At 70.9% G+C, this 56,272-nt stretch carries 52 protein-coding genes (2 of these 52 running past the window's edge); 27 read left to right on the top strand and 25 right to left on the bottom strand.

The window, feature by feature from the left end; genetic code table 11:
- A protein-coding gene (gene uvrB, locus E4V01_RS04905; RefSeq protein ID WP_135297578.1) for an excinuclease ABC subunit UvrB crosses the window boundary here: on the bottom strand, window positions 1-599 show its 5' end (the start). It extends 2,128 nt beyond the left edge of the window; the window shows 599 of its 2,727 coding nt (coding positions 1-599); the start codon lies at window positions 597-599; its stop codon lies beyond the left edge, outside the window.
- A 122-nt stretch (window positions 600-721) separates the two neighbouring features.
- On the opposite strand from uvrB, the gene E4V01_RS04900 reads away from it, so the two are divergent.
- Window positions 722-970: a type II toxin-antitoxin system Phd/YefM family antitoxin gene (locus tag E4V01_RS04900; protein ID WP_135297626.1), complete on the top strand. Its 249-nt coding sequence runs from the start codon at window positions 722-724 to the stop codon at window positions 968-970.
- A gap of 245 nt (window positions 971-1,215) precedes the next feature.
- Here E4V01_RS04900 and E4V01_RS04890 read toward each other — a convergent pair whose 3' ends face one another.
- Window positions 1,216-2,127, bottom strand: a complete 912-nt coding sequence (locus E4V01_RS04890; RefSeq protein WP_135297577.1) for a LysR family transcriptional regulator — start codon at window positions 2,125-2,127, stop codon at window positions 1,216-1,218.
- A 122-nt stretch (window positions 2,128-2,249) separates the two neighbouring features.
- Between E4V01_RS04890 and E4V01_RS04885 the strand changes: the two genes are divergently transcribed.
- The 10 genes from E4V01_RS04885 to E4V01_RS04840 all read left to right on the top strand — a co-directional run bounded on the left by E4V01_RS04885 (window position 2,250) and on the right by E4V01_RS04840 (window position 11,997).
- Entirely contained in the window at window positions 2,250-2,645 is a 396-nt protein-coding gene (locus E4V01_RS04885; RefSeq protein WP_135297576.1) for a DoxX family protein, read from the top strand.
- Window positions 2,646-2,670: 25 nt separating this feature from the next.
- Complete coding sequence (locus E4V01_RS04880) at window positions 2,671-3,153, top strand: VOC family protein (RefSeq protein ID WP_060771309.1); 483 nt, start codon at window positions 2,671-2,673, stop codon at window positions 3,151-3,153.
- A 78-nt stretch (window positions 3,154-3,231) separates the two neighbouring features.
- Complete coding sequence (locus tag E4V01_RS04875; protein ID WP_060771310.1) at window positions 3,232-3,885, top strand: hypothetical protein; 654 nt, start codon at window positions 3,232-3,234, stop codon at window positions 3,883-3,885.
- The gene (locus tag E4V01_RS04870) at window positions 3,872-4,336 is read left to right on the top strand and encodes a transcriptional regulator (RefSeq protein ID WP_060771311.1); all 465 of its coding nucleotides are present in this window, start codon (window positions 3,872-3,874) and stop codon (window positions 4,334-4,336) included. Before E4V01_RS04875 ends, E4V01_RS04870 begins: the two co-directional genes overlap by 14 nt.
- A 72-nt stretch (window positions 4,337-4,408) precedes the next feature.
- Window positions 4,409-5,119, top strand: a complete 711-nt coding sequence (locus E4V01_RS04865) for a di-trans,poly-cis-decaprenylcistransferase (protein WP_135297575.1) — start codon at window positions 4,409-4,411, stop codon at window positions 5,117-5,119.
- Between the two features lie 91 nt (window positions 5,120-5,210).
- The gene (gene bchE, locus E4V01_RS04860; RefSeq protein ID WP_135297574.1) at window positions 5,211-6,737 is read left to right on the top strand and encodes a magnesium-protoporphyrin IX monomethyl ester anaerobic oxidative cyclase; all 1,527 of its coding nucleotides are present in this window, start codon (window positions 5,211-5,213) and stop codon (window positions 6,735-6,737) included.
- A gap of 71 nt (window positions 6,738-6,808) precedes the next feature.
- Window positions 6,809-7,351, top strand: coding sequence for an ankyrin repeat domain-containing protein (locus E4V01_RS04855; protein ID WP_193763139.1), 543 nt, complete (start codon window positions 6,809-6,811; stop codon window positions 7,349-7,351).
- An 86-nt stretch (window positions 7,352-7,437) separates the two neighbouring features.
- Window positions 7,438-8,943: a glycerol kinase GlpK gene (gene glpK / locus E4V01_RS04850; RefSeq protein ID WP_135297572.1), complete on the top strand. Its 1,506-nt coding sequence runs from the start codon at window positions 7,438-7,440 to the stop codon at window positions 8,941-8,943.
- Complete coding sequence (locus tag E4V01_RS04845; protein WP_060771316.1) at window positions 8,943-10,106, top strand: alpha/beta fold hydrolase; 1,164 nt, start codon at window positions 8,943-8,945, stop codon at window positions 10,104-10,106. The genes glpK and E4V01_RS04845 overlap by 1 nt, the downstream gene beginning before the upstream one ends.
- A 205-nt stretch (window positions 10,107-10,311) precedes the next feature.
- On the top strand, window positions 10,312-11,997 hold the full coding sequence (locus E4V01_RS04840; protein ID WP_135297571.1) for a methyl-accepting chemotaxis protein: 1,686 nt from the start codon (window positions 10,312-10,314) through the stop codon (window positions 11,995-11,997).
- Window positions 11,998-12,052: 55 nt separating this feature from the next.
- Here E4V01_RS04840 and E4V01_RS04835 read toward each other — a convergent pair whose 3' ends face one another.
- The 4 genes from E4V01_RS04835 to E4V01_RS04820 form a co-directional block, all read right to left on the bottom strand.
- On the bottom strand, window positions 12,053-12,814 hold the full coding sequence (locus E4V01_RS04835; protein WP_135297570.1) for a glycerophosphodiester phosphodiesterase family protein: 762 nt from the start codon (window positions 12,812-12,814) through the stop codon (window positions 12,053-12,055).
- A complete protein-coding gene (locus E4V01_RS04830; RefSeq protein WP_060771318.1) occupies window positions 12,811-13,284 on the bottom strand; it encodes a RidA family protein in 474 nt (157 codons plus the stop codon). Before E4V01_RS04830 ends, E4V01_RS04835 begins: the two co-directional genes overlap by 4 nt.
- A 161-nt stretch (window positions 13,285-13,445) precedes the next feature.
- Window positions 13,446-15,617, bottom strand: a complete 2,172-nt coding sequence (locus tag E4V01_RS04825) for a peptidase domain-containing ABC transporter (protein WP_135297569.1) — start codon at window positions 15,615-15,617, stop codon at window positions 13,446-13,448.
- The gene (locus E4V01_RS04820) at window positions 15,614-16,903 is read right to left on the bottom strand and encodes an HlyD family secretion protein (protein ID WP_060771320.1); all 1,290 of its coding nucleotides are present in this window, start codon (window positions 16,901-16,903) and stop codon (window positions 15,614-15,616) included. The genes E4V01_RS04825 and E4V01_RS04820 overlap by 4 nt, the downstream gene beginning before the upstream one ends.
- A gap of 475 nt (window positions 16,904-17,378) precedes the next feature.
- Between E4V01_RS04820 and E4V01_RS04815 the strand changes: the two genes are divergently transcribed.
- From E4V01_RS04815 to argF, 4 genes are all read left to right on the top strand, one after another.
- On the top strand, window positions 17,379-17,591 hold the full coding sequence (locus E4V01_RS04815) for a hypothetical protein (protein WP_004447062.1): 213 nt from the start codon (window positions 17,379-17,381) through the stop codon (window positions 17,589-17,591).
- A 395-nt stretch (window positions 17,592-17,986) separates the two neighbouring features.
- Window positions 17,987-18,892, top strand: a complete 906-nt coding sequence (locus tag E4V01_RS04810; RefSeq protein WP_135297568.1) for an AraC family transcriptional regulator — start codon at window positions 17,987-17,989, stop codon at window positions 18,890-18,892.
- Between the two features lie 295 nt (window positions 18,893-19,187).
- Window positions 19,188-20,378, top strand: coding sequence for an aspartate aminotransferase family protein (locus E4V01_RS04805; RefSeq protein WP_135297567.1), 1,191 nt, complete (start codon window positions 19,188-19,190; stop codon window positions 20,376-20,378).
- A gap of 112 nt (window positions 20,379-20,490) precedes the next feature.
- Window positions 20,491-21,441, top strand: a complete 951-nt coding sequence (argF, locus tag E4V01_RS04800) for an ornithine carbamoyltransferase (RefSeq protein ID WP_060771323.1) — start codon at window positions 20,491-20,493, stop codon at window positions 21,439-21,441.
- A 422-nt stretch (window positions 21,442-21,863) separates the two neighbouring features.
- On the opposite strand, the gene E4V01_RS04790 is transcribed toward argF, so the two are convergent.
- A complete protein-coding gene (locus E4V01_RS04790; RefSeq protein ID WP_135297565.1) occupies window positions 21,864-22,331 on the bottom strand; it encodes an SRPBCC family protein in 468 nt (155 codons plus the stop codon).
- Window positions 22,332-22,348: 17 nt separating this feature from the next.
- On the bottom strand, window positions 22,349-22,771 hold the full coding sequence (locus E4V01_RS04785; RefSeq protein WP_135297564.1) for a glyoxalase/bleomycin resistance/extradiol dioxygenase family protein: 423 nt from the start codon (window positions 22,769-22,771) through the stop codon (window positions 22,349-22,351).
- Between the two features lie 281 nt (window positions 22,772-23,052).
- Here E4V01_RS04785 and E4V01_RS04780 point away from each other — a divergent pair, with 281 nt between their 5' ends.
- The 4 genes from E4V01_RS04780 (at window position 23,053) to E4V01_RS04765 (ending at window position 28,661) form a co-directional block, all read left to right on the top strand.
- Complete coding sequence (locus E4V01_RS04780) at window positions 23,053-23,859, top strand: SDR family NAD(P)-dependent oxidoreductase (RefSeq protein WP_135297563.1); 807 nt, start codon at window positions 23,053-23,055, stop codon at window positions 23,857-23,859.
- 3 nt (window positions 23,860-23,862) lie between these two features.
- Complete coding sequence (locus E4V01_RS04775) at window positions 23,863-25,245, top strand: dihydrolipoyl dehydrogenase (RefSeq protein WP_135297562.1); 1,383 nt, start codon at window positions 23,863-23,865, stop codon at window positions 25,243-25,245.
- A 223-nt stretch (window positions 25,246-25,468) separates the two neighbouring features.
- A complete protein-coding gene (locus tag E4V01_RS04770; RefSeq protein ID WP_135297561.1) occupies window positions 25,469-28,096 on the top strand; it encodes a histidine kinase dimerization/phosphoacceptor domain -containing protein in 2,628 nt (875 codons plus the stop codon).
- Between the two features lie 7 nt (window positions 28,097-28,103).
- Window positions 28,104-28,661 (top strand): biliverdin-producing heme oxygenase, encoded by a 558-nt coding sequence (locus tag E4V01_RS04765; RefSeq protein ID WP_135297560.1) that lies wholly within the window; start codon window positions 28,104-28,106, stop codon window positions 28,659-28,661.
- A 64-nt stretch (window positions 28,662-28,725) separates the two neighbouring features.
- Here the strand turns inward: E4V01_RS04765 and E4V01_RS04760 are convergent, their stop codons facing one another.
- Window positions 28,726-29,889, bottom strand: coding sequence for a lysylphosphatidylglycerol synthase domain-containing protein (locus tag E4V01_RS04760; RefSeq protein WP_135297559.1), 1,164 nt, complete (start codon window positions 29,887-29,889; stop codon window positions 28,726-28,728).
- Complete coding sequence (locus E4V01_RS04755) at window positions 29,882-30,349, bottom strand: (2Fe-2S) ferredoxin domain-containing protein (protein ID WP_135297558.1); 468 nt, start codon at window positions 30,347-30,349, stop codon at window positions 29,882-29,884. Before E4V01_RS04755 ends, E4V01_RS04760 begins: the two co-directional genes overlap by 8 nt.
- Before the next feature lie 258 nt (window positions 30,350-30,607).
- On the opposite strand from E4V01_RS04755, the gene E4V01_RS04750 reads away from it, so the two are divergent.
- Together E4V01_RS04750 and E4V01_RS04745 are read left to right on the top strand one after the other, a co-directional pair.
- Window positions 30,608-31,954, top strand: coding sequence for a capsule biosynthesis protein (locus tag E4V01_RS04750; RefSeq protein WP_135297557.1), 1,347 nt, complete (start codon window positions 30,608-30,610; stop codon window positions 31,952-31,954).
- 182 nt (window positions 31,955-32,136) lie between these two features.
- Window positions 32,137-32,418 carry a hypothetical protein gene (locus tag E4V01_RS04745; RefSeq protein ID WP_060771334.1) on the top strand — a complete coding sequence of 94 codons (282 nt, stop codon included), beginning with the start codon at window positions 32,137-32,139 and terminating at the stop codon, window positions 32,416-32,418.
- A gap of 117 nt (window positions 32,419-32,535) precedes the next feature.
- On the opposite strand, the gene E4V01_RS04740 is transcribed toward E4V01_RS04745, so the two are convergent.
- From E4V01_RS04740 to E4V01_RS04705, 8 genes are all read right to left on the bottom strand, one after another.
- On the bottom strand, window positions 32,536-33,912 hold the full coding sequence (locus E4V01_RS04740) for a sigma-54-dependent Fis family transcriptional regulator (protein WP_060771335.1): 1,377 nt from the start codon (window positions 33,910-33,912) through the stop codon (window positions 32,536-32,538).
- 152 nt (window positions 33,913-34,064) lie between these two features.
- Window positions 34,065-34,412, bottom strand: a complete 348-nt coding sequence (gene fliN, locus E4V01_RS04735) for a flagellar motor switch protein FliN (RefSeq protein ID WP_060771336.1) — start codon at window positions 34,410-34,412, stop codon at window positions 34,065-34,067.
- A 5-nt stretch (window positions 34,413-34,417) separates the two neighbouring features.
- The gene (locus tag E4V01_RS04730) at window positions 34,418-35,044 is read right to left on the bottom strand and encodes a FliH/SctL family protein (protein ID WP_060771337.1); all 627 of its coding nucleotides are present in this window, start codon (window positions 35,042-35,044) and stop codon (window positions 34,418-34,420) included.
- Window positions 35,041-36,096: a flagellar motor switch protein FliG gene (gene fliG / locus E4V01_RS04725; RefSeq protein WP_135297556.1), complete on the bottom strand. Its 1,056-nt coding sequence runs from the start codon at window positions 36,094-36,096 to the stop codon at window positions 35,041-35,043. The genes E4V01_RS04730 and fliG overlap by 4 nt, the downstream gene beginning before the upstream one ends.
- A 43-nt stretch (window positions 36,097-36,139) precedes the next feature.
- A complete protein-coding gene (fliF, locus tag E4V01_RS04720; protein WP_135297555.1) occupies window positions 36,140-37,762 on the bottom strand; it encodes a flagellar basal-body MS-ring/collar protein FliF in 1,623 nt (540 codons plus the stop codon).
- 259 nt (window positions 37,763-38,021) lie between these two features.
- Entirely contained in the window at window positions 38,022-38,297 is a 276-nt protein-coding gene (locus E4V01_RS04715) for a DUF1153 domain-containing protein (protein WP_009865968.1), read from the bottom strand.
- Window positions 38,298-38,438: 141 nt separating this feature from the next.
- Window positions 38,439-39,119 (bottom strand): flagellar hook assembly protein FlgD, encoded by a 681-nt coding sequence (locus E4V01_RS04710; protein WP_135297554.1) that lies wholly within the window; start codon window positions 39,117-39,119, stop codon window positions 38,439-38,441.
- A gap of 9 nt (window positions 39,120-39,128) precedes the next feature.
- Window positions 39,129-40,532 carry a flagellar hook-length control protein FliK gene (locus E4V01_RS04705; RefSeq protein ID WP_135297553.1) on the bottom strand — a complete coding sequence of 468 codons (1,404 nt, stop codon included), beginning with the start codon at window positions 40,530-40,532 and terminating at the stop codon, window positions 39,129-39,131.
- 333 nt (window positions 40,533-40,865) lie between these two features.
- On the opposite strand from E4V01_RS04705, the gene mnmA reads away from it, so the two are divergent.
- The 4 genes from mnmA (at window position 40,866) to E4V01_RS04685 (ending at window position 45,465) form a co-directional block, all read left to right on the top strand.
- Window positions 40,866-42,023 (top strand): tRNA 2-thiouridine(34) synthase MnmA, encoded by a 1,158-nt coding sequence (gene mnmA / locus E4V01_RS04700; protein WP_135297625.1) that lies wholly within the window; start codon window positions 40,866-40,868, stop codon window positions 42,021-42,023.
- Between the two features lie 253 nt (window positions 42,024-42,276).
- Window positions 42,277-42,933: a class I SAM-dependent methyltransferase gene (locus E4V01_RS04695; RefSeq protein ID WP_135297552.1), complete on the top strand. Its 657-nt coding sequence runs from the start codon at window positions 42,277-42,279 to the stop codon at window positions 42,931-42,933.
- A gap of 38 nt (window positions 42,934-42,971) precedes the next feature.
- Window positions 42,972-43,808 carry a TVP38/TMEM64 family protein gene (locus E4V01_RS04690; protein WP_135297551.1) on the top strand — a complete coding sequence of 279 codons (837 nt, stop codon included), beginning with the start codon at window positions 42,972-42,974 and terminating at the stop codon, window positions 43,806-43,808.
- Window positions 43,809-43,980: 172 nt separating this feature from the next.
- Complete coding sequence (locus tag E4V01_RS04685) at window positions 43,981-45,465, top strand: sensor histidine kinase (RefSeq protein WP_135297550.1); 1,485 nt, start codon at window positions 43,981-43,983, stop codon at window positions 45,463-45,465.
- A 37-nt stretch (window positions 45,466-45,502) separates the two neighbouring features.
- Here the strand turns inward: E4V01_RS04685 and E4V01_RS04680 are convergent, their stop codons facing one another.
- Both E4V01_RS04680 and E4V01_RS04675 read right to left on the bottom strand, forming a co-directional pair.
- Window positions 45,503-47,080 (bottom strand): DHA2 family efflux MFS transporter permease subunit, encoded by a 1,578-nt coding sequence (locus tag E4V01_RS04680; RefSeq protein ID WP_060771343.1) that lies wholly within the window; start codon window positions 47,078-47,080, stop codon window positions 45,503-45,505.
- Window positions 47,081-47,277: 197 nt separating this feature from the next.
- Window positions 47,278-48,486, bottom strand: a complete 1,209-nt coding sequence (locus E4V01_RS04675) for an HlyD family secretion protein (protein ID WP_135297549.1) — start codon at window positions 48,484-48,486, stop codon at window positions 47,278-47,280.
- Between the two features lie 140 nt (window positions 48,487-48,626).
- Between E4V01_RS04675 and E4V01_RS04670 the strand changes: the two genes are divergently transcribed.
- Window positions 48,627-49,289 carry a TetR/AcrR family transcriptional regulator gene (locus tag E4V01_RS04670; protein WP_060771345.1) on the top strand — a complete coding sequence of 221 codons (663 nt, stop codon included), beginning with the start codon at window positions 48,627-48,629 and terminating at the stop codon, window positions 49,287-49,289.
- A 4-nt stretch (window positions 49,290-49,293) separates the two neighbouring features.
- Here the strand turns inward: E4V01_RS04670 and E4V01_RS04665 are convergent, their stop codons facing one another.
- Window positions 49,294-51,057 (bottom strand): acyl-CoA dehydrogenase, encoded by a 1,764-nt coding sequence (locus tag E4V01_RS04665; RefSeq protein WP_135297548.1) that lies wholly within the window; start codon window positions 51,055-51,057, stop codon window positions 49,294-49,296.
- Between the two features lie 109 nt (window positions 51,058-51,166).
- On the opposite strand from E4V01_RS04665, the gene E4V01_RS04660 reads away from it, so the two are divergent.
- Window positions 51,167-52,156 (top strand): L-threonylcarbamoyladenylate synthase, encoded by a 990-nt coding sequence (locus tag E4V01_RS04660; RefSeq protein ID WP_135297624.1) that lies wholly within the window; start codon window positions 51,167-51,169, stop codon window positions 52,154-52,156.
- A gap of 169 nt (window positions 52,157-52,325) precedes the next feature.
- On the opposite strand, the gene E4V01_RS04655 is transcribed toward E4V01_RS04660, so the two are convergent.
- The 4 genes in view from E4V01_RS04655 to kaiC are tightly spaced (each overlapping or abutting the next) and all read right to left on the bottom strand, a layout consistent with a single transcriptional unit that may run on beyond the window.
- Entirely contained in the window at window positions 52,326-54,089 is a 1,764-nt protein-coding gene (locus E4V01_RS04655) for a PAS domain-containing hybrid sensor histidine kinase/response regulator (protein ID WP_135297547.1), read from the bottom strand.
- Window positions 54,079-54,414 carry a circadian clock KaiB family protein gene (locus tag E4V01_RS04650; protein WP_060771348.1) on the bottom strand — a complete coding sequence of 112 codons (336 nt, stop codon included), beginning with the start codon at window positions 54,412-54,414 and terminating at the stop codon, window positions 54,079-54,081. Before E4V01_RS04650 ends, E4V01_RS04655 begins: the two co-directional genes overlap by 11 nt.
- A complete protein-coding gene (locus tag E4V01_RS04645) occupies window positions 54,411-54,782 on the bottom strand; it encodes a circadian clock KaiB family protein (protein ID WP_135297546.1) in 372 nt (123 codons plus the stop codon). Before E4V01_RS04645 ends, E4V01_RS04650 begins: the two co-directional genes overlap by 4 nt.
- Window positions 54,779-56,272, bottom strand: partial view of a circadian clock protein KaiC gene (gene kaiC, locus E4V01_RS04640; protein ID WP_060771350.1) — the 3' portion only. It continues 258 nt past the right edge of the window; only the last 1,494 of its 1,752 coding nucleotides appear in the window; the start codon falls outside the window, past its right edge; the stop codon is at window positions 54,779-54,781. Before kaiC ends, E4V01_RS04645 begins: the two co-directional genes overlap by 4 nt.

The following is a 56,272-nucleotide window of genomic DNA, read 5'->3' as shown; positions in this document are numbered from 1 at the left end:
GACGCCTTCACGCCCTCGACCAGGGCGGCGATGGCGGTGGGCTGGTCGCCGGCGGGCGTGAACTCGGATTTCAGCGTGAACGTCACGCCGCCCTCGGACTTCGCCGGTCGCTCGGGCCGGTGCGGCACCCAGGCCTCGCCGTTCTTGAACAGCGGGTTGCCCTCGACGAGCAGCCGCTCCAGCGCCTCGACCGTGGCCGAGACGCCCTCGGTGGCGAGCGAGGGCGCCTCGTCCTGTGGCGCGGCTTCGGGCGCCGGGCCGTCGTCGGGTGGGACGAGGCCGAGCGCCTGGGCCAGCCGCGGATCGACATCGGCCGCGTCGCCGATGGCGAAGCCCGCCTGGGGCGCCTCGGCGAGGCCGTCCTGGGCGATTTTCCTGTAGGCCTTCGCCTCGCCCTTCTGTCCGCGCCCCTTCCGGGGCGGCTCCGGCACGGGCTCGACCGCCTTCAGGCGGTTGCGGTTGAGGGCCGGGTTGAGCAGCGCGGCGAGATGCTCGTCGAGCGGCATCAGCTCGGGCCGGTCGGCCTTCGCCGTCGTCTTCGAGGTCGCCTTGGCAGGCGCTTTGGCCGGGCTCACGCGCGGTGTCTTGGATGCGGGCATGGCGGCAATATGGGCCCGTCGGGCGGTCTCAGGAAGAGTTCGGACGGCCCGATCTTGCCGGAGCTTGCGGCCGTTTTGGGCCCGGACTGGCTTCGGCGCGTTTTCACATCTGGGAGACCGTCATGAAAACGGTCAGCCTCCGCGAGCCCGAGGCGGATCTGTCGCGGCTGATCGAGGCGGCGTCGCGCGGCGAGCCGTTCGTGATCGCCGAAAATGGCCGGCCCCTGGTCCGGGTCGTGCCCGCGGAAGCCGAGCCGCCGCGGACGCGACGCCGCGGTTTCCTCGCCGGGCAGATCTCGGTGCCGGACGATTTCGACACGATGTTTCAGGACGAGATCATCCGGTTGTTCGAGGGCGAAGAGGACAAGTGAGGCTCCTCCGCGACGCCACCTGCCGATCTGGGTTGCGGAGGGATCTGCTCGGCATCGAGAGCGGGTGCGAGGAGCTGCCCGTTCTCGGAAGGCACGCCGTTGCGGTGGCGGGACTTCCCCTCATCCACAAGGACCCGTTCGACCGGCGCCTCGTCGCTCGGGCGACCGTGGAAGGCATCACGCTCCTGACTTCCGGCGCCCTCGTTGCCCGCGATCCCGGTCCGCTTCGGCGTGTCCGATCGCCCTCACCGCCGCATCGCCTCCGGCAGATCCCGCTCCCAGGCGGGCTCGCCCGCGAACCGGTGCGCCAGAAACTCCACGAAGGCGCGCGTCTTGGCCGGGCGCCGGCCCGGCGGCATCAGGGCATGGATCGGCAGGACCGGGGAGGGGGCGCCAAAATCGAGGAGGACGAGCGTACCCGCCCGCAGGGCCTGCGCCAGCAGAAAGGTCGGCTGGTAGATCAGCCCGAGGCCGGCCACGGCCGCGGCCGTCAGGGCGGCGCCGTTCGGCGCCCGCAGGTTGCCGGAGACCGGGTAGGCCCGCTCGCCGAAGCGCCAGCCGCTGGAATCCGACAGGGTATAGCCCAGGCAATTGTGGTTCTTCAGCTCCTCGGGCCGGCGCGGCGTGCCGTGCCGCTCGAAATAGGCGGGCGCGCCGCAGGCCACGAGGCGGCTGGATGTGAGGCGCCGGGCGATCAGCCCCGAATCGGCGAGGGTCCCGATCCGCACGGCGAGATCCCACCCCTCCTCGATCAGGTCGACCCGCCGGTCGTTGAGGCCGAGTTCGATCGTCAGTGCCGGGTGCGCGGCGGAGAACGCCGCGAGCGCCGGGGCGATCTCCCGCACGCCGAAGGAGAGCGGCACGTTGAGCCGCAGGGTGCCGTGGGCCTCGACCCCTTCGGCGCCGACCGCCGCCTCCGCGTCGTCGATCTCGGCGAGAATGCGCTCGCAGGCCTCAAGATAGGTCCGGCCGGTTTCGGTGAGCGTCAGGCGGCGGGTCGTCCGGTGCAGGAGCCGCGTGCCGAGCCGCGCCTCCAGGGCGGCGACGTGCTTGGTCACCCCGGTCTGCGAGAGGCCGAGCGCCCGCCCGGCGGCCGAGAAGCTGCCGAGTGCGGCGACGCGGCAGAAGACCTGCATTCCCGTCACGCGGTCGAGCACGACGACCTCACTCTATCAGAGTGAGGTGAATGGCAGCGAACGCGGATTATCGCAAGCGCGCAGGAAAGGCATGGTCCGGCCACCGCGAAAGGCCGCGACCGCGGCGCACCTTCGAGACGTTCATGACCGACGCCCGCACTGCCCCCTACGCCGCCCTGCTGCTGCGACTCACCCTCGGCGGCCTGTTCCTGGCCCATGCCGGGCTGAAGCTGTTCGTGTTCACGCCCGCGGGCACCGCCGCCTTCTTCGGATCGCTCGGCCTGCCGCCCGCGTTCGGCTACGTGGTGATCGCCGCGGAAGCCGTCGGCGGCCTTGCCCTGATCCTCGGCCTCTACGCCCGCTTCGTCGCCCTGGCCCTGGTCCCGATCCTGATCGGCGCTATCGTCACCGTGCACGGGGCCAACGGCTTCTTCGCGCAGAATCCGGGCGGCGGCTGGGAATTCGCCGGCTTCTGGGCGGTGATGCTGCTGGTTCAGGCCGGGCTCGGCGACGGCGCCTACGCCCTGCGGCGGGCGTGAGACGGAGCGCATCAGGAGAGGGACCATGAGTGAACCGATCCATCCCGGCACCCGCATCGGCCACGTTCACCTCAAGGTGGCCGATCTCGATCGGGCCCTGGGCTTCTATTGCGGCGTGCTCGGCTTCGCTCTGATGCAGCGCTTCGGTGCCCAAGCCGCCTTCGTCTCGGCCGGCGGCTATCACCACCATATCGGCCTCAACACCTGGGAGAGCGCGGGCGGCCCTCCGCCACCGCCCGGCACGACCGGGCTCTACCACCTCGCGATCCTCTACCCGACCCGGGCGGCCCTGGCCGATGCCCTGCGCCGGGTCGAGGCGGCCGGCCTCCCCCTCGACGGAGCCAGCGACCACGGCGTGTCCGAGGCGCTCTACCTGCGCGATCCCGACGGGAACGGGGTCGAATTGTACCGCGACCGCCCGGAGGCCGAGTGGCCGCGGGACGGGAAGGGCGATCTCACCATGGTCACTCGCCGGCTCGACCTCGCGGGCCTGCGGGCGGAAGCCTGACGTTTCTCCGCTTGACGGCTCTGCACCCGCGTGTACTTTGTATTGCAAAGCACGCTTCGACGCGGGAAGCTGACCCCCATGCGAGAGACCCACGGCGACCTCGACAGGGCCCTGGCCGATATCGTCGCGATCCGGATGCAGATCGCGCGGGACACGGCGTTCCGCGGCCTCGGCTCTGCCACGCTTGCGGCCACCGGCGCCCTGGCGCTCGTCGTCGCGGGGGCCCAGGCCCTGCTGCTCGACGACCCGACGGCGCGGCCGATCGTCTTTTTCGGCCTCTGGGTCGCCGCCGCCGTCACCGCCTGCCTCCTGATCGGGTTCGAGGCGGTGCGCCGCTCGCGCCGGGTCCATTCGGGGCTGGCCGACGCGATGGTGTTCAGCGCCATCGAAGGTTTTTTGCCCGCGGGCGGGGCGGGCCTCTGTCTGGGGCTCGTCTTCGCCCGCTTCGCGCCGGACCAGCTCTGGATGCTGCCGGGCCTGTGGCAGGTTCTGGTCGGGCTCGGCCTGTTCGCCTCCGCCCGCATCCTGCCCCGCACCGTGCCGCTGGCGGGCGCGTGGTACCTGCTCGCCGGGCTCACGGTGCTGGCGCTCGCCAGCGAGACGCGCCACCTCTCGCCCTGGCTGATGGGCGTGCCCTTCGCGGTGGGGCAGGGGCTCGTCGCCATCATCATCCACCGCCATTCGGGCCACGCTGACGAATCCGCCGACGGAGACGCCGATGCCGACCTCTGATCGCGCCGACGCCCGCTTCTCCTACGAGGGGCTCGACCGGATCATCCACGAGCGGGCGCGGCTCTCGGTGCTGACCTCCCTGGTCTCGCATCCCCGCGGCCTCGCCTTCCCCGACCTCAAGCGCCTGTGCGGGCTCACCGACGGCAATCTCAGCCGCCACCTCGCCGTGCTGCAGGAGGCCGACCTCGTCAGCCTGGAAAAGGGCTACGACCAGAACCGGCCGCAGACCCTCTGCCGCCTGACACCCTCCGGACGCACCCGTTTCCTCGACTATCTCGGGGTGCTGGAGCAGGTCGTGCGCGACGCCGCGCAAGCCGCCGGCAGGCCACAGAAAGCCGCCGACAGGCCACAGAATGCCGCCGGCAGGCCGCAAGCCTCCGCCGGCCGATCCCAGGCCGCCGACGACCGGCCCGCCGGCCACGATCGTTCCGGCCTCGCCGAGCCGGTCTGACGACCGCACTCCGACATCCCACCGAACGCCGCATCCCCCCGCATGTCTCGCCCTTCGCCCGGAGACTTTACGATGCAAAGCCCTCTCGATCGTAGATCAGGCCTTCACGCGGCGATCATCATGGACGGCAACGGCCGCTGGGCGAGTGCGCGCGGCCTGCCCCGGGGCGCGGGCCACCGGGCGGGCGTCAAGACGATCCAGAGGGTGGCGGAGGCCGCCCCCGCCCTCGGCATCGGCACGCTGACGCTCTACGCCTTCTCCAGCGACAACTGGCGCCGCCCGGCCGAGGAGGTCGGCGGGCTGATGCGCCTGTTGCGGGCCTATCTGCGCGGCGAGACCGAGCGGCTCGCCCGCAGCGGCACCCGCCTCACGGTGATCGGCCGCCGCGACCGCCTGCGGCCCGGCATCCCGGAGGCGATCGAGCGGGCCGAGGCCATGACCGCGTCGGGCGACCGGCTGCACCTGCGCATCGCCGTCGATTACTCCTCGCGCGACGCGATCCTCGCCGCCGCCGCCCGGCTCGGGCCGGAGGGGCTCAGCCGCGAGGGCCTGAGCGCGGCCCTGGGGGCGGACGGAGACGTCGATCTCCTGATCCGGACGGGGGGCGAGAAGCGGCTCTCCGACTTCCTCCTCTGGGAGGCGGCCTACGCCGAGCTGCACTTCACCGAGCGGATGTGGCCCGATTTCGGTGCCACCGACCTCGCCGCGGCGGTCGCCGACTTCACCGTCCGTGACCGGCGGTTCGGCGGGCTGAACCCACCCGCGGTGCCGCAAGCCGCCTGACACGCCCCAACCACGGCCCGGCCATTTAGCCCCGGTCCCGACGCAGGATTCGTCCGGTTCTGCGAACCCTTGCTCATGTCCGGTGCACACGATGAAGATCCTGCTCGTCAATGTGCCCCATCCGGCGATCGGCAGCCGGATCCCCGACGACCATCTGCCTCCGCTGGGCCTTCTCGCCATCGGCGGCCCGTTGATCGACGACGGCCATGCCGTCTCGCTCATCGACGCCGAGTTCGGACCCGTGCCTCTGCCGGACCTCGTCCGGGAGATCGTGGCGCGGGCGCCCGAGGCGGTCCTGTTCGGTCATTCCGGCTCGACCTCGGGGCACCCGGTCATCGCGGAGGTGTCGGCGCGGGTGGCCGCGGCGATGCCGTGCGTGACGATCGTCTACGGCGGTGTCTTCCCGACCTATCACGGGCGCGAGATTCTCGAGGCCGAGCCCCACGTCGCCGCGATCGTGCGCGGGGAGGGCGAGGAGACCGCCCGGCGGCTCATGGCGGCGCTCGCGGCGGGCCGGCCGCTCGGCGACGTGCCCGGCCTTGCCTACCGCGACGGCGAGACGGTCCGGGAGACGCCGCCGGCCCCGCTGATCCGCGATCTCGACGCCTACCGGATCGGCTGGGAGCTGATCGACCATGCCCGCTACAGCTACTGGGGCGGCCTGCGCGCGGTCGTGGTCCAGTTCTCCCGCGGCTGCCCGCATCCCTGCACCTATTGCGGCCAGCGCGGCTTCTGGACCCGCTGGCGCCACCGCGATCCCGTCCGCTTCGCCGCCGAACTCGCCCGGCTCCACCGGGAGCACGGGGTGCGGGTGATCAACTTCGCCGACGAGAATCCGACCGTCTCGAAGAAGGTCTGGCGGACCTTCCTGGAGGCGCTGATTGCCGAGAACGTCGATCTCATCCTGGTCGGCTCGACGCGGGCGGACGACATCGTGCGCGATGCCGACATCCTGCCGCTCTACAAGCGGGCGGGGTGGGAGCGCTTCCTGCTCGGCCTCGAGAGCACCGATACGGCCACCCTCGACCTGATCCGCAAGGGCGCCACCACGACGACCGACCGCGAGGCGATCCGCCTCCTGCGGGCGAACGGCATCCTCTCCATGGCGACCTGGGTGGTGGGCTTCGAGGAGGAGCGCGACCGCGACTATTGGCGCGGCCTGCGGCAGCTGCTGGCTTACGACCCCGACCAGATCCAGATGCTCTACGTCACGCCGCACCGCTGGACGCCCTATTTCCGGCTTGCCGAGGAGCGCCGGGTGATCCAGCTCGACCGGCGGCGGTGGGACTACAAGCATCAGGTGCTGGCCACCCGCCACATGCCGCCCTGGCGGGTGCTGCTCTGGTTCAAGCTGATCGAGGTGATCCTTCAGGCCCGCCCGAAGGCGCTGGCGCGCATCTACCTGAACCGCGATCCCCGCCTGCGCCACGCCATGCGCTGGTACACGCGGATGGGCCGACGGGTCTGGCCCCACGAGATCCGGGCTTGGCTGCGCGATCCGCTGACACGAACGGGCCCGACGGTCGCGGCGTTCTGGGGCAGGGGGCAGGAGCGGGAGGAGGCGATGGCCGTGCGCGCCGCGGCCCGATCCCGTCCGGACGGTCGCGAGGCCGCCTGACTGGACGAAGCCCCTGCAAACGCCACATGCACGGGACCAATCCCGTCACGAAGCTTCCGAAAAAGATTCCGATGCAGGCCGATCCGAACGCCGCGCCCCCCGCCCTCGACGACGAGACCCTCGCCTTCGCGGCGCGCCTCTTCCAGTACGCCCGGATGGGCCATGCCGACGAACTGGCCGAGCTGTTCGGCCAGGGGCTGCCGGCGAACCTGCGCAACGACAAGGGCGACAGCCTCCTGATGCTCGCCGCCTATAACGGTCAGGCGGCGACGGCCCGGGTCATCCTGGAGGCCGGGGGTGATCCCGAACTCGCCAACGACCGCGGCCAGACCCCGCTCGCCGGCGCCGCGTTCAAGGGCGATGCGGACATCGTCCGGCTGCTCCTCGAGCACGGCGCGCAGGTCGACGGGACCGGCGACGGCACCCGCACCGCGCTGATGGTGGCGGCGATGTTCGACCGCACCGAGATCGTCGAACTCCTGCTCGCCCAAGGCGCAGACCCGTCCCGGCGCGACGCTTCGGGGATGAGCGCCGCCGACATGGCCCGCCAGATGGGGGCGCAGAATACGCCGGCCCAGTTGGAACGCGCGCAAGGGGACCGACAAGCCGGTTGACCGGTTCCGGCGCGCCCGGCCTCGTGTAGGATCGGGCGCGAGCCGGGCGAAAAAACCCGGAGGCGAGACACGCCGGGAGGAACGCCATGCCGGATGCGGTCGGGGCGATCGATCAGGGCACCACGAGCACGCGCTTCATCGTGTTCGACCGCCGGGGCACGATCCTGGCGCAGGCCCAGCGCGAGCACGAGCAGATCTTCCCCCGTCCCGGCTGGGTCGAGCACGACCCGCGGGAGATCTGGCGCAACACCCATGCGGTGATGCGCGAGGGGCTGGCCCGCGCCGGGCTGGCGCCGGGGGATCTGGCCGCCATCGGCATCACCAACCAGCGCGAGACCGCCATGCTCTGGGACCGGCGGACCGGCGAGCCGCTGCACGATGCCATCGTCTGGCAGGACACCCGCACCGACCGGTCCGTCGCCGCGCTCGCCCGCGACGGGGGGCGCGACCGCTTCCGCGCCGTCACCGGCCTGCCGCTCGCGAGCTACTTCTCCGCTTCCAAGCTCGCTTGGCTGCTCGACCACGTGGACGGGGCGCGGGCGAAGGCCGAGGACGGCACCGCCCTGTTCGGCACGATCGACTCTTGGCTCGTCTGGAATCTCACCGGCGGCCCGCAGGGCGGGCTCCACGTCACCGACGTGACCAATGCCAGCCGCACGCAACTGATGTCGCTCGCGACCCTCGACTGGGACGAGGCCATGCTCGGCGTGTTCCGCATCCCGCGGGCGGTGCTGCCGACCATCGTTTCTTCGAGCGCCGTGCTGGGCGAGGCCCGCGACCCGTTTCCCGGCGTGCCGCTCGGCGGCATCTTGGGCGACCAGCAGGCGGCCCTGTTCGGGCAGACCTGCTTTTCGGCGGGCGAGGCCAAGAACACCTACGGCACCGGCTGCTTCGCGCTGATGAACACCGGCCCCGCGCCCGTCGCGTCGAGCGCCGGGCTCATCACCACCGTGGCCTACCGGCTCGATGGGCGCCCGCCGGCCTACGCGCTCGAAGGCTCCATCGCCATCACCGGCGCCCTGGTGCAATGGCTGCGCGACAATCTCGGGCTGATCGGCGCCTCGAGCGAGATCGAGGGGCTGGCCCGCAGCGTCGAGGACAATGGCGGCGTCTACGTGGTGCCGGCCTTCTCCGGCCTCTACGCCCCGCATTGGCGCGACGACGCCCGCGGCCTCATCATCGGGCTGACCCGCTACGCCAACAAGGGCCACATCGCCCGCGCCTGCCTGGAGGCCACGGCCTACCAGACCCGCGAGGTGCTGGAGGCGATGGAGCGCGATTCCGGTTGTCCGATCGCCGAACTGCGCTGCGACGGCGGCATGACCGTCAACGACCTGCTGATGCAGTTCCAGGCCGACATCCTCGACCGGCCGACCCTGCGCCCGAAGGTCTCGGAGACGACGGCCCTGGGTGCGGCCTATGCCGCCGGACTCGCCACGGGGTTCTGGAAGACACTCGAAGATCTTCGCGACAACTGGGCCGTGGACAAGCGCTGGCATCCGCATATCCAGGCAGAAGAACGTCGGGCACTGTTCGCCGGTTGGGGCCGGGCCGTAGAACGCTCGTTCGGATGGGTCGAGGAGAACGCTTGATGGGTGCTCGGATACGCTCGCTTCGAACGGCTCTCCTGGTTTCGGCCTTGGCGCTGACCCCGCTCGCCGCCGGCCTCGCTCCGATCGCGGCCATCGCCGCGCCGGCCGCCGCCTATCCCGGCCAGCAGGAGGGCGACCACGTCGTCGAGAACTTCAAGTTCGCCAGCGGCGAGAGCCTGGATCGGGTCAAGCTGCACTACACCACCCTCGGCACGCCGCATCGCGGCGCGGACGGCGAGATCGACAACGCGGTGCTCGTCCTGCACGGCACCACCGGCACGGGCAAGAGCTTCCTGATCCCGACGCTCGGGCCGGAGCTGTTCGGCGAAGGCGCGCCGCTCGACGCGCGGCGCTGGTACGTGATCCTGCCCGACGGGCTCGGGCGCGGCGGCTCCTCGAAACCCTCCGACGGGCTCAAGGCGCATTTCCCCCGCTACGGCTATGGCGACGTCGTGGAGGGCCAGCACCGGGTCGTCACCGAGGCGCTCGGGGTCAAGCATCTGCGCCTCGTGCTCGGCACCTCCATGGGCGGGATGCAGGCCTGGATGTGGGGCGAGCGCTATGCCGGCGCGATGGACCTGCTGATGGCGGTGGCGAGCCAGCCGATCCCGGTGAGCGGGCGCAACGCCCTGTGGCGGCGCCTCCTGATCGAGGGCATCCGCACCGATCCCGACTGGAAGGGCGGCGAGTACACCGCGCAGCCGCGCAGCTTCGGCCGCATCCTGCCGATCTTCAACATCATGACCGAGAGCGTGCTCGGCCTTCAGAAGCAGGCCCCGACCCGCGCGGCGGCCGACACCGCCTACGACAAGATGATCGCCGGCTACGAGAACAAGGCCGATGCCAACGACTGGCTGTACTGGTTCGATTCCTCCTACGATTACGACCCCTCGCCGGACCTCGAAAAGATCACCGCCAAGGTGCTCGCGGTGAACTTCGCCGACGACGAGCTGAACCCGCCCCAGCTCGATGTGATGAACGGGGCCATGGCCCGGGTGAAGGATGGCCGCTTCGTTCTGGTTCCGACCTCGCCCGAGACGCACGGCCATCAATCCCTGCGCTTCGCCAGCCTGTGGAAGGGCTACCTCGCCGAATTCGTGAGACAGCCCGAGGCGACAACGGAGAAGAAGAGTTCGTCGGAGCGGCCGGAGGGCAGCCGGTAGAGGTGTCGGGCCGCCGGCCGAGCGGAGGCGGCACCGAAAGCCATCCGTCGGAGCCTGCCATACGCCGTCGTGATACGGCGGCCTGCCTATCCGAGCCCGTGGCGCAGGCCGCCGCATGCACTTTCCTGCAGAAATCGAGAGAGCCTTAAGTATTCCGTTGCAGGGTGGGGCATCTCAAGAGGCCAATCACACCCCCGGATTCATGATGCGCGTTTCCCTCAAGGCTGCCCTGGCGGGCTCGTTCAGCCTGCTGGCCGTGATTGCTGCGGCCCAAGGCGGGATGAGCGTCATCAAACTCTCGAACATCGATCGCGAAGTCCGCGACATCGCCAACAATTGGCTTCCCTCGGTGGGATTGCTCGGCGACATCAGCACCGCGACGCGGGACGAGCGGGTGAAGACCTACCGCTACGTCGCCGCCTCGCCGACCGCCGCCATCCTCGCCGAGAACGAGAAGAGCGTGCGGACGAGCCAAGCGGCCCTCGAAGCCCTGCGGCGCGCCTACGAGCCGGTGATCGCCTCCCCCGAGGAGCGGGCCCTGTACGAGCGCTTCGCCGCGATCTGGACGACCTATACGGGTCGGGTCGAGGCGATCGTCGCCCTGATGCGCGAGGGGCGCCAAGCCGAGGCGCTGGCCCTGCTCACCGGGCCCGAGGCGCTGGGCCTCGCGCAATCCGCGACCAAGGCGCTTCAGGAAAACCTCGCGCTCAACAAGCGGAGTGCCAAGCAGAGCGTCGAGGGCGCCGTCGGCAGCGCCGCCTCCGCCACCGCCGCCGCCTGGATCGCCATGGCCGTGACCCTGCTCTCGGCGCTCGCCGCAGCCCTGTTCGGCTGGTTCGGGATCTCGCGGCCGATCGCGCGGATGACGGGGGCGATGGGTGCCCTCGCGGCGGGCGATGCGGCGGTCGCCGTGCCGGGGCGGGGCCGCGGCGACGAGATCGGCGCCATGGCCGCGGCGGTGCAGGTGTTCAAGGACAACCTGGTCCGCACCCGCGCCCTGGAAGAGGAGACGCAAGCCGCCCGCGCCGGTGCCGAGGCGCAGCGCCGGGCCGCCGCGCGCGCGCTCGCCGACGACTTCCAGCGCGCGGTGGGCGGCATCGTCCAGGGCGTGACCGCCGCCGCGACCGAGCTTCAGGCCACCGCCCAGCAATTGACCGCCAATGCCAGCCAGACCGCCGGGCAATCCGGCACGGTGGCCGCCTCCGCCGAGGAGGCCGCCTCCAATGTCGGCACCGTCGCCGCCGCGGCCGAGGAACTCGGCGCCTCGGTGCAGGAGATCGGCCGGCAGGTCGACGGCTCGGCCACCCTGGCGCAGGCCGCGGTGGCCGAGGCCGGGCAGACGGCGATCCTCGTGCGCGACCTCTCCGAGGCCGCCGCGCGGATCGGCGACGTGGTGGCGATGATCTCGACCATCGCCGGCCAGACCAACCTGCTCGCGCTCAACGCCACGATCGAGGCGGCGCGGGCCGGCGAGGCGGGCCGCGGCTTCGCCGTGGTCGCGGCGGAGGTCAAGGAACTCGCCAACCAGACGGCGCGGGCCACGGACGAGATCACCGGGCAGATCGGGCGCATCCAGGGCGCGACGGGTCAGGCGGTCGCGGCCATCGACAGCATCAGTGGGCGCATCCGCGAGATCAGCGGCGTCGCCACCGGCATCGCCGCCGCGGTCGAGGAGCAGGGCGCGGCGACCCAGGAGATCGTGCGCAACGTCGCCCAGGCGGCGGGCGGCACGGAATCCGTCACCCGCACCATCGCGAGCGTGGCGGGTGCCGCCGAGGAGACCGGCGCGGCGGCTGCGCAGGTGCTGTCCTCGGCAACCGAATTGTCGCGCCAGTCCGAGCACCTCTCGGCCGAGGTCGCCCGCTTCCTCGACACCGTCCGCGCGGCCTGAAGGGGCAGGGCTCTGCCCTGCACCCGCCAAAGGGCTCGCCCTTTGGGAACCCCGATTACGGGCGAAAACCCTCGAAGATCATCTGGTCCGCGTGCTCCTGGGCCAGCGCCCGCTGCGCCTCGGTGCGCACGGTCCAGGTCATCACCGGCATGTTCCCGAGCCGGCGGCAGAGATAGGGGACCGGCCCCGGCAGGTCGCCGACGCGCCAGGACAGGAAGTGCGGCCGGCTCACGTGGAGGTGGAGCAGGCCCGACAATTCGGCCCGCACGGACGGCGCCAGCAGGGCGTAGTGCGGATCGTCCTGGCTCGCCTCCGCGACGATGCCGCGGGGCAGACCCGGCGCGATCTCGGCCAGCGTCGCGACGATGCCCGGATCGAACGACTTCAGCGCCACCGGTGCGTCGAGCCCGGCGACGATCTCGGCGGCGCGGCGGGTGAGCCGCCGGTCGCCGTCGAAGCGCGACTTGATCTCGACGATGACGGGGACGCGGCCCGCGACCCGCGCCAGGAAGTCCGGCAGCGTCGGGATGCGCTCCCCCGTGCCGGCCACGGTCAGCGTGCCGAGTTCGGCCGCTTTCCGCGATTCCACCGGCTCGGAGGCGGCCGTGAGACGCCCGAGCGCCTCGTCGTGGAACACCATCGCCTCGCCGTCGGCGCTGAGCTGCACGTCGCACTCGATGGCGTAGCCGCCCGCCACCGCCGCCTCGGCTGCGGCCAGGGTGTTCTCCGGGATGCCGGCGGCGCGGTCGTGCAGGCCGCGATGGGCGATCGGACGGGCGGTGAGCCAGTCCGGCGCCCGGTCCAGAGGGCCGCTCACGCGACCTCGAACATCGCCTCGACCTCGACCGCCGCGTCGAGGGGCAGTTCGGCGACGCCCACGGTCGAGCGGGCGTGGCGGCCGCGGTCGCCGAGGATCTCGACCATCAGGTCCGAGGCGCCGTTCATGATCGGGGCGAGGCCGGCAAAGCTCGGCACCGCGTTGATGAAGCCGCCGAGCCGCACGCATTGCACGACGCCGTGGTCGAGGTCGCCCACCGCCGCCTGGACCTGGGCCAGCACGTTGAGCGCGCAGAGCCGGGCCGCCGCGATGCCCTGTTCGGCCGAGACCTCTGCGCCGAGCTTGCCCTTGTGGGCCGGGTCGAGGGTGCCGTCCGGCCCGAAGCAGATCTGGCCGGAGATGACGACGAGGTTGCCGGTGCGCACGTACGGCACGTAGTTCGCCACCGGGGCCGCCGCCTTCGGCAGCTTGAGGCCGAGCGCTTCCAGACGTTCCTTGACCGAGTTCATCGCCGTCTCCCGCTGAGAGTGCCTCACGCAACGCCCGGTCACTGACCCCTTCGCCTTCCGGGGCGACGGCGCAGCGGGCGCTTCGTGAGAGACACGAATGCTGCGGCGCTCTGAGCATGGGGGAGGGGCGTCTCGCAAGGGGGCGGGAGGGCAAAGCCCCCTCAACTGGCGGTCTCTGTCGCTAGAGGCTCGACCCGCGGCGCCTCCGCGGCGAAATCGTAACGCCAGTCGGCATGGGCCACGGTGGCCGGGCGGTGGGCGACGATGACCCGCGTCATCTTCAGGTCGCGGAGCGCGGCGGCGATGACCGCCTCGGTCGGCTCGTCCAGCGCGCTCGTCGCCTCATCCAGAAACAGAATCTCCGGGCGCCGGTAGAGGGCGCGGGCCAGGATCACCCGCTGGCGCTGGCCGCCGGACAGCGTCGAGCCCATGTCGCCGACCAGGGTCTCGAAGCCCATCGGCGTGCGGGCGATGTCGTCGAGAATCGCCGCGCGGGCGGCGCATTCGCGGATCCAGCCGGGATCGGGCCGCTCGTCGAAACAGGCGATGTTCTCGGCGATCGAGCCGGCGAACAACCCGTCATCCTGCATCACCCCGGCGATGCGGGCGCGGTAGGCCGCCAACCCCCCGGAGCGGATGTCGCGGCCATCGACCAGCACCGCGCCTTCGGACGGCGGCAGCAGACCCATCAGGATCTTCATCACCGAGCTCTTGCCGCAGCCCGAGGGGCCGGTGATGGCCAGGCTTTCGCCCGGCGGCACCTCCAGGCCGAGATTGCGGAACACCCAGGGCTCGTCGTCGCCGTAGCGCAGGGACAGGCCGACGGCGCGCAAGGATGCGCCCCGGACCGGCGGGCGCGCCCCGGTGGCGGGGAGGGCGGGACCTGCGACCGGCTCCGTCGCGGCGGGCATGGGGGCTGCGGCCTCCTCCGGCTCGGTCATGACGATGTCCGAGAGCCGGTCGGTCTGCACGTTGAGCATCCGCAGCTGGAAGCCCGACTGGATCAGGTTGCCGATGCGGGTCGAGAACTGGTCGCGGTAGGCCAGGAAGGCCACCAGCATGCCGAGCGTCATCGACTGGTCGATCACGGCCCGCGCCCCGAGCACCAGCAGGATCAGCCGGTCGGCGCCGAACAGGAACTCGTTGCCGCGCCCGAACACGAGGTCGAGCCGCTGCAGCCGCAGCCGTGCGTTCAGCGCCTGGACGAACTGGTTCATCCAGGTGCCGCGGCGGCGCTCGCGCAGGTTCAGGAGCTTGACGCTCGCCATGCCGCGCACGGTCTCGATGAAGTGGCTCTGCTGGCGCGCCTCCGCGACGATCGCCTCCTCGGTGCCCTCGCGATAGGCCTTGTAGGCGGCGATCCGTAAGCCGGCGTTGAGCGCGGTGGCGGCGATGGCCACCCCGGCGAGCCAGCCGCCGTAGAGGAACAGCATGATCAGCATGCCGACCGACATCAGCCCGTCGAGCAGGGCCTGGACGAGATCGGTGGTGATGCCCTTCTGGATCGTGGCGAGCGTGCCGAAGCGGGAGATCACGTCGCCGACATGCCGCTTCTGGAAATAGTCGAGCGGCAGCCGCGAGAGGTGGTCGAACAGCGAGCCGGACCATTGGTAGTTCAGCTTCGTGCCCGTGAGCATGATCGCCCAGCTCCGGGCGACGCCGAGGCCGAGCTGCAGCACCAGCAGCAGGGCGAGGCCGAGCGCCACGACGAGCAGCAGGTCGAGATCGCCGTTGACGATCACCTCGTCGATGACGATCTGCGAGGCGATCGGCATCAGGATCGCCACGAGTTCGATCCCGAGCGACAGGGCCAGGATCTGCATCATCGCCGCGCGGATGCCGGCCATGCCCCGGAACAGGTCGGAGAGCGTGAGGCCCCGCGCCGCCCGCTCGCGCACGAAGCTCTGGTTCGGCGCCACCTCCAGGGCGACGCCGGTGAATTCGCGCGAGGCTTCCGCGAGGCTCAAGGTGCGGCGCCCGCGGGCGGGATCGTGGATCACGATCTCCCGGCGCCCGACCCGCGCCAGCACGACGAAGTGGTTGAGCCCCCAATGCAGGATGCAGGGCAGGCGCAGGCGGCCGAGATCGGGCAGTTCCACCCGCAACGCCCGCGTCGAGAGTCCCATGGTGCCGGAGAGGTCCATGAGGTTTCGCAGCGTCATGCCCTTCAGCGACAGGGCGTGGCGGGCGCGCAAGCTTCCGAGATCGACCCGGCGGCCATGGTAGCCCAGCACCATGGCGAGGCAGGCCATGCCGCACTCGGCGGCCTCCGCCTGGAGCACGACCGGCAGGCGCCGCCGGAAGCCGAACTGAAGATCCGACAGCAGGCTCACCGTGTCCCTCCTTCGGTGACGAGATCGACGCTGCGCTTGACGTGGTAGAGGGGGTCGAGGAGCCAGCGGTAGAGCGGGCGCTTCTCGAGCGCGATGTCGGCCTCGACCCGCATTCCGGCCTCCAGCCGGCGCGGCTCGCCATAGGCCGTCACGCTGTCGGCGTCCGGCCGCACGATGATGCGGTAGACGCCCCCGCTCCCCGCATTCTTGGCCGTGTCCCTTGCCGCCTCGGGCCGGGCGTCGCCTTCGAGCGGCGCGCGGGTCACCTCCGTCACCGTGCCCCGGTGCAGGCCGAAGCGCTGGAACGGGAAGGCGGCGTAGCGCAGCATCACGCTGGCGCCGGGCTCGATGAAGCCGATCGCCGAGGAATCCACGAACAGGTTGGCCTGCAGCCGGCCCTCGCTCGGCAGCAGGGTGAGCAGGTTCGCCCCCGCCGCCACGGTCTGCCCGGCCTGCGCCCGGATCGAGGTGAGGATGCCGCGCTCCGGCGCGCGCACCTCGATGGCGCGGCGCGCCTCGCTCTCGGCCCGCTGCTGTTCGAGCTGCGCGGCGGTGCGGTCGAGTTCGGCCAGATCGCGCGCCAGGGTCTCGTCGAAGGTGGCCAGCTTGGCGCGCAGATCGCCGAGCTTGCCCTCGACCTGAAGCCCGCCCTGGCGGAACTGTGCGAGCTGTGAGCTGGCCTGGAGATAGAGGTAGTTCTGGCTCTGGAAGTCGGCCGCGCGGGCAAAACCCCGCGTCACGAGGTCGGCGAGTTCGTCGGCGCGGGACTTGAGCGGCGGCACCAGCTTTTCCTGGAGCGCGAGCTGCTCCTCGATCCTGGCGCGCTGTGCTTCCAGGTTGGCGACCTGCTCCCTCAAGCCCTCCTTCTCGGCGGTGGCCATGGCCGCGCGGGCGGCGCGCTGGCGCTCCACGCTCTCCCGCTGGCGGCCGAGCTGGGCGATCACCCGCTCCTGGGTCGGGCCGCTCGCCGAGACCGCGTCGAGGTCGATGGTGAAGAGGAGCTGGCCGCGCTCGACCCGGTCACCCTCCTTGACCCCCGACGCGCTGACCCGCCCCGCGAGCGGGCTCGCCACGGTGATGAGGCCGATATCGGGCGCGAGCAGGCCGTCGGCATGGACCCGGCGGGTATAGCTGCCGAGCCAGGCGTAGACGCCGACGAGGACGGCGAAGGCGAGGCACAGGCCGACCACGATGCGGATCGCCAGGGGCTGGATCACCTGGGCCTCGCCGAGCCAGGCGCTTCGCCGGGCCTCCACGACCTCGCGACGGAACAGGGGCGCGTTCACCGGGAAGCTTCCTCCGGGGTAGCGATCGAACGATCAGGTGCGTTGTTCTGACGCATGCAGGGCGTAATCCGCAACAGCTTCAGATTCTTAGCCGTGCCGGCGGCGCGGGCGGCCTGTTCTCCGGCCGGCACGTCAATTTTTGTCCCCCGCGCGGGCGGCGGCCCGTCCCGCCACACCCATCCCGTGAGAGCCGATCGCGCGGGTCGGCCGAAGGGAAGGGGAGCGGCGACCGCGCAGGGCCGGGGACGGCGCGGAGCCAGGATACGACCGCTGGTCGTGCTGTGAGAAGGCAAGATCTGTCCATCCGAGAGGTCCTGAGCCGATCGTCCCGGACCGTATACCGCAGCCCGGGTTGCCTGCCGGAATAATATCCGTACCTTATCCAGCAGAGCGACGCATGGCCGGCGCTCTTATTCCACAGGAAGGCAGAAATACAGAACGTTCTTCCAATATCCTTCGGACAAAGGAGAAAACCATGCAGCAGAACATTGATACCGTCCGCGAGCTGAACGCTGCGGAGCTGGATCAGGTCGGCGGCGGTCTGTCTCTCGGCCTCGATCTCGATCTCAGCAGCGAACTCGGGGCCGTGTCCGGTGTCGTCGATCAGGTGGGCGGCCTCGTCGGCGGCACGCTCGACACCGTGCTCGGCGCGGTGGGCGGCCTTCTCGGCGGCCTGCTCGGGAAGTAATCCGATCGCCTGACACGTCCTCCCACGGAAGCGGCCGACCCCACCGCTTCCGTGGGCCTCGCTCGCGGGCCGCGACGACCGGGTGCGCCCTCGACGGGCACCTCTGCCGCCGGCACGATCGACCCCGCGGATCGAGGGAACGAGCGCGAAGGCGGGTCGTTCTCATCGGAGCGAAGCGTCGCCGTGTCCGCGCCGTCCCGCCGGTTCCGCGCGCAGGGTGGTCCAGACCGCCGAGAGCATCATGCCAAAAGGGGATCTCCGGCTTTCGGAAAAAATGATGTGAAAGCAAGAGGATAGGCCTTGTCCTGGATTTGATGTCGAGGACGAGGCTCTCGGCAGAGGATTTCCAAGTGCGCCCCGGAGGCGCGCCAGCGAGAGGGAGAACGACGCGGCCGATGAGCGTTCCGTTCGTCAACGCTTCGGTGCAAGGCGATCTCAGCGCCCCGCCCGACCGGATTTTCGGCCAGATCCCCGCCAGCGGCCTCGACGGCATCGCCTTCCTCGATTTCGCCTACGAGACGGCGGGGTTCAGCACGCACCGGGTCGATGGCCTCCTCGTCGGCACGTGGCACGGCGGCTGGTACGGCCTGAGCCGGACCACGCTCACCTTCAGCGGCGACAGCCCGCCCGGCAGCGCGCCCTGCGACGTGCGCACCGGCGAGGCCTTCGTTCTGCGCGGGCCCGGCTATGCCGGCCGCACGCTCTGGAGCGGGCCGTGCCGCGGGCGCTATCTCGCCTTCATGCCCGCCGCGGTGGAGCGGATGATCGAGGCGCCGCTCTCGCAGTTCCGAATCGATTCGATCACCTGCGATCTCGCCGAGCGGATGACCCTCTCCCATCTCCTGGCTGCTCTGGGGCAGGCGGCCAGCGGCCACGACAGCGCCGCGGACGCGCTTCTGGTCGACAGCGTGGCGCTCGCGGTGCTGCGCGCCTCCGGCGCCCTGTCGAGCCCGCCCTCCCGCAAGAGCGCGGCGCTCACCGCCCGGCAGGCGCGGCGGGTGCGCGACCTCGTCGCCGCGCGGATCGATGCGCCCCTGTCTCTCGGGGAGATGGCGGCGGTGGCGGGCCTCAGCGAGGGCTATTTCGTGCGCGCCTTCAAGGGCACCTTCGGCGTGACGCCCTACCAATACGTGTTGCGCGAACGCGTGACGCTGGCCCAGTCGCTGATCCGCTCCGGCACGGTCTCCTTGAGCGAGGCGGCTTCACGCGCGGGCTTTCCCGATGCGCGGCGGATGGGGCGGACCTTCCGCAAGATGATCGGGCGCTCGCCGACGGAATCAACCCGGCTGCAGCGGGCCTGAGCGTCTCTCCCGAAACCCCCGCTGCGCCGACGTGTCCAGAGCGGAGGCGATCGGTGGCCGGGCGTTTCGTGAGGCACCCTGAACCCGGAAAGTGGGTGCCGGACGGCACCGCGGCGCGTCGATTTCGGGCGGATCGCGGTGCCGCGGGCCGCCCCGGCGCCGTCCTGCGATTGACAGAAGCCCCTCGTTTCTTAGTAATCGCGCGCGTGCCGCCCGTCCCCCGAGGCGGCACTTTCTTTTGGCGACTTCGGGAGCCATGGCGTTCCCTGGATCGAGCCCGAGGAGACGGACCCGCGTGACCTCCGCCCTGCTGCCGACCTATGCCCGCGCCCCGATCGCTTTCGAGCGAGGCGAGGGCGCATGGCTGGTCGCCGAGGACGGCGACCGCTACCTCGATTTCGGTGCCGGCATCGCCGTCAACGCGCTCGGCCACGCCCATCCGCACCTGGTCGAGGCCCTGACCACGCAGGCGCAAAAGCTCTGGCACACCTCGAACCTGTTCCAGATCCCGGAAGGGGAGCGGCTGGGCCGACGGCTCGTGGACGCGACCTTCGCCGACGTGGCCTTCTTCGCCAATTCCGGTGCCGAGGCCAACGAGGCCGCCATCAAGATGGCCCGCAAGTATCATGCGGCGGGCGGCCACCCCGAGCGCTACCGCATCGTCACCTTCGAGGGTGCCTTCCACGGTCGCACGCTCGCGACCATCGCGGCGGGCGGCCAGCAGAAGTACATCGAGGGCTTCGGCCCGAAGGTGGAGGGCTTCGATCAGGTGCCGGTCGGCGACTTCGCCGCGCTGGAAGCCGTGATCGGCCCGGAGACCGCCGCCCTGATGATCGAGCCGATCCAGGGCGAGGGCGGCCTGCGGGTGATCCCCGGCGAGACCCTGCGGCGCCTGCGCGCGCTCTGCGAGGCGCACGGCCTGCTCCTCATCATGGACGAGGTGCAGACCGGCGTCGGCCGCACCGGCAAGTTCTTCGCGCACGAATGGTCGGGCGTCACGCCGGACATCATGAGCGCGGCCAAGGGCATCGGCGGCGGCTTCCCGCTCGGCGTCTGCCTCGCCACCGCCGAGGCCGCGCGCGGCATGACGGCCGGCACCCACGGCACCACCTTCGGCGGCAACCCGCTCGCCATGGCGGTGGGCAACGCGGTGCTCGACGTGGTGCTCGGAGACGGCTTCCTGGCGCATGTCGAGCACATGGACCTGCTGCTGACGCAGAAGCTCGCGGGCCTGATCGACCGGCACCCCCGCGTCTTCGCCGAATTGCGCGGGCAGGGGCTGATGCGGGGCCTGAAGCTCAACCTGCCGAACACCGAGTTCACGGCGGCCGCCCGCGCGCGGCACCTGCTGGTGATCCCGGCCGGCGACAACGTGGTCCGCCTCCTGCCGCCGCTGATCGTCGGCGAGACGGAGGTGGACGAGGCCGTGGCCCGTTTGGAGGCCGCGGCGACCGATCTGGAGGCGCAGATGCGCGGGGCCGCCTGAGTGATCTCTCACGAAATGCCCGTTGCACCGTCGCGCCAAAAGGCGGGCACGGTCCGTATTCGGGCATTTCGTGAGGCACTCTGAGGGCGGCACCGCGAGCGTAGATATTGAGATGACCACGACCCTGAACGGCAGCGGCCCGCATGTCCGCCACTTCCTCGACCTGAAGGATTTCTCCGCCGAGACCCTGCGCGGTGTCCTCGACCTCTCCGCCGCGATGAAGCGCGCGCGGGTGAAGGGCCAGCGCGCGGCGGAGCGACCGCTCACCGGCAAGATGCTGGCGATGGTGTTCGACCGGCCCTCGACCCGCACGCGCGTCTCCTTCGACGTGGCGATGCGCGAACTCGGCGGCGACACCCTGATGCTGACGGGCAAGGAGATGCAGCTCGGCCGCGGCGAGACGGTGTCCGACACCGCCCGCGTGCTGTCGCGCTTCGTCGACGCGATCGTGATCCGCACCCTCGACCACGGCTTGGTGATGGAGCTGGCCGAGCATGCCGAGGTGCCGGTCATCAACGCACTGACCAAGGCCTCGCATCCCTGCCAGATCATGGCCGACGTGCTGACCTTCGAGGAGCATCGCGGGCCGATCCAGGGCCGCACGGTCGCGTGGTCGGGCGACGCCAACAACGTGCTGGCGAGCTGGGTCCACGCCGCCGCCCGCTTCGACTTCACCCTCAACGTCGCCGCGCCGCAGGAACTGGCGATGCCGCCGGCCCTCGTCGATTGGGCCAAGCGCGAGGGCGCCCGCGTCAACGCCACCACCGACGCCTACGCGGCGGTCGAGGGGGCCGATCTCGTGGTCACCGATTGCTGGGTCTCCATGGGCGACGACGACGAGCATTTCCGCCACAACCTGCTCTCGCCCTACCGGGTGGATGCGGCGCTGATGAAGGCCGCGGCCAAGGACGCGCTCTTCATGCACTGCCTGCCCGCGCATCGCGGCGAGGAGGTCACCGCCGAGGTGATCGACGGCCCGCAATCGGTCGTGTTCGACGAGGCCGAGAACCGCCTGCACGCGCAGAAGGGCATCCTGGCCTGGTGCCTGGGCGAAGCGGCCTGAGGCGAGCCCATCGATCGATCGTAGCCGCCGCCCGGCCGTGCCGGGCGGCGGCGCTGCGTCAACGCCGGTTGGTCGCCGCGCGGCCGCGCTTCCTGTGCTCGCCGCGCAGATGCCTATGGTCGTGGCGCTGACGGGCCGGGTGATGTGCGTGGAAATGATGATCGTGGTGGCGGGGGTTGGGATGCCGATCCGCGGCTCCGACCGGACTGCCGGCCAGGACACCGCCGAACACCACGCCGGCTGCAAGCATCCGGACAAAACGCATCGGTCGCTTCCCGCTGTCGCACGGAGGTCGTGCACAGGCTCGAACGCGCGCCCGAATGTCTATTCCGCGCCGATTTCGGCTCGCGGTGCGTGCCCTCCGTCGAGCCCCGGTCACCCCCGGTTTCGGGATTGGACGTCGATCACCGCCCGCCGCGTCCTCAGAGGTCCCGGACCAGCTCGGTCAACTGGTCGGCGCAGATGCCCCAACCGTGTTCGAACCCCATCGCCTCGTGCGTTTGGCGGTCCTCCAGCGTCCAGTGGCGGGCGCGTGCCGTGTAGCGGGTGCCGCCGGCTTCATCCGCGAAGGTGAGGATCACCATCAGGAACGGTTTCTCGGACGGCACCCAGGCCGAGCGATAGGCGTCGGTGACGACCAGGCGCGTGTCCGGCACCACTTCCAGATAGACGCCCCGGTTAGGCAGATCCTGCCCGTCGGGACTGCGCATCACGATGAAACTCGACCCACCCGGCCGCAGGTCCAGTTCGACGACCGGCGTCGTGTAGGGTTTCGGGGCGAACCAGCGCTTCACCAGTTCCGGCTCGGTCCAGGCGCGCCAGAGCGCCCGGCGGGGTGCCGGAATCAGGCGGGTGAGGACGAGGTCGCGGGGATCGTCGGCGTCGCTCATACTGTGTCCTCCATCCCTCAGGCGGGGGGCTTGGCTTGGTTCATCGCCCAGATCACGCCGAACGGGTCGCGGAGCTGCCCGTAGACGTCGCCCCAGAACATTTCCTGGTAGGGCATCACCACCTCGGCGCCTGCCGCGACCGCCCGGTTCCACCATGCGGCGATGTCCTCGACCGGCAGGAGCAGGCTGAACGATTGCGGCGTCTGGAGCGCGTGGCCGTATTCGGGAAAGGCATCGGAGAGCATCACCGAAGTCCCGTTGATGACGAGGTGGACGTGCATGGTCCGCCCCTTCTCGTCCGGCGGTATGGAGGCGACGATCGTGGCGCCGAAGGCGTTCCGGTAGAACTCGGCCGCCCGCAGGGCACCGTCGAGCGTGAGATAGGCGACCACGCCGCCCTTCGGGGGCACGGCCGGTGACGTCGTGTCGGTCTCGCTCATCGTCGCTTTCCCTGTTCGCCTCTCGGACGTCGGGACGCGGAAGGTGCCGTGCGTCGCCGGTCCGCGCAAAGACTTTTTGGAATGCCGCTTCCCAACGCCACCGCGGTGTCAGGCGGCCCCGGCCTCGTTTCGTCCCTTCGCGCGAACGGTCGGATCGCCGCAGTCCTAGGCCGGATTGGAACGATCCCCGACGCCCCCCGTTGGCCCGCGGTTTTAGCAAATGGTCGCCGCGCCGAGGGCGCACGGTCGAACCGGACGCCGCCAAGGAAGAGGATCGATTCATGGATCTCGGCATCAGCGGTCGCGTCGCGGTGATCACCGGCGGCGATTCCGGCATGGGTTACGCGAGCGCGGAGTATCTGCTGCGCGAAGGCGTCAAAGTCGTCCTCTCCGACCTGAAGGAGCAGGAACTGGGGGAGGCGGCCGCGCGGCTCGCGGCGCTCGGCCCGGTGAAGGCGTGCCAAGCCGACCTCTCGTCGGATGCGGGGGCACGCAAGCTGCGCGACTTCGCCGAGCAGGCCTTCGGCGAGACACCCACCATCCTCGTCAACGCCGCCGGCGTCACCGGCGCCACCGGCGACTTCCTGGAGATCGACGATGAGGGCTGGATGTCGACGATCCAGGCCGACCTGATGGCGGCGGTCCGGATGGCGCGCGCCTTCATCCCCGGGATGCGGACCCAGAAATGGGGTCGGATCGTCTTCTTCACCTCCGAGGACGCGGTGCAGCCCTATGTCGAAGAACTGCCCTACTGCGCCGCCAAGGCCGGCCTGATGAACCTGACCAAGGGCCTCTCCAAGGCGTACGGGCCGGATGGAGTGCTGGTGAACTCGGTGGCGCCCGCCTTCGTGGCCACGCCGATGACCGACGCGATGATGGAGAAGCGCGCCGGGGAACTCGGCGTCTCCTTCGACGAGGCGGTCGAGAGCTTCCTGGAGGAAAAGCGTCCCGGCATCGTCGTCAAGCGCCGCGGCCGGGTCGAGGAGGTCGCGTCGGCGGTGGCCTTCCTGTGCTCGGAGCAGGCGAGCTTCATCACGGGCGAGAACCTGCGCGTCGATGGCGGCGCCGTCCTCACCATGGCGTCCTGAGCGATGCGGGAACTCTCCTGCGACGTCGCGGTGATCGGGGCCGGCAGCGCCGGTATCGCCGCCCACCGCGCCGCCCTCGATGCGGGTGTCCGCGCCGTTCTGATCGAGCAGGGCCCCGGCGGCACCACCTGCGCCCGGGTCGGCTGCATGCCCTCGAAGCTGCTGATCACCGCGGCCGAGGCGGCGCACGAGGCCCGCAAGGCGCATCGGCTCGGTGTCCGGGTCGGCGACGTGCGGGTGGACGGGCCGGCGGTGCTGGCGCGAATACGGAGCCTGCGCGACGACTTCGTCGCCTCCGTGTTCAAGGGCCTCGACGGGCTGCCGCAGGAGACGCGCCTGACGGGCCGGGCGGTGTTCGAGGGGCCGGATGCCTTGCGCATCGGCGACCACACCCGCCTGCGCTTCAAGGCGGCGGTGCTGGCGACGGGCTCCAGCCCGAGCGTGCCCGAACCGCTGAAGGGGCTGGGCCACCGGGTTCTCACCACCGACACCGTGTTCGAGATCGAGGATCTGCCGGCCTCGCTCGCCGTGCTCGGTGCCGGCCCGGTCGGGCTGGAACTCGCGCAGGCCATGGCCCGTCTCGGTGTGGCGACCAGCGTGTTCGACCCCGGCGACAGCCTCGGGGGCTTGGGCGATCCCGATCTGAAGCGGGCCGCCCGCGAGATCTTCTCGCAGGCCTTCGATCTGCATCTCGGCGCGAAGGTCGAGAGCGGTGCGACCGAGGGCGAGGGCGCGCGCCTCGGCTGGAGCGGAGATGGGGACAAGGGCGAAAAGACGTTCGATCGGGTGCTCGCCGCCGCGGGCCGTCCGCCGAACGTTTCGGGAATCGGCCTGGAGCACACCGGCGTGACCCTGAACGACAAGGGTGGCCCGGTCCACGATCCCCGCTCGCTGCTTTGTGAGGGCGCGCCGATCCTGATCGCGGGCGATGCCAATGCCGACCGCCCGGTTCTGCACGAGGCGAGCCGTCAGGGCCGCATCGCCGGGCGCAATGCCGCGCGGCTCGCACGCGGCGAGGGGGCCGAGCGGCCGGAGCGCTGGGTCGCGCTCACCATGGTGTTCAGCGATCCGCAGATCGCCGTGATCGGCGGCGGCTTCGACCCGCAAGCGGATCACCGCATCGGACGCGCCGATTTCTGCGACCAGGGCCGGGCACGGGTGATGGATCGGGCCCAGGGCGGCGTCCGCCTCTACGCGGAGGCCGACGGGCGCCTCGCCGCCGCCGAGCTGATCGGCCCGGAGGCGGAGCATCTCGGTCATCTCCTGGCCTATGCGGTGCAGGACGGGCTGGACGTGCGGCGTCTGCGCGACCGCCCCTTCTACCATCCCACTTTGGAAGAGGGCCTCGACACGGCGCTCTCGGATCTCGTCGACCACCTGAAGTAACCATTTCGCGCCCGGGCTATCGTCCTGCCTTCGCGGGGACGCAGTGTCGTCGCTTTGCAGCTGTCGCTTCCGGCTACGCACTCTGTCGCGGAGGACTGTATGTTATCAGACAAAGATAGGGCTTCTCAGACACTTGGTTCGACTTTCGGGGAGACCGAAACACGTGCCGAAGGCACACCCGGCATTGCCTAACCGGGACGCGGCAGGCATACCGGCTGCCGTAATGGTCGATCCGTCGCAGATGCACGCCGTGGGGCCGAACGGTGGTCCGGTCGACCTTCCGGTCGATCTCGATGCCTTGACCGCCGAGCAGCGGGATGAAGTCGGCGTGGGCATTCTCGCCCTCGACGCCGTCGGGATCGTGCTCGCCAGCAACCGGGCTGCGGGAGCGCTGTGCGGCCTGCCGCCCGCGGCGATGATCGGGCGCAACTTCTTCCGCGAGATCGTGCCGAGCACCAACGTGCCGAGCTTCTACGGCCGCTTCCTCAGCGGCCAGCGCCGGGGCGTGGCCGCCCAGGCCTTCGAGTTCGTGTTCGGCCGCATCCCGGCCCCGCTGCGGGCGCGCATCGGCCTGCAGGCCGGCGCGAACGTGGGCACGTGGCTGACGATCACGCCGCTGGAGCAGATCGCCGCCGGGCCGTCGCGCGAGGCGGTGCTGGCCGCGATCGCCCAGCGCAGCCGGGCCGAACCGGTCGATCCGAGCCTGTGCGAGCGCGAGCCGATCCACATCCCCGGCTCGATCCAGCCGAACGCGGTCATGTTCGCCGCCGACGCGGCGACCCTCGAGATCCTGGCCTTCAGCGCCAACGCCGCCGACGTGCTGGCGCCCGAACTGTTTCCGCCCAGCGGCCTCGCGCTCGAGGCGGTGCTGCCCGGCGCGATCGTCTCCGCGATCCGCGACGGGCTCGCGGCCCACACCCTGACCGACGGGCGGCTCCTGCGCCGCACGCTCACGCTTCCGCCGCGGGACGAGCGCTTCCACCTCGTGGCGCACGCCCATCTCGGCCGGGTGATCGTCGAGCTGGAGCTGGCGCCGGACCGGCCCGAGGACTTCCTCGCCGCGAGCCCGCTCGACGCCGAACTCGCCATGATGCGGCTGCGCGCCGCCGAGACCCTGACCGAGGCGGCCCAGATCGCCGCGCTCGAGATCCGGGCCATGACCGGCTTCGAATCGGTGCTGGTCTACCGGTTCGACGCGGAGTGGAACGGCGAGGCCATCGCCGAGGACATGGTGCCGGACTGGCAGCGGCCGCTGATCGGCCTGCGCTTTCCCGCCTCCGACATCCCGGCCCAGGCGCGCGCGCTCTACACCAAGGCCAAGAGCCGCTTCGTGATCGACCGCGACTGCGTGCCGGTGCCGCTGATGGCCGACCGGGCCGCGGGCAACGCGCCGATCGACCTCACCTTCGCCCAGAACCGCACCCTCTCGCCGATCCACCTCGAATATCAGCGCAACCTCGGCGTCGACGGCTCGATGTCGATCTCGATCATGGTCGAGAACCGGCTCTGGGGGCTGATGATCGGCCATCACCGCCGGCCGCACTACGTCGCGCCGGAGACCCGCGCGGCGGCGACCGTGCTCACCGATGCCTTCGCCATGCGGGTGCAGGAGATCGAGGGCAAGGCGCTGTGGAGCGAGCGCCAGCGCCATCTCGACGTGCAGGGCCGGCTGGTGCGCGGGCTCACCCGGTCCGACGACTTCGTCGCCTCCCTGACCCAGGGCACCCCGACCCTGCTCGACCTGTTCGGTGCGACGGGCGCGGGCATCGTTTCGGACGCGGCCGTCTGCCTTGTGGGCACGACGCCGCCCGAGGCCGCGATGCGCGCGCTGGCCGACTGGCTGCGGGAGAGCCTGCCGGCCGGCGAGACCACCTTCGTCACCGACACGCTGACGCTGCACCACGCGCCGGCCGCCGCCTTCACCGAGATCGCCAGCGGCCTGCTCGCGGCCTTCGTCGGCACTTCGCGCCAGCACCTGCTGCTGTGGTTCAAGCCCGAGGTGCCGAGCACCGTGACCTGGGGCGGCGACCCCCGCAAGCCGGTCCTGCCCGGCAGCGGCCCGGTGGCGGTGCTGCCGCGGCGCTCGTTCGAGCGCTGGATCGAGGAGCGGCGCGGCCATTCCACGCCGTGGGCGACGTGGAAGGTGGCGCTCGCCGCGCAGCTCGCCGACGCCGTGGACGGCGTGGTGCTGCGCCAGCGCCGCAAGATCGACGAACTGACGGAGCTGCTGGCCGACAAGGAGCGCCTGCTGGAGCAGAAGGATCTGCTCACCCGCGAGATCGACCACCGGGTGAAGAACTCGCTGCAGATCGTGACGGCCTTCCTGCACATGCAGCGGCGGCAGATCGCCGATCCGGAGGCGCGCCAAGCCTTCTCCGAGACCTCGGCCCGGGTGATGAGCGTCGCGCGCGTGCATGACAGCCTCTACCAGGGCGAGAGCATGGAGCAGGTCGATCTCGGCCAGACCATCCAGGCCCTGTGCAGCGACCTCGCCGGCATGGCCGGCGACGAGCACAGCGTCGAGCTGACCGCCGAGCCCGGCCTGATGGTGCCCTATCGGCACGCGGTGGCGCTCTCGCTGATCACCACCGAACTCGTCACCAACGCGTTCAAGTATGCCGGCAAGCCCGACAAGGGCGCGCGGATCAGCGTCTCCGTCGCGGGCGGCGAGGGCGAGGGCGTGCGGCTCAGGATCTGCGACGACGGCGAGGGCATGCCGCCGGGCTGGGAGAACGCCAAGGCGCGGGGCACGGGCCTGGGCATGAAGCTGATCCGGGCCATGCTCGACCAGATCGGCGCCCGCCTCGACGTCGAGAACGCCGACGGCGCCTGCTTCACCGTTCACGCCTGAGCCTCGCTTGATCGACAGCCTGCACGCCCGCCTGCGGGACGCCACGCAAGGGGCGCACGAGGCGCTGGAGCGCGACCTCGATTGGGAGGCGCGCGTGGCGACGCTGCCCGGCTACCGGGCTCTGCTGATTCGTCTGCGCGGCTTCCACGCCGCCTATGAGCCGGCGATCGCGGCCGCGCTCGCGGACGCAGCCTTCTTCGATCCGCGCCGACGACTCCCGGCCGTCGATGCGGATCTGCGCGCCCTCGATCGCGCGGCGCCCGACACCGTGCCGGCGCCCGATGCGCCCCGTCTCGACGGGGTGGGCGCGGCTTTGGGGGCGCTCTACGTGCTGGAGGGCTCGACGCTGGGGGGCGCCGTCATCGGCCGCCACGTCGCCCGCCTGCACGGGGAGGGCGTGCCGCTGGCCTATTATGCCGGCCGCGGCCGCGCGACCGGGCCGCTCTGGCGGGCTTTCCGCGAGCGGCTGGATGGGTTGCCGGAGGCGGAGGCCGCCGCCGCCTTCGCCGCCGGCATCGCGACGTTCGAGGCGATGCGCGGGTGGCTGACGATGAGCGAGGGCTGAATCGCCCCCTTCCAGGGCTCTGCCCCGGACCCGCGAAAGGACTTGTCCTTTCGAAACCCGGTATTCACCGCGGCGGCAGCACCTGCGCCCGCTTGGCTTCCAGGGTCTGCCAGACGATCAGCGAGGGCAGGCCCAGCGCCACGTCGGGCACGCGCTTGGCGAGCGACAGGGCGATGGCGGTGCCCGCATCGAGCCCGAACAGGGCGCCCACCACGACGAAGCCGCCCTCCTGCACGCCGAGCCCGCTCGGGACGGCGAAGGCCGCCGACTTGATCGCCTGCGAGAGCGATTCCAGCACCAGCACCTCGGTCAGGCTCACCTCGACCCCGATGCAGGCCAGCACGATCCAAATCTCGGCCGCGCCGAGCCCCCAGGCCACGGCGTGCAGGGCGACCGATTGAGCGATGGGCCCGCGGCGGTCGCGGGCCCAGACCGCATCGAGGGCCTCCTGCACCGAGAGGATGCCCGCCGCGCCCGCCTCCGGCTTCGCCCCCTCCGGGGCCGCCGAGCGCAGGAAGCGGCGCCCGAGGGCGGCGAGACGCCGTTCCAGCCCCCGGGCCGCACCCAGCGTCTGCAGGGCGAAGAAGGCGGCCACCGCCACCACCGCCACCGCGGCGGCCTGCGTCGTCCACCACGCGAGCACGGCGGCGGCCTCCCCCGGCAGCCGCCAGAGCAGGCCGGCGCCGAGCCCGGTGAAGGCCACCTGCGTCGCGACCTGGATCAGCATGTCGGCCAGCAGCGAGGCGGCCGCGAGGCTGCCCGCGAGGCCCCAGAAGGTCAGCAGGCGCCCGCCCACCACCTCGCCGCCCACCGAGGCGACCGGCAGGAGCACGTTCACGCCCTCCCGCACGAAGCGCAGGATCACGAAGGCGCCGGTCTCGACAGGGGGCTCGGTGGCGGCCGTCGCGGGATGGGCGTGACGTCCCGACGGCGGGATGCCGCGCAGCACCCGCGCCCAGGCGAGCCCGCACAGCAACACGATGACGGCCCGCACCCCCACGATGGCGCCCAGTCCCGCCGGACCGATCCGCCCGAAAGCCGCACCGATCGCCGCAATATCGTTGGTGGCGACGAGCCAGACGCCCAGCCCCAGCCCGACCAGGGTGCCGAGGAGCGGCAACCGGCGCAGCAGCCCGCGCAGGAGACGCTCCGGCAGCGGCCTTTCGGCAGGCCGGTCCGAGGAGGAATGTTCGTGCCCGTCCCCACGGCGGGCGGGGGCCTCAACCATTGGCGGCTCCATCGGCGGGGGCTGCCGGGCTCGCCTCGGACATTTCGAACACCACGACGGGTGCGGCCGGCGGCGGCACCACGGTGGCGAGGGTGAGTGCCGCGGGGCCGATTGCATCGAGCGTCGGATCGACGAGGATGACGCGGCGGCGCGCCAGGGATTCCGGTGTGGCCAGTGTCAGCATCCGCTTGGGGCAGGGCCCGAGACAGCCCGTCTCCAGCACCCGGACCTTGCCGGCGCCCCTGCTCGCGCCGTCGTCGCGCGCGCCCTGCCGGAACGCCCGCTTGACGGCACGGCCGAGCTGCTTGCGGTCCACGCCCTGGCGCTTGGCGCATTTGCGGCAGACCAGCACGAGGTCCGAGAAGCCCGCCTTGGCCGTCCTCACCTTGGTCGTCTCGACCCGGTCCGATTCAACCCGGTCTTCTCGGGCCGCCCCGCCCGGATCCTGCCGCCGTCCCACATGTCCCCCCGTCCGGCCCTGCTCGCTTCGGGCCGCACTCCGTTTCGGGGGGCGGTATCGCAGCCCCCCGGCCCGGGGCGCAATCCCGGCGGATCGCCGCGCCTTAAAAAGGGCCGAAAAGAACGTGACCTGAACCACCAGACAGGATGCTGCCCCGAGCTTGCCGAAGCGTCTGGTCCGAGCGTATCGCGCGTGGCCGGGCGCCAGGCCCCTCGCGCGGGTGTGCTCCGGCCGCGGATCCGTGAGGACCCCCATTCGATGAGTTCCGACGACGAGGTCAAGCAGGCGACGCGGGTCCGGCCGAGCCCGAGCGTCCAGTCGCTCATGGATCTTGCCCGGCGCTCCGTGCCGGATCTGCGGCGCAACGCCGAGACGATCGAGCCGCTCTCCCCGGGCAAGGGCCGGTTCCCCGGCCGGGCGCTGGTCGAGCGGGCACGCCGCGGCCTCGAATGGACCCGGCTGCCCGGCCTGCGGCCGCAGCAGGCGCGTCCGCCCGAGCGGATGGCCAAGCGGCTGTTCCGCAGCTACTGCCTGTTCGCGCTGGCGCCGACCGCGCTGGTCGGCCTCTACGTCTTCGTGATCGCCAGTCCGCAATACATCGTCGTGTCGCAGTTCGCCGTGCGCGGCAACGTCGAGCCGATGGCCAGCGCCGAACTCGGCCTGCACAGCGACCTGATCCAGAAGCACAACAGCCAGGACAGCTTCATCCTGCGCGACTACATCGGCAGCCGGCCGATGGTGGAGGCCGTCGATGCCAAGCTCGGCCTCGAACGGATGTTCTCTCAGGACGGGATCGATTTCTGGGCCGGCTACGGCGCGGGTCAGCCGATCGAGAAGCTGGTGCGGTACTGGCGCCGGCAGGTGATCCCGCACATCGATGCGATTTCCGGCGTGATCCACCTGAAGGTGCGCGCCTTCAAGCCCGAGGACGCGGTCGCGATCTCGAAGGAGGTGATCGCCCGCTCCGAGACCTTGATCAACAGCATCTCCCGCCGCGCCCAGAGCGACATGATCGTCAACGCGAAGAAGGAGGTCGAGCAGTCGTTCGAGCGTCTGAAGCAGGCGCGGGTCGCGATGCAGGAGTTCCGCAACCGCTGGGGCATCATCGACCCGGTCAAGTCGGCCGAGGCGACCGTGACCACGATCGAGCTCCTGCGCAAGGACAAGATCAAGGCGGAGAACGACCTGCGCGTGCTGCGCGACTCCAAGCTCGACGAGAAGAGCCGCGGCATCCAAGTGCTCGTGGCCACCCTCGGCGCGCTGGACGGGCAGATCAAGGATCTCCAGGGCCGCCTCACCACCGACGGCATCGTCTCGAATTCCGAGCACAACCTCACCCAGGCCCTGCTCGAATACGAGGGCCTGATGGTCGAGCAGACGGTGGCGGAGAAGCTCAACGCCTCGATGCAGATGATCCTCGACCGTGCCCGGGTCGCGGCGGCCAAGCAGCAGATCTATCTGGCGACCTTCGTACCGCCCCTGCTGCCGACCTATTCGGAATACCCGGCCCCGTTCTACGCCCTGTTCGCGGCGCTGTTCTGCTTTACCGCCCTGTGGAGTTCGGTCTCGCTCGTGACCGCAGCGGTCAACGACAACCGGCTCTAGATCCTTGTTTTGACACGCATTCTTTCGACGGACCGGCTTCCGCTTCGTCGGAATGCGCTCTAAGTGTCTCTGACGAAACTCCCGATCACCGATCATCTCCGTTCTGGGCACGGCGGCGCAGCGGGAGTTTCGTGAGGCACTCTAAGCGGCGGCCGGCAAACGGCTTTCATCGAACGGCTTCCATGGCGGATTTCACCGATCTCATCGCGCGCGCCGTCAGTCCGTCCATGAGTCGGGAGGAGCGCGATCAGGTCTACGCCGTGGTCCGGCAGGCGGTGCAGCGGCTCCAGGACCGCGAGGGCCTCGCCGGCGACGATCCCCGCATCCTGCTCCAGCGCCACTTGATCGAAGAGACGATCCGCGACGTCGAGTTCGACATCGTCCGCTTCCTCACCCTGCGCAAGATCGAGCAGGCGCGCGCGGCGCAGAACGCCGAGTACGAGGCGCAGTTCAGCAAAAAGTAGTGAGGGGCCGCTCGCATCAACCGCGCGGACCTCGTCGCAAAGCCCCCACAACACGTCCGATCCCCGATCCGCGGCGTTCCCGCCGTTACGATGCCGCGGGGGTATCGTAAGAGACGTTCAGCCATAGGCCGCCATGGCCCGCACGCCGCCGGGCTCGGCCACCTTCACGCCGGCCTCGACATACTCGTTGAGCTTGTTGCGTAAGGTTCGGATCGAGATGCCGAGGATGCGCGCCGCGTGCGTGCGGTTGCCGAGGCAATGGTCGAGGGTGTCGAGGATCAGGTCGCGCTCGACATCCGCCACGGTGCGTCCGACGAGCCCGCGGGTGGCCGCCTCCGCCGCGCTTGCCGCCCGCTCGACCGGGCCGGAGGCCGCCGCCGTCGGTGCTGCGAGCGACTCGCCCTCCGGGCTCAGGATCGCCTCCGGACCGATCTCGGCCCCCTGCGCCAGGAGCACCGCGCGGTGGATCGTGTTCTCCAACTCGCGCACGTTGCCGGGCCAGGGGTTGCGGGCGACCAGAGCCTGCGCCTCGCGGGCCAGCGGACGCAGCGGCAGCCCGTTCAGCTCCGCGTATTTGCGGGCGAAATGGGCGGTCAGTTCGAGAATGTCGGCCAGCCGCTCGCGCAAGGCGGGCAGGCGCAGATGCACGACGTTGAGGCGGTAGTACAGATCCTCGCGGAACGTGCCCTTCTTCACCTCGTCGGCGAGGTTGCGGTTGGAGGTGGCGAGCACGCGGATATCGACCTTGACGGGGGCCGCACCCCCGACCCGGTCGATCACCCGCTCCTGCAGCGCGCGCAGCAGCTTGGATTGCAGCCGCACATCCATCTCGGAGATCTCGTCGAGGAGCAGCGTGCCGCCATTGGCCTCCTCGAACCGGCCGATGCGCCGGGCGACCGCGCCGGTGAAAGCGCCCTTCTCGTGGCCGAACAGCTCGGATTCGAGCAGGGCCTCGGGGATCGCCGCGCAGTTGACCGAGACGAAGGGGCGGCCCGCCCGGTTCGACTTGGCGTGGACGTGGCGGGCCAGCACCTCCTTGCCGGTGCCGCTCTCGCCGGTGATGAGCACGGAGGCTTCCGAGCGGGCGACCTGCTCGGCGAGCCGCACCACGCGCTCCATCGAGGGATCGCGCCAGATGAAACTGCGGGCGTCCGCCGCCACGGCCTCCAGGACCGCCGCGATCAATTCGGGATCGGGGGGGAGGGGGATGTACTCCTTGGCGCCCGCCTGGATCGCCGCCACCGCGGCGCGGGCGTCGGAGGCGATGCCGCAGGCCACCACCGGCGTGCGGATGCGCTCGTCGGACAAAGCCTGCACCAGCCGGCGGATGTCGAGGCCGACATCGACCATGACGAGGTCGCCGCCCTTGGCGCGCAGGGTCGCGAGCCCTTGGTCGATCCCGTCGGCGTGGGTGACCGAGGCGCCCCGGTTCATGGCGATCTTCGAGGCGGTGACGAGTTCGCTCGAGAGCCGTCCGACGATGAGCAGCCGCATGGCGTGGTGTCTCCGAAAATTCATCCGGTTCGGATGGCCGTCCCGGCCTGCGATGATCGCTCATCGCAGGCCGGCCCCCGCGAAGGCGGGGCGGCGGCCGTCCGCCGGACGTGTCGATCCCGACCCGCGGCCGGGATCGACACACCAAAGGGTCAGTGATCGTTCTTGATGATCTCGGTCATGGTGACGCCGAGGCGCTCCTCGACCAGAACGACCTCGCCGCGGGCGACGAGGCGGTTGTTGACGAAGATGTCGATGGCCTCGCCGACCTTGCGGTCGAGTTCGAGCACGGCGCCGGGGCCGAGCCGCAGGAGGTCGCCGATCGGCATGCGCGAGGAGCCCAGCACCGCCGAGACCACCACCGGCACGTCGAAGACCTGTTCGAGGTCCGCCGCATTCTTCGGGCTCGTCGGCGCGTCGCGGACGGAACCGGGGGCGCCCTCGTCGTAGGGCAGGTCGCCCTCGTTGAGCTGGGGCAGGCTGAAATCGTCGCTCGACATCGGGCTCAGGCCTCTGCGCTGGCGAAATTGGGGGAAAGGGCGGCCTCGACCGCGGCCTCGATGCGGGCGCGCTCGCGCACGACGCCGCCGTCGGCCCATTCGAGCCGGGCATCGCCCGGCGCCATGTCGGGCTCGCCCAGCACCACGAGGCGCCCCTCGAAGCCGTTCTCGCGCGACAGACGCCGCATCAGCGTCTCCGCGTCATCGACGAGCCCCTCGTTCACCCGCAGCACGAGGTGGGGCACGCCGCGCAGGTGCCGCAGCGCCGAGCGGGCCGCCTCCTCCACCGTCGCCAGCGGCCGCGCATCGAGGGCGTCCCCGGCGATCCGGCGGGCCAGCGCCGCCGCGAAGGCCAGAGCCTGCGCCTCGCGCTCGCCGTCGCGGGCATCGGATTGGTTGAGAAGGCCGGCTGCTGCGAGCCCGACCCGTGTCAGCGCGTCGGCGAGCCGGGCCTGTTCCTGCAGGGCGGCCTCGGCCCGGCCGTCCTGAAGGCCGCGGGCATAGGCCGCCGCCTCGATGGCGGCCCGCTCGGCCTCGGCGCGGGCCAGGGCTTCCGCGTCGGTGGAGGAGGGGCCGCGCGGGCGGCCGAAATCGGTGTCGAACAGGAAGGGGCGGGAGGCGCGCGTGCTCAATAGACCAACTCCTCCTCGCCGCCGTTCTTGGCGATCATGATCTCGCCCTTCTCGGCCAGCTCCTTGGCCAGTTCCGTCATCTTGGCCTGCGCCTCATCGACCTCCTTGAGGCGGATCGGCCCCATCGAGCCCATCTCGTCGGTGAGGTTCTTGGCCGCGCGGGTCGACATCTGGCGCATGAAGAAGGCGCGCACCCGCTCGTCGGCGCCCTTGAGCGCGCGGCACAGGGTGTCGTTGTCGACCTTGCGCATCAGGGTCTGGACCGAGCCCGGATCGAGCTTCAGGAGATCCTCGAAGGTGAACATGAGCTGGCGGATCTTCTTGGCCGAGCCGCGGTTGGCCTGGTCGATCGCCGCGAGGAAGCGGGTCTCGGTCTGCCGGTCGAAGGCGTTGAAGACCTCGGCCATGAGTTCGTGCGCGTCGCGCCGCGTGGTCTGGGCGATGGTCGAGACGAACTCGGTGCGCAGCGTCTCCTCGATGTGGCGCAGGGCCTCCTTCTGGACGGTTTCCATGCGCAGCATCCGGTTGAGCACGTCGATGGCGAACTCCTCGGGCAGGATGGTCAGCACCTTGGCGGCGTAGTCGGCCCGCACCTTCGACAGCACGACGGCCACGGTCTGCGGGTACTCGTTGCGCAGGAAGTTCGCGAGGATCTCGGGGTCGATCTGGGTCAGGCTCGCCCAGACGCGCTTTCCGGAGGCACCCTTGATCTCCGCCATGATCGAGGAGACCTGCTCGGGCGGGAAGATCTTGAGCAGGAGCGACTCGGTGCGCTCGAAGTTCGAGGTGATGCCGCCGCCCGAGGACAGCCGCGAGACGAAATCGACGATCAGCCGCTCGACGGTGGCGGCTTCCAGCGAGCCGAGCTGCACCATGGCATGGCTGACGAGCTTGATCTCGTCCTCGTCGAGGCGCTGCCAGATCGGCGCACCCTCCTCCTCGCCGAGCAGCAGCAGGAGGGCGGCGGCGCGCTGCGGGCCCGGCATCTCGGCGAACGCCTTCGACGCATCGAGGCTCTCCATGGCAACGTTGAAGTTTACGCCCGCGGACACGAATTCCCTCCTCTCTTCCGGTTCTGCGTGGTGTCAGCGTCCATCAGGAATCGTGGATCCAGTTGCGCAGCACCTCGACCGTCTCGGTCGGGCTCGCCCGCACCATGTCGACCACGCGCTCGACCGTCTCGGCCTGGATCTGGCCGTTGATCTTGGCCGACTCGAGGAACTTGTTGGTGGTGTTCTCGCGTACCGCGATCTCGACCGGTCCCTCGCCGCCCGCCGCCCCGGCCAGCGCGAGCGCTCCGGCCGGTCCGGCGAGCGCCACCGGCGCCTCGGATTCGAGCACGCGGCGCAGGAGCGGACGCACCACCGCCATCAGCACGACCAGGGTGAGCAGGCTCAGCACCGTGAGCTCGACGAGGCGCATCACCTCCTCCTTGGTCGGGCTCAGGAACGACTGGATCAGGCCGGGCTCGGAAAATTCCGGGGCGGTGGGGGTCTCGGCAAAACGCAGGTTGACCACCTCGACCTGATCGCCGCGGACCTTGTCGTAGCCGACCGCGGTGCGCACCAGCGCGCTGATGCGCGCGATCTCGGCATCGGAGCGCGGCTGGTAGGCGGGCTTGCCGTCGGCGCCGGGTGCGTAGACGCCATCGACCAGCACCGCCACCGACAGCCGCTTGAGGCGGCCGCCCTCCAGGGTCTCGACCTTGGTGACGCGGGAGATCTCGTAGTTCGTGACCTCCTCGTTCTTCTGCGAGGAATCCTTCTGCTGGGGCTGGGGCTGATTCGGGTTGGCGCCCGGCAACTCGTTGCCGACGCTGACCTGCCCCTCTGCCCCGCCGGTCAAGGAGTTCTCGGAACGGGTCTGGGTGGAGCGGACGACGCGGCTCTCGGGGTCGAAGCTCTCCGAGCGGCTCTCGACCCGGTTGAGGTCGAGTTCGGCGGTGACCTGCACCCGGGCGCGGCCCTGGCCGACGATGCCGGCCACGATCTCCTCGATCTGCGAGCGCATCCGCCGCTCGATGCCGGCCTGCCGCTCCTCCAGGGCGCCCGCCCCGTCGGCTTCCGCGCCGCGGGCGCCGTCGGCGAGCAGGCGCCCGCGCTCGTCGACGATCGAGACCCGCTCGGGCTTCAGGCCCTCGACCGCGGAGGCGGCGAGATGCCGGATCGCGCGCACCTGGCTCGCATCGAGGTCGCCCATCAGCTTGACGACGATGGCGGCCGAGGGTGCCTCGCGGTCGCGCTCGAACAGGCGGCGCTCGGGAATGACGAGGTGGACGCGCGCCGCCTGGACCCGGCCGATGGCGCGGATCGAGCGGGCGAGTTCGCCCTCCATCGCCCGCAGGTGGTTCACGTTCTGGACGAAGCTCGTGGAGGAGAAGGCGTCGCCCTTGTCGAAAATCTCGTAGCCGATGCCGCCTTGAGACGGCAGGCCCTTGCCGGCGAAGTCCATGCGCAGCTTGGCGAGGTCGGCGCGGGGCGCGAGCACGGTCTGGCCCATCTCGCCCTTGGTCTCGTAGGTGATGCCGCGCGCATCGAGTTCGCGGATCACGGCCGAGGAATCCTGCATCGACAGGTCGGAGAACAGCACGCCCATATCGGGCCGCGAGACCCGCAGGATCACGAAGGCGAAGAAGCCGATCAGCGTCAGCGTCACGGCCGCCATCGCGGCGATGCGCGCGGGCCCGAGCTTCGTCACCAGATCGAGGATGGGTTTCACGGACGGGCACGCCTGCGCACAGCGGTGCGGCCGCGAGGGATGCGCGGTCGCCCGGCAAGATTTGCCCGGTGCGTGGTTAGCGAGGCGTTAACGCCGGGCCGGTGTCCTTCACGAACGGTGCCCCGGATCGCGCGGATGCGAGGGGGCGGACGGGCTGCGGAGCCCGAAAACGACGAGAGCCGCCCCGGTGCTCCGGAGGCGGCTCCTCATGCGTTGCGCGAACAGGTCATGCGCAACGCACGGGTCGAACTGGCTGATTTCAGTGACGGTAGTGCTGGATGCGCGTGGTGCGCAGGCCGGCGAGTCCGTGCTGGTCGATGGAGTACTGCCAGCTCAAAAATTCTTCCGTGGTCAGGGTGTAGCGTTGGCAGGCCTCCTCCAGGCTGAGCAGGCCGCCGCGCACCGCGGCCACGACCTCAGCCTTTCGGCGGATGACCCAGCGACGGGTGGTGACGGGGGGAAGATCGGCGATCGTCAGGGGGCTGCCGTCGGGCCCAATCACATACTTCACGCGGGGCCGGGGTGTTTCGGTCATGATACGCTCTACACTCGACTGACCTGTCGAGAGAGAAGCTACTTGCACCCGCTTAAAAGTTCTTGAAGTCGGCCGCTCGAATGCGATTCGATTGTTGTGAGCAGATGTGGACAAACCCGGATCCATCGATGCTGCAACGCATCAAGAGGTTGGTGCGGAAAGCGTTTTCACGCTCGAGGCCGGCACGCGGGCCGAGCCGATCGTCAGCACGGGTTCAGAGCCGCTGAGGTCGACGCCGTCCACGATTCCCGAAACCTTGGTGTCGACGGTGACCTTCGTCCCCGTCGTATCGAGGGCATCCACGGTGATCGCGTAGCGCCCGTCCTTGGCCGTCAGGCCCGAGGTCCCGGTGCCGTCCCATTCGAAGGGTTGCGGGCCGGCCTTGAGCGTCGTGGTCTTGGTGGCCACCACGGTGCCGTCGCTGGCCTTGAGGGTGATGACGGCCCTGGCGGCGGCCCGTTCCGGGGTCAGCGTCCAGGTCGCCTTGCCGTTCGTCAGATCGGTGGCGGCGCCGTCCGCCGTGATCGTCCGGCCGATCAGGCCGGAGGCGGACGAGGCCGATGCGGCCTTGGAGTTGGTCAGGATCGTGTCGAGCGAGGCGTTGGTCTTGAGCTGCTGCTCGACGCCCGCGAACTGCACGAGCTGCTGGGTGAACTGGTTGGTGTCGAGCGGATCGAGCGGGTTCTGGTTCTTGAGCTGCGTGGTCAGCAGCGTCAGGAACTGCGTGAAGTTGCCCGCGATCGACTTCGTGTCGGTGGTCGAGGCGGCACTCGCGCCGGTGATGCTGGTGCTGCTCGTATTGCTCGTGATGCCGGCGGCCATGGCGTCGTCCTAAATCCGGATGTCGAGATTGCCGACGGCACGGAGCGGCCGCAGGGGAATGGCGTCGAGCAGCGAGGGGCGGGCCTCCCGTCTGCCGGGCTCGCCGGGCCCGCCGTCGGAGCGGTCGCGGGATGCGGATTCGCCGTCCCGGCCGCCCTGGGATCCGGTCTCGCCGCGCAGGGAGAGATCGATCCCGCCCCCGCCGGCCTCGGCGGCGACGTCGAAGCCCGCCTGCGCGAGCGCCTGCTGCAGGGAGCCCGCATCGCGCTGGAGCAGGGCCAGGGTCTCGGGACGGTCCACCACGAGATGCGCCCGCGCCTTGCCCCCCGCCTTGTCGAGGTCGAGCGACACGTCGATGCGGCCGAGTTCGACCGGGTCGAGGCGGATCGCGAAGCGGTTCATGCCCGAGAGCGAGCGCAGCCCGATCGTCATCGGCACGGCGCCTAAGGGAATCGGCGGCGTCGCCGGCTGGGGCTGCGCCGCCGCGGCCTCCGCGGCCTGGGCTGCGTGCGGGCCCTGCGCGGCGCCGACGCTGCCGGGCGGGGCGAGAGGGGTTCCGGGGCCCGCGGGCGCCGGAATGGGTGAGGCGGTCGGCGCCTGCGCCTCGGTGAGCGCCGCCTCGAAGCCGGCGGCCGTGCCCGCGGCGGCGGCGGCGGAGACATCCCCCGTGCCGGCCTTCGCGGCGTGACCGGTTGCCGTCGCTTCGCCGGGCAGGCCCGTGACGGGCTGATTCGCGTCGAGCCCGCCGTCGCCTGCGGAAACACCCGTCGCGGTCGTCGGCGCCGGAGCGGGCGGCGGCGAGAGGAGAGCGGCGGGATCGGCGGCCTTCGGCGATGCGGGATCGGTCTCGCCCCGCTCCCGTGCCTCGTCCTCGGACACCACCGCGGCACCGGCTTCCTTGGCGGCGACCTCTTCCGCAGCCGCTTCCTGGACCGGTTCCGCGCCGTCGGCGGCCGGGCGTTCCGGCCGCTGCGAGGCGGGGTTCGCGGTCTTCTCGGTGCCCGGACCTCGGGCGGAGGCGGCCTGCGCACCGTCCCGTCCTGTCCTTGCCGCGAGCGGCTTGCTGCGGGCGGAGGCGGCCTGGGCACGGCTCTCCTGCAAAGCTCCGGACGGGCCGCTCTCGGCCCTGTCGCTCTCGGCCCTGTCGCTCTTGGCCCCGTCGCTCTTGGCCGCTCCGGTTCTGGCAGCCCCGGTCTTGGCGCTCTCGGCTTTTTCCGCGTCCGCCCTGGCGGCATCGCTGCGGGCGGAGGCGGTTTCGTCGCGGCGGGATGCGGGCCGGGCCGGTGCCGCCGGCCTCCGCTCCGCGGATTCCAGGCTGAACCGCGCCGTGCCCTCAGCCCCCCGCGCCCCGGACGAGGCGGGCCGCAAGCTCTGCCTGAAAAACGCCTCCGCCAGATCTGCGCGCGAAACCACGATGCCGTCCTTATTCTTCGTCGCCGAAGCCGGAGGAGACCAGAGCAAGCCGCGCACCATCGATCGATGTCGGGCAAATCACTGACAGAAAAAGAGAAAAATTTTTGCGGTGAGGGCCGCCTCGCGCCGGCCCGGCGGGATCTGCCGGCCTCCCGGCAGGATTTGCCGGCCGCCCGGGGCCACGATCCGGGCTTTGAACCGGCTCTCGTCGCTCCCATCCCTGGAAAGTCGGGATCGGGATCGCTATAGACACCGGACATGCGCCCGGACCCCACGGTCCGGCGCGCGCCCGAAGGCTCCGCCAACGGCCGGCACCCGGCCCCATCACCGGCCATGAACTCGCTGGATCTCCCGAAGCCCCCGCACGAGACGCGCGTCGTCGTTGCCATGTCGGGCGGCGTCGACTCGTCGGTCGTGGCCGGCCTGCTGAAGCGCGAGGGCTACGACGTCGTCGGCGTCACGCTCCAGCTCTACGATCACGGCGCGGCGACCCATCGCAAGGGGGCCTGCTGCGCCGGTCGCGACATCCACGATGCGCGGGCGGTGGCCGAGGCGCTCGGCATTCCGCACTACGTCCTCGACTACGAGGACCGCTTCCGGGAATCGGTGATCGACCGCTTCGCCGAGAGCTACCTCTCGGGCGAGACGCCGATCCCCTGCGTCGAGTGCAACCGGTCGGTGAAGTTCCGCGACCTGCTCGGCCTCGCCCGCGACCTCGGGGCCGAGGCTTTGGCGACCGGCCATTACGTGGCGAGCCGGGCGCGGCCGGAGGGCGGACGCGCGCTCTACCGCGCCCTCGATCCGGCCCGCGACCAGAGCTACTTCCTCTACGCCACGACGCCGGAACAGCTCGCCTATCTGCGCTTTCCCCTGGGCGAGCGACCCAAGGACGAGACCCGCGCGCTCGCCCGGGAGCTGGGCCTGGCCGTCGCCGACAAGGCCGACAGCCAGGACATCTGCTTCGTGCCCCAGGGCGGCTATGCCGACGTGATCGCCAAGCTCCGGCCGGAGGCGACCCGCCCCGGCGAGATCGTCGATCTCGACGGCCGGCGCCTCGGCGACCACGAGGGCATCATCCATTACACGGTGGGCCAGCGCCGCGGCCTCAAGCTCTCGGCCGGCGAACCGCTCTACGTGGTGCGGCTGGAGCCGGAGACCGCCCGCGTCGTGGTCGGCCCCCGCGCCGCGCTCGCCACCCGCCGCATTCGCCTCACCGATCTCAACTGGCTCGGCGACGGTGCGCCGGAGGACATCGCGGAAAGGCCCGTGGCCGTGCGCGTGCGCTCGACCCGCGAGCCGCGGCCCGCGCGCCTGTCGTGGAACGCGGCCGAGGCCTGCGCCGAGGTCGAACTGCTCGTCCCCGAGGACGGGGTCTCGCCGGGTCAGGCCTGCGTGATCTACGCCGATGACGGCCCGCGCGCGCAGGTGCTCGGCGGCGGCACCATCCGGCGCATCGGCGCGTTGCAGGCAGGCGCCGCCGAGGCCGCCTGATGGGGGTGCTTCGCGCCGGGCTGATCTCGGTTTTCCCAGATCCCGCTATCGCTCTTCGGGCGATCGCACCGCTCGGCAGGCGTGAAGAGCGCCCGCGAAGCGGCCTCGGCCACACCGAGGCGTCTCGATCGTCGTCCCGAAAGGTCGCTGCCGGCTTTCGGAAAAGACGATGCGAAATGAGATGGCGAGAGCCCAAGCCGCGGAGGCGGCTGCCGGCGCGTGAGGCCGGAAGTCATGAGAGGGTGACAGTGAGATGCTGAGCGAGCGGGTGCCCGAGGCCGGGCCCACCACCGAGCTGATGCGCAAGGCCTATGCCCGCTGGGCGCCGGTCTACGATGTGGTCTACGACAAGCTCACCGAGCCGGCCGCCCGCGCCGCCGTCGAGGCGGCCGTCGCCCACGGGCCGCGGGTGCTGGAGGCCGGCGTCGGCACCGGCCTGTCGCTCGGCTACTATCCCCGCGACAGCTTCGTCTGCGGCGTCGATCTCTCCGAGGACATGCTCAAGCGCGCCCGCGGCAAGGTCCGCCGCAAGGGGCTGACCCACGTGAAGGGCCTCCAGGTCATGGACGTGTGCCGCCTCGGCTACGCCGATGCGAGCTTCGACGCCGTGGTGGCGCAGTTCCTCATCACCCTGGTGCCGAACCCGGAAGCCGCGCTCTCCGAGTTCATGCGGGTGGTGCGCCCCGGCGGCGGCATCGTGCTCGCCAACCATTTCGGTCAGTCGAACGGGCCGGTGGCGCGGGTCGAGGAGATCGTCGCGCCGCTCTGCACCAAGATCGGCTGGTCCTCGGACTTCAAGGCGACCCGGATCGAGGCCTGGGCGCAGCGCAACGGCGTCGAGGTCGTCGGCCTCGCGCCGACCTTCCCCGGCGGCTTCTTCAAGATCCTGCGCATGCGCAAGCGGGGCTGAGGACGGACACGCGACATCCGTCCGGCGGAGGCAGGCCGATGACGTCAGGGGACGGGGAGGGCGATCGACTCGACGGCGCGGCGAACCGGCCGGATCCTGCGGCCGGGCCGCCGGGGCCGCGCCGGCCCTGGCTGCGCTGGCTCCCGCTCCTGGCGCTGGCCCTGCTCTCCGTCGGCATCCTCGCCTCGGGGGGGGGGCGCTTCCTCGATCTCGACCGGCTCTCCGAGTCGCGGGTCTGGCTTCAGGCGCTCATCGCCGAGGACCGGGTGCGGGCGATCGCGCTGGCCTGCCTCGCCTATGTCGGCTCCGTGGTGGTCTCGCTGCCGGCGACGCTGGTGCTCACGGTGCTGGCCGGGCTGCTGTTCGGCCCCGTGACGGGCGCCTTGATCGCCATCGCCTCGTCCACGACGGGGGCGGCCATCGTGTTCTCGGTCGGGCGCTACGCCGCCGGCGACCTGATCCGGCGCAAGGCCGGCCCGCGGGTCGGCCGCTTCGCCGACGGGTTTCGCCGCGATGGCTTCGGCTACATCCTGATCCTGCGGCTCCTGCCGATCTTCCCCTACTGGATCACCAACCTCGCCCCGGCCGCCTTCGGCGTGCCGCTTCGCACCTTCGCGCTCGCCACCCTGCTCGGCCTGACCCCGGGGGCCTTCATCTATGCCGGTCTCGGTGCCGGCCTCGAAGATCTGCTGGCCACGCGCGACGAAGTGAAGGCGGCCTGTCTCGCGGCCGGGGGGGCGGATTGCGCGAAGGGCATCGATCTGCGCGCGCTGGTGACGCCCGGCATGGTGGCCGCGCTGGCGGCGCTGGCAGGATTTGCTCTTTTGACGGTTTATCTGCGCCGACGGCTTGAGCGGCGGACGCTTCGCGCATAAGACTTGCGCACAAGCGAATGGCGCGTTGCCGGACTGACGTGCAACCTGACCGGCACAGGGGGAGCCGGGACAGGAACACGCCCTTCGCGCCGCGATTGACCGACACAACGACGGGTGACGCTTGAGACGGCCCCGCCTTCCGTTCCCCGGCCGGCAGCCCGAGCCGGCGGACATGGCGCAGAATGAACTGGCGGCGATCGCCGCCCTGCCATGGCACAGCGAGGCAGCGACCGCGACCGCGCGGTCGCCCGGCCGGCTCGGCCTGTCCGGCCGCCTGTTCCTGCTGACGGTCGCCTTCGTCGTCCTGGCCGAGATCCTGATCTACGTTCCGGCAGTGGCGACCTACCGGATGTCGCGGCTCTCCGACCGCGTCGCGGCGGCGCGGGTCGCTGCCCTCGTGCTGAACGCCGCCCCCGAGGGGCAGGTCCCCGACGAGACCGCTCGGCGCCTGCTCATGGGGGTCGGCGCCCGCGCCATCGCCGTGCGGGTCGGCGAGACGTGGCGTTACCTCACCGATGGACCGGCGCCGTCCGCCGTCGCCGAGACCGTGGATCTGCGCGAGCGACGCCTGACGGGCTCGGTCGGCGGCGCCTTCCGGACGTTGTTCCTTCCCACCGAAGCGCCGATCCGGGCGATCGGACCCGGCCAGGACGGCTTCGACGCCGTCGAGGTACTGCTCGACGAGGGGCCTCTGCGGGCGGCCCTGGCCGATTTCTCGCTCCGGCTGCTCGTCGCCTGCCTCATCATCGCGGCCCTGGCGGCCGGGCTCGTGTTCTTCGTGCTTCAGCGGGCGATCGTGCGGCCGGTGGTCCGGCTCGCCCGCGACATCGCCGCCTTCGCCGACGACCCCGAGCGGACCGACCGGGTTGCCCGGCGCTCGGCGCGCACCGACGAGATCGGCGAGGCGGAGAACGCGCTCGCCCGGATGCAGGTGGCGCTTGGCGGCGAGCTGCGCCAGCGGCGGCGGCTGGCCGAGCTCGGCCTCTCGGTGAGCAAGATCAACCACGAATTGCGCAATCTGCTGACCACCGCTCAGCTTCTCGGTGACCGCCTGGAAAGCGTCTCCGATCCCCTGGTGCAGCGCGTCGCGCCGCGCCTCGTGGAGACCCTCGACCGGGCGATCCGCTTCTGCGAGGCGACGCTCGCCTATGGCCGCGCCACGGAGCCGAACCCGCAGCGGCGCATGGTGGCGCTCGGCCCTCTGCTCGAGGAACTGACCGACCTCGCCGACCTGATGCCGGCGGCCCGCATCCGCGTGGAGGTGCGCGCGGCGCCGGATCTCGAGATCGACGTCGATCCCGAACAGCTCCTGCGGGCGCTGACCAACCTCGTGCGCAACGCGGTCCAGGCCCATGCCGCTGCCAAGACCGCGGACGGCACCGTGCTGATCGAGGGGGTCCGGAGCGGCGCGCTCGGCTCGGGCTCGGTCACGGTCCTCGTGACCGACAACGGACCCGGCGTGCCCGAGCGGGCCAAGGCGAACCTGTTCGCCGCCTTCCAGGGCTCGACCCGGGCCGGCGGCACGGGCCTCGGCCTCGCCATCGCCTCGGAGCTGGTGCGCCTCAACGGCGGAACGCTCTGCCTCGACGAGACGACGGACGGCGCGCGCTTCCGCATCGTCATCCCGGACCGCGCCGCGGGGGTGAAGGCGGCCTGAAGGCCGCCTTCCGGAGTGTCCGCGGATGGGGCCGCGTTCAATGCCCCGCGCCGGCCGGTGCCGCGGCGCGGGGGCGGCGGATGAGCGGGGTGCCGCAGGCCATCGCCAGGAACAGCACCGTGAGGACGAGGAACACGTCCTCGAAGCTCATCACCAAGCCTTGAATCCGCACGGTGTTGTTGAGCGCCTTCAGCGCCATGCCGTTGGCGTCGCCCCCGAACACCTCGAACTGGCGCCGCATGGCGTCGAGGCGCTCCAGCGCGGCGCCGTTGGCCCAGGTGAAGCGCTCGTGCAGGCGCGCGAGGTGGAAGTCCCAGCGGGCGTTGAGCACCGTGTTGATGAGGGCGAGGCCGACCGCGCCGCCGAGGTTGCGCGTGAGGTTGAACAGGCCCGAGGCGTTCTTCATCCGCTCCGGCGGCAGGGTGCCGAGCGCGATGTTGTTGATCGGGATCATGCACAGCATCAGGGAGCAGCCCCGCAGCACCTGGGGCCACAGCAGCTCGTAGAAATCCCAGTCCTTGGTCAGTCCGGTGACGATCCAGGTGCCGACCGCGAAGCCGGAGAATCCCATCGCCATCATGATGCGCGGATCGAGCTTGGCCGAGAGCTTTCCGGCGATCGGGGCGGTGGCGAACATGCACAGGCCTGAGACGAACATCGTCTCGCCGATCTGCAGCGCCGAGTAGCCGCGCACCCGGGCGAGATAGACCGGGTAGAGGTAGGTCAGGCCGTAGAGGCCGATGCCCATCACGAAGCTGAAGACGCAGCCGGCGGCGAAGTTGCGGTCCGAGAAGGCGCGCAGGTCGACGATCGGCTGGCGCGCGGTGAAGACGCGGGCGAAGAAGGCCAAGCCCGACACGGCGCAGACGATGGCGCAGACGAACACCGCCTCGTCCTGCAGCCAGTCGTGGTTCGGCCCCTCCTCCAGCACGTATTCGAGGCAGCCGAGGAAGCCCGCCATGAAGGCGAGCCCGGCCCAGTCGAAGGACTTGAGCAGGTCGAAATTCGGCCGGTCGAAATCGATCAGGAGGAAGGTCGAGATCGTGACGAAGATGCCCGGCACGATGTTGATGAGGAACAGCCAGTGCCAGGAGAACAGGTCGGTGAGGTAGCCGCCGATGGTCGGGCCGATGGTGGGGGCCAGCGTCGCCACGAGGCCGATCATCGGCGAGACGATGGAGCGCTTGGAGGGCGGAAAGATCGTGAAGGCCGCAGCGAACACGGTCGGGATCATGCCGCCGCCGATGAAGCCCTGGAGCGCGCGCCAGACGATCATCTCGCCGATCGACGAGGAGGTGGCGCACATCAGGCTCATCAGCGTGAAGCCGGCCGCCGAGACCGAGAACATCCAGCGCGTCGAGAGCACCCGCGACAGGGTGCCCGAGAGCGGGATCGAGATGACCTCGGCGATGAGGTAGCTCGTCTGCACCCAGGGGATCTCGTCGCCGGAGGCCGAGAGGCCGGCCTGGATCTCGTTGAGCGAGGCCGAGACGATCTGGATGTCGAGGATCGCCATGAACATCCCGAACACCATGCACAGGAACGCCACCATGCGGCGGCGGTCGATGGGCGGGTCGGCGGCAGGGCTTGCGGCGAGGGTCGCGCTGGCGGCCATGGGGCGCCTCGGAAAGTCTTGAATGCGATTGATCCCCTCCTCACCCTCATCCTGAGGTGCCTCCGCGAAGTGGAGGCCTCGAAGGGTGTTCCAGGGATCGTGCGGGAACTGGAGGATCCTTCGAAGGCCCGCTGACGCGGGCAGCTCAGGATGAGGGGTTCGGCAGGATCGAAGGCCTTGTTCGGCTGGCCAAAGTCTCAGGGCCGGGCGGCGAGCCGTTGCACCGGCGCGTCGGCGCCCTCGCGGGTATCGACCCTCACCACGACCGAGAGGCCGGGGCGCAGCAGGCCCTCGCGGGCGAGATCCTCGGGCACGTGGACGCGCACGGGCAGGCGCTGGACGATCTTGGTGAAGTTGCCGGTGGCGTTGTCCGGCGGCAGCAGGCTGAAGACCGAGCCGGAGGCGGGCGAGAGCGATTCCACCGTGCCGACGATGTCGCGGTCGGGATAGGCGTCCACGTGGATGTGGACCTCCTGGCCGGGCCGGACGCGGGCGAGCTGCGTCTCCTTGAAGTTCGCGTCGACCCGCACGCTCTGCAGCGGCACCAGGGCGGCGATGCGCGAGCCGGGGGAGACGTAGGCGCCGGCCTCCACGGCCTTGTTGCCGACGACGCCGTCGAAGGGCGCGCGGATCACCGCGAAGTCGAGGTCGCGCCGGGCACGGTCGACGGCCGTGCGCAACTCCGCGGCGAGGTTTTCCGCCTCGCGCGTCTGCGCCCGCAGCACCTCGACATTGGCCCGCGCGGCGACGAGGGCGGCCTCGGCCGACTTCACCGCCGCCCCGGTGCGGTCGCGGTCGGCCTTGGCCTGATCGAGACGGGATTTCGCGACGAAATCGGCCTGCATCCCCGTGGCGCGGGCGTAGTCGGCGCCGGCTCGCACGGCGTCGGCCTTCGCGGCCTCGATCTGCGCCGCGCTTTGCAGCACCTGCGCCTGCGCCGCCTCGGCCTGCCGGCCGACGCGGGTAATGGTGCTCTCCTGCGTGGCGAGCTTGTCCTCCGCGGCCTTCAGGGCGAGGCGATAATCGCCGTCGTCGAGCCGGGCGATCACGTCGCCCCGCTTCACCGCCTGCCCGTTCACCACGGGCACCGCCGCGAGATAGCCCGACACCTTGGCGGCCAGAACCGAGATGTCCGCCTGCACGTAGGCGTCGTCGGTGCTGACGAAGAAGCGCCCGACCGTCCACCAGTCCCAGCCGGCATAGGCGCCGCCGCCGAGCGCCGCGCAGAGCAGCAGGCTCAGCACCGCCCGCCGCAGCGGACGCCGGGGTTTGGCGGGGGAGGGCGGCACCGGCTCGGCGACGACCGGGGCGGGGCGCAAGGCCGATGCCCGGCCCGCTTCGGCGCGCTCCTCCTCGGCCGTCTCAAGGGCGGCCTCGGAGCGGCCGGCATCCTCACGCAGCGACATGGCTGACATCCCAGACATGTATTGACCGAACCGTTCGGTCATTCGGCGGGCCGAGTTGACGCCGCCCTCATTGGAGGGCTAGCTAGCACTGACTGAACGGTTCGGTCAATGCGGGCGAGTTGGGGTAAGCGGGTCAGGCCATGGTGGGTGCGGCGACACAGGAACGGGGGCCGGTGGCCCCGCAAGCAACCTCATCGGGCGAGAGCGACAAGCGCCGGCAGATCCTGGAGGGCGCGCGTCAGGTGTTCATGGCCTCCGGCTTCGACGGGGCCAGCATGGGCGAGATCGCCAAGACGGCGAACGTCTCGAAGGGTACGCTCTACGTCTACTTCGACAGCAAGGAAGCCCTGTTCGAGGCCCTGACCACCGAGGCGAAGGCGGGTTTGGCCGAGAACCTGTTCCGGCTCGACGAGGACGACCCGGATGTCCGCGCCGTGCTGACCCGGCTCGGCACCAGCTATCTCACGATGATGGCGCGGCCGGAGCACGTCTCGATCATCCGCATGGTGATCGGCGCCTGCGAGAAATTTCCCCGGTTCGGGCAAGCCTTCTACGAGGCCGGTCCCGCCTGCGGGGTCGGGCGGCTCAAGGCCTATCTCGATGCCCAGGTCTCGGCCGGGCGCCTCTCCGTCGCCGACACCGATCTCGCCGCCAAGCACTTCCTCCAGCTCTGCCAGGCCGGGATGCTGACGCGCCTGCTGTTCAATGCGGGCGCGGCACCGGACGAGGCCGAGATCCGGCACCGGGTCGCGGAAGCCGTTCGCGTCTTCTACGCGGGCTACGGACCGTCCACGGCGGGGTGACCGCTCACCCGGCGAGCGCGAAGGCCGGATCGTCGGCGAAGTCGCCCCCGGACAGAATCGACTGCTCCAGGCCGCCCGCCGCCGGCAGCAGGTTCTCGGCGAAGAAGCGGGCGAGTGCGATGCGCGCGGCATGGGCCGGATCGGTCTCGCCCGCCTTCACGGCCGCGCTCGAAGCCAACCCCGCCGTCGCGAGGCAGGCCGCGCCCTGCACGAGGCCGAACAGGCGCAGATACGGCGTCGCACCGGGGAGCGCCTCCTGCGGGCGGTTCGAGGCGAGCGCCTTGAGCAGGAAACTCGTCGCCCGGTCGAGGCTGCCGATGCCGTCCCGCAGGCGCGCCGCCGCGTGGCCGAAGCCGGGGCTGCTGTCCTTCAACAGGCCCTCCGCCACCCGCCGCATCGAAGCGATCTGCGCGCCGACCGTGGCACCGCCGTTCAGCGGCAGCTTGCGGGTGACGAGGTCGATCGCCTGGATGCCGTTGGTGCCCTCGTAGATCCCGAGGATGCGGGCATCGCGCATGAGTTGGGCCGCACCCGTCTCCTCGACGAAGCCCATGCCGCCATGGACCTGCACGCCGAGCGAGGTCACCTCGTTGGCGATGTCGGTGGAGAAGGCTTTGGCCACCGGCGTCAGCAGCGAGGCGCGGTCATGCGCCGCCTTTCCCTCGGGTCCATCAGCGGCGTCGAGGCCTTGCGCGGTGAGGTAGCAGATGCCGCGGGCCGCCGCCGTGTAGGCCTTCATCGTCAGCAGCGTGCGCTGGATGTCGGCATGCGCCACGATGGCGCTGACCGGCTCGGGCGAGCCCGGTGCCCGGCCCTGGCGGCGCTCGCGGGCGTAGTCGAGGGCCTTCTGATAGGCGGCTTCCGCCACACCCACGCCCTGGAGGCCAACATTGAGCCGGGCCGAGTTCATCATCGTGAACATGCAGGCCAGCCCCCGGTTCTCCTCGCCGATCAGCCAGCCGGTCGCGCCGCCGGCGTCACCGAAGGCCATGGAGCAGGTCGGCGAGGCGTGGATGCCGAGCTTGTGCTCGAGGCCCGAACACCGCAGGTCGTTGCGCGTGCCGTCCGGCAGCACCTTCGGTACGAGGAACAGCGAGATGCCGCGGGTGCCGGCCGGGGCGTCCTTGAGGCGGGCGAGCACGAGGTGGCAGATGTTGCCGGCCAGGTCGTGCTCGCCGTAGGTGATGTAGATCTTGGCGCCCGTGATCCGGTAGGTGCCGTCGCCGTTGGGCTCGGCGCGGGTGCGCAGCGCCGAAAGGTCCGAGCCGGCCTGCGGCTCGGTCAGGTTCATGGTCGCGGTCCACTCGCCCGAGACGAGCTTTTCGAGGTAGCGCCCCTTCAGGTCGTCGGAGCCATGGGCGGCCAGCGCCTCGATGCCGCCGACGGTGAGGATCGGGCACAGGCCGAAGGCGAGGTTCGCGCCGTTCCACATCTCGGTGCAGGCGGCGGCGATCAGGTGCGGCAGGCCCTGCCCACCGTAGTCGGGGTCAGCAAGCACGCCGTTCCACCCGCCCTCGACGAAGGCGCGGTAGGCTGACGCCCAACCCGGCGCGGTGGTGACGTGCCCGTCCGAGAACGGCGTGCCGTGGCGGTCGCCGATCCGGTTGAGCGGTGCGATGACGTTGCCGGCGAACCGGCCCGCCTCCTCAAGAATGGCGACCGCATCCTCCGGGCCGATCTCCGCGCCGCTGCGCGCCAGCACGGCGTCGAGCCCCGCGACGTGGCGGAGGGTGAAGGCCATCTCCTCGACGGGCGCGCGATAGCTCATGACCGGTTCACCGCTCCTCCCGCCGCGCCTTCCGGGGGCGGCGATCCCGTTTGACGGCTTGCGGCTGAAGGGTCTACGGCCGGCCGTTCTTCCTCGCATCCCCTCCGATATGGACGCCGCACCGTCAACCATCCCCACGCTGCGCCTGGCGGCCGACGCGGACGGCCTCGCGCGAGCGGCCGCCCTGCTCCGGGCGGGGCGTCTCGTCGCCCTGCCGACGGAGACGGTCTACGGGCTCGGGGCCGATGCCACCGACCCGGAGGCGGTGGCCGCGATCTATGCGGCCAAGGGCCGCCCGCGCTTCAACCCGCTGATCGCCCATGTCGCGACCGCCGAGGCTGCGTTGGCCGAGGGCGTGTTCGACGAAGCCGCCCTCCGGCTCGCGGAAACATTCTGGCCGGGGCCGCTGACCCTGGTGGTGCCGGCGGCACCCGGCGGCTCGGTCTGCGATCTCGCTCGGGCCGGCCTCGACTCCGTGGCGCTCCGCGTGCCGGCCCACGACATCGCCCGCGCGCTGCTGGAACGGGCCGGGCGACCGGTGGCGGCGCCCTCGGCCAACCGCTCCGGACGGGTGAGCCCCACCAGCGCCGACCATGTGCTGACCGATCTCGACGGGCGCATCGCGGCCGTGCTCGACGGAGGCGAATGCCCGGTCGGGGTCGAATCCACCGTCGTCGCCTGCCTCGGCGGCCCGCCCCGACTGCTGCGCCCCGGCGGGGTGACGCGGGAGGCCATCGCTGCCGTGCTGGGCTTTGCCCCCGAAGCAGTCAGTGATCCGGGCTCGCGGCCCGTGGGCCCTGGTCTGCTTGCCTCGCACTACGCGCCGCGGGCCGGGGTGCGGCTCGATGCCAGGACCATCGAGCCCAGTGAGGCGGTTCTGCTGTTCGGGGCCTTCCGCCCCGCTGGGCTGGACCATGCAGCAGCGGTCGAATCCTTAAGCGAGCGCGGGGATCCGGCGGAGGCCGCCGCGCGGCTGTTCGGGGCCTTGCGCCGGCTCGACGCCTCGGGCGCACCGACCATCGCTATCGTCCCGGTGCCGGAGGAGGGGCTGGGCGAGGCGATCAACGACCGCCTGCGCCGGGCTGCGGCGCCGCGCTGAAACCGGCACGATTTTTCGTTGAATTTTTTTTCGGAACCACACGGCCTTCGGCGCATTGTCCGATCACGAAGGCCAGTTCAGCCCCCAATGGCCTTTTCCCTTCAAGGCTCGGAGCAATCCGAGCCTTTTTTCTTGTCCGCTCCGCAAGCCGCTGCGGACGAAGGGAAAATCATCGTGCTCGCGCGGTGCGCCGCTGGATCGCCCGGCGCAGGATGCGCGAGAGATCCTCCACCGAGTAGGGCTTGTGCAGCAGCGGGAAGCCGTGGCGCCCGTCCTCGGCCAGTACGTGGCTGTAGCCGGAGGAGAGCACGATCGGCATGCCGGGCGTCCGCCTCCGGATCGTGCGGGCGAGTTCGACCCCGTTCATGCCGGGCATCACCACGTCGCTGAACACCACGTCGAAGCGTTCCGGCGTCCGGTCGAGTTCGGCCAGCGCCTGCTCCGCATCCATCGCCCAGACGGTGCCGTAGCCGAGTTCGGCCAGCGCTTGCGTCGCGAAGGCGCCGACCTCGCGGTTGTCCTCGACGAGGAGCACGCAGGTGCCGTGGCCGGGGGCCAGCGGTTCGGGCTCGTCGGCGGACTCGACCATCGTCGGGGCGACCTTGGCCCGCGGCAGGAACAGGGTGAAGGTCGTGCCCTGTCCCAGCACGCTCTCCACCGCGATGTCGCCGCCCGACTGCTTGGCGAAGCCGAACACCTGGGAGAGACCGAGCCCGGTGCCCTGGCCGACGCCCTTCGTCGTGAAGAACGGCTCGAAGATCCGTGACAGGTCGGCCGGCGCGATGCCCGTCCCCGTGTCGGAAATCGCCACCGCGACGAAGTCGCCGGGCACGGCCGGATGGGTGCGCAGGGCCGGGATCTGCCCGGCATGGCCGACGTGGATGGTCAGCGTGCCCTCGCCCTCCATGGCGTCGCGGGCGTTGACGACCATGTTGACCAGCGCCGTGTCGAACTGGCTCGGATCGGCCTCCACGAGGCAGGCGAAGGGCTCGCCGGCGGCGTCGAAGCAGGGCTCGATCAGGGTCTTCACCTGGATGCGCGCGCCGGTGAGCGTGCCGACCATGTCGGCCACCGAGGCGACGCCGCGGCCGGCATCGAACACCTCGGGCTTGAGCGCCTGGCGCCGGGCGAAGGCGAGGAGCTGGCCGGTCAGCTTGGCCGCGCGCGCCACCGTGTCGGAGATGGCATCGACGTAGCGGCGGCGGCGCTCCTCGGCGAGGTCGGGGCGCTTGAGCAGGTCGGTGGAGGATTTGATGACCGTGAGCAGGTTGTTGAAGTCGTGCGCGACGCCGCCGGTGAGCTGGCCCACCGCCTCCATCTTCTGGCTCTGGCGCAGGGCCTCCTCGATCCGCTCGCGCTCGGCCACCTCGGCGCGCAGGCGCTCGTTAGCCTCGGCGAGTTCGTGCAGGCGCAGCCGCTCCGCCGTGAGGTCGGTGATCACGCCGCAAAGGAGAAGGGTGTCGCCGTCGCCGTCAAGGCGGCTCAGCGACAGGTAGGCCGGGCGCTCGACTCCCGCCTCGCCGCACAGGGCGATCTCGCCGCGGGCCGGCATCTGCGCCGCCTGCGCGATCAGGGCGGCGAGCGCCGCGTCCTGGCCCCCGGCGGCGAAGCGCGCGAAGGACTGGCCGATCAGGCGCTCCTGCGGCGTGCCCAGGGTCTCGGCGAGCCGGCGGTTGCAGTAGAGCAGCGTCCCGTCCGGCCCGAGGGTGAAGGCGCCCTCCTGGATCTGCTCGATCAGCACCCGGTAGGGCCGGTCGGCATTCTCCAGGGTATAGACCAGCCGCTCGCCGCCCGGACCTTCGACCACGATCGCATCGAAATCCCCCCGGCGGATCGCCGCGAGGGTATCCTCGACCTCCTCCAGCCGCGTTTCCAGCGCGCGGATGCGCGCCTGCGCCGCGTCCAAAGCCGTGGCGGCGGGCTCAGCGCTCATCGGCGGCCCCGTCGAGTCCAAGCCCTTCGAGTCCAAGCCCGTCGAGGACATGCCGCTCGTCGCTCAGATCGCCGGTGATGCGCCGGGCGGGGAGGGGGGAGAGCCGTATCAGGGTCGGCGCCGCGACCACGCCGTCGGCGCCCGCAAGCGCCGATTGCTGGTAGATGTCGACCACTTCGAGGTCGCACGCGCCCCCGAGCCGATGCTCGCACAGGCGGCGCACGCTCTCGATGCTGCGGGTCGAGCGCGGCGAGGTGCCGGCGACGTAGAGGCGCAGCCGGGTGCGCCCGGCCTCCCCGTGGGCCGTGATGTCCCCGCCGCTCAAACGCTGTCCGCCTTCGCTGCGGGACTTTTTTCTGCGAGGTTCTGGGGTCGGATATCGAGGCCGACCAGCACCTTCTCGGTGTTGGACAGGTCGCCGATGATGCGCTTGAGCGGCGCGGGCAGGCGACGCACCAGGGTCGGGATTGCCAGGATCTGGTCACCGACCGCGAGCTGCGGGTTCTTCATCAGGTCGATGACCTCGATGTCGTAGTGCCCGGCGAGGTGCTCCTCGCAGAAACGCTTGAGGTTGGCCATCGCCGTCAGCGACTTGGCGGTCTGTCCGGCGACGTAGAGGCGCAGGTGGTAATGGCCCTCGTCCACCGGGCCGCCGGCGTCGAGTCCATCCTCGGTTGGTTCGGAGCCGCTCATTGCGTGCCTCCCCGGCGGGTTGAGAGGATGCGCCGCTCGCTGGTCAGCATCGCCTCGCGCATCTCGTCCTCGCTCGCTAGCACCGCCTCTTCCTCCGCCGCGGTTTCCAGGGTGGCGCGCAGTTCGTCGATCTGGCGCTCCAGCGACTGGCGCCGCCGCTCCGCCTCGCGCCGCCGTCGGCGGCTCTCCTGCTCGCGGCGCAGAACGGCGGCGGCTTCCTCCGTCTCCTGCACGATGCGGGCGGTGCCGGTCAGCACGCCCGCCGGGCCGATATAGGCCTCGACGAGGGTGATGCCGTCGCTCGACATACTGAACTCGCGCACTTGGTTCGAGTGGCGCATGCCGCGGGCCTTGATGACGTAGAGCGTGCGCGAGCGCTCGCCGTTGGCCTCGATGTTGAGGAGCTTGATCCAGGCATCCATCAGCGAGGAGACGCCGATATTGCTGTCGTGGTCGAGGCTGCCGTCCTCGCGCAGGCTGGTGAACACGGCGGTGATGCCGCGGCTCTTCAGCATGTCGACCATACGCAGCATCGTCGCCTGAAGCTCGGCCGGCGGGCCCCGCAGCGCCGAGAGCGGATCGACCACCACCACGGAGGGCGCGAAGCGGTCGATGTCCCGGTGCATGCGCGCCAAGTGCATTTCCAGGCCGTAGAGGCTCGGACGCGCCGCCTCGAACCGCAGCAGGCCCGCCTCGACATGGCGGGCGAGGTCGAGGCCGATCGAGCGGGCGTTGCGGATGATCTGGTCGGCGCTCTCCTCGAACACGAAGGACATGCAGCGCTCGCCGCGCGCGCAGGCCGCGTCGATCATGCTCGACGTGATCATGGTCTTGCCGGTGCCGGACTGGCCCGACACGAGGATGCTGGTGCCGCGGTGGAAGCCGCCGGGTTCGAGCATCGCGTCGAGGCCGGGGATGCCGGTGGAGGCCACGCCCTCGGCGATGGTGTAGTCGAGGTCGGCCGCGGTAACCGGCAGGACGCTGATGCCCTCGGCATCGATCAGGAACGGGTACTCGTTGGTGCCGTGGGCCGAGCCGCGATACTTCACCACGCGCAGGCGCCGGGTCGTGATCTGGTCCTCGACGCGGTTGTCGAGCAGCACCACGCAGTCGGAGACGTATTCCTCCATCCCCTGGCGGGTGAGCTGGCCCTCGCCGCGCTCGCCGGTGATGATCGCGGTCAGCCCCCGGTCCTTGATCCAGCCGAACAGGCGGCGGAGTTCGGCCCGCAGCACCGTCTCGTCGGAGAAGCCCGCGAACAGGGTCTCGATCGTGTCGAGCACGACGCGCTTGGCGCCGATCGAATCCACCGCGAAGCCGAGGCGGATGAACAGGCCTTCGAGGTCGTACTCGCCGGTCTCCTCGATCTCGCTGCGCTCCACGCGGACGTGGTCGATGGCGAGCTTGCCCTGCGCCACCAGCCCGTCGAGGTCGTAGCCGAGGGAGGCGACGTTGGCGACGAGATCCTCGGCGCGCTCCTCGAAGCTCAT

Origin of the sequence: Methylorubrum sp. Q1 (genome assembly GCF_004683995.1) — a bacterium.
GTDB lineage: Bacteria > Pseudomonadota > Alphaproteobacteria > Rhizobiales > Beijerinckiaceae > Methylobacterium.
This window is presented reverse-complemented; position numbering and strand designations above follow the sequence as displayed.

Coding starts and splice junctions, on each gene's coding strand:
- E4V01_RS04900 (WP_135297626.1), top strand. CDS start 722: ATGAAAACGGTCAGCCTCCGCGAGCCCGAGGCGGATCTGTCGCGGCTG.
- E4V01_RS04885 (WP_135297576.1), top strand. CDS start 2,250: ATGACCGACGCCCGCACTGCCCCCTACGCCGCCCTGCTGCTGCGACTC.
- E4V01_RS04880 (WP_060771309.1), top strand. CDS start 2,671: ATGAGTGAACCGATCCATCCCGGCACCCGCATCGGCCACGTTCACCTC.
- E4V01_RS04875 (WP_060771310.1), top strand. CDS start 3,232: ATGCGAGAGACCCACGGCGACCTCGACAGGGCCCTGGCCGATATCGTC.
- E4V01_RS04870 (WP_060771311.1), top strand. CDS start 3,872: ATGCCGACCTCTGATCGCGCCGACGCCCGCTTCTCCTACGAGGGGCTC.
- E4V01_RS04865 (WP_135297575.1), top strand. CDS start 4,409: ATGCAAAGCCCTCTCGATCGTAGATCAGGCCTTCACGCGGCGATCATC.
- bchE (WP_135297574.1), top strand. CDS start 5,211: ATGAAGATCCTGCTCGTCAATGTGCCCCATCCGGCGATCGGCAGCCGG.
- E4V01_RS04855 (WP_193763139.1), top strand. CDS start 6,809: ATGCAGGCCGATCCGAACGCCGCGCCCCCCGCCCTCGACGACGAGACC.
- glpK (WP_135297572.1), top strand. CDS start 7,438: ATGCCGGATGCGGTCGGGGCGATCGATCAGGGCACCACGAGCACGCGC.
- E4V01_RS04845 (WP_060771316.1), top strand. CDS start 8,943: ATGGGTGCTCGGATACGCTCGCTTCGAACGGCTCTCCTGGTTTCGGCC.
- E4V01_RS04840 (WP_135297571.1), top strand. CDS start 10,312: ATGCGCGTTTCCCTCAAGGCTGCCCTGGCGGGCTCGTTCAGCCTGCTG.
- E4V01_RS04830 (WP_060771318.1), bottom strand. CDS start 13,284: ATGAACTCGGTCAAGGAACGTCTGGAAGCGCTCGGCCTCAAGCTGCCG.
- E4V01_RS04815 (WP_004447062.1), top strand. CDS start 17,379: ATGCAGCAGAACATTGATACCGTCCGCGAGCTGAACGCTGCGGAGCTG.
- E4V01_RS04810 (WP_135297568.1), top strand. CDS start 17,987: ATGAGCGTTCCGTTCGTCAACGCTTCGGTGCAAGGCGATCTCAGCGCC.
- argF (WP_060771323.1), top strand. CDS start 20,491: ATGACCACGACCCTGAACGGCAGCGGCCCGCATGTCCGCCACTTCCTC.
- E4V01_RS04790 (WP_135297565.1), bottom strand. CDS start 22,331: ATGAGCGACGCCGACGATCCCCGCGACCTCGTCCTCACCCGCCTGATT.
- E4V01_RS04785 (WP_135297564.1), bottom strand. CDS start 22,771: ATGAGCGAGACCGACACGACGTCACCGGCCGTGCCCCCGAAGGGCGGC.
- E4V01_RS04780 (WP_135297563.1), top strand. CDS start 23,053: ATGGATCTCGGCATCAGCGGTCGCGTCGCGGTGATCACCGGCGGCGAT.
- E4V01_RS04775 (WP_135297562.1), top strand. CDS start 23,863: ATGCGGGAACTCTCCTGCGACGTCGCGGTGATCGGGGCCGGCAGCGCC.
- E4V01_RS04770 (WP_135297561.1), top strand. CDS start 25,469: ATGGTCGATCCGTCGCAGATGCACGCCGTGGGGCCGAACGGTGGTCCG.
- E4V01_RS04760 (WP_135297559.1), bottom strand. CDS start 29,889: ATGGTTGAGGCCCCCGCCCGCCGTGGGGACGGGCACGAACATTCCTCC.
- E4V01_RS04750 (WP_135297557.1), top strand. CDS start 30,608: ATGAGTTCCGACGACGAGGTCAAGCAGGCGACGCGGGTCCGGCCGAGC.
- E4V01_RS04745 (WP_060771334.1), top strand. CDS start 32,137: ATGGCGGATTTCACCGATCTCATCGCGCGCGCCGTCAGTCCGTCCATG.
- E4V01_RS04740 (WP_060771335.1), bottom strand. CDS start 33,912: ATGCGGCTGCTCATCGTCGGACGGCTCTCGAGCGAACTCGTCACCGCC.
- fliN (WP_060771336.1), bottom strand. CDS start 34,412: ATGTCGAGCGACGATTTCAGCCTGCCCCAGCTCAACGAGGGCGACCTG.
- E4V01_RS04715 (WP_009865968.1), bottom strand. CDS start 38,297: ATGACCGAAACACCCCGGCCCCGCGTGAAGTATGTGATTGGGCCCGAC.
- E4V01_RS04710 (WP_135297554.1), bottom strand. CDS start 39,119: ATGGCCGCCGGCATCACGAGCAATACGAGCAGCACCAGCATCACCGGC.
- mnmA (WP_135297625.1), top strand. CDS start 40,866: ATGAACTCGCTGGATCTCCCGAAGCCCCCGCACGAGACGCGCGTCGTC.
- E4V01_RS04695 (WP_135297552.1), top strand. CDS start 42,277: ATGCTGAGCGAGCGGGTGCCCGAGGCCGGGCCCACCACCGAGCTGATG.
- E4V01_RS04690 (WP_135297551.1), top strand. CDS start 42,972: ATGACGTCAGGGGACGGGGAGGGCGATCGACTCGACGGCGCGGCGAAC.
- E4V01_RS04685 (WP_135297550.1), top strand. CDS start 43,981: ATGGCGCAGAATGAACTGGCGGCGATCGCCGCCCTGCCATGGCACAGC.
- E4V01_RS04680 (WP_060771343.1), bottom strand. CDS start 47,080: ATGGCCGCCAGCGCGACCCTCGCCGCAAGCCCTGCCGCCGACCCGCCC.
- E4V01_RS04675 (WP_135297549.1), bottom strand. CDS start 48,486: ATGTCGCTGCGTGAGGATGCCGGCCGCTCCGAGGCCGCCCTTGAGACG.
- E4V01_RS04670 (WP_060771345.1), top strand. CDS start 48,627: ATGGTGGGTGCGGCGACACAGGAACGGGGGCCGGTGGCCCCGCAAGCA.
- E4V01_RS04665 (WP_135297548.1), bottom strand. CDS start 51,057: ATGAGCTATCGCGCGCCCGTCGAGGAGATGGCCTTCACCCTCCGCCAC.
- E4V01_RS04660 (WP_135297624.1), top strand. CDS start 51,167: ATGGACGCCGCACCGTCAACCATCCCCACGCTGCGCCTGGCGGCCGAC.
- E4V01_RS04655 (WP_135297547.1), bottom strand. CDS start 54,089: ATGAGCGCTGAGCCCGCCGCCACGGCTTTGGACGCGGCGCAGGCGCGC.
- E4V01_RS04645 (WP_135297546.1), bottom strand. CDS start 54,782: ATGAGCGGCTCCGAACCAACCGAGGATGGACTCGACGCCGGCGGCCCG.